At 60.8% G+C, this 57671-nt stretch carries 51 protein-coding genes and 1 tRNA gene (1 of these 52 running past the window's edge); 16 read left to right on the top strand and 36 right to left on the bottom strand.

The genetic code is table 11. From position 1 onward, the window contains the following. Both fabI and aroC read left to right on the top strand, forming a co-directional pair. Positions 1-369, top strand: partial view of an enoyl-ACP reductase FabI gene (fabI, locus tag WFJ47_RS00260; protein WP_127101055.1) — the 3' end only. It extends 474 nt beyond the left edge of the window; only the last 369 of its 843 coding nucleotides appear in the window; the start codon falls outside the window, past its left edge; it ends in the stop codon at positions 367-369. Between the two features lies 1 nt (position 370). Further along, entirely contained in the window at positions 371-1468 is a 1098-nt protein-coding gene (gene aroC / locus WFJ47_RS00255; protein WP_127101053.1) for a chorismate synthase, read from the top strand. Between the two features lie 42 nt (positions 1469-1510). On the opposite strand, the gene WFJ47_RS00250 is transcribed toward aroC, so the two are convergent. Then, positions 1511-1939, bottom strand: coding sequence for an OsmC family protein (locus tag WFJ47_RS00250; protein ID WP_199751622.1), 429 nt, complete (start codon positions 1937-1939; stop codon positions 1511-1513). 405 nt (positions 1940-2344) lie between these two features. Here WFJ47_RS00250 and WFJ47_RS00245 point away from each other — a divergent pair, with 405 nt between their 5' ends. Genes WFJ47_RS00245 through WFJ47_RS00235 form a run of 3 tightly spaced genes read left to right on the top strand, consistent with a single transcriptional unit; the run spans position 2345 to position 6050 of the window. Beyond that, positions 2345-4198 (top strand): ribonucleoside-diphosphate reductase subunit alpha, encoded by a 1854-nt coding sequence (locus tag WFJ47_RS00245; RefSeq protein WP_336760629.1) that lies wholly within the window; start codon positions 2345-2347, stop codon positions 4196-4198. After that, entirely contained in the window at positions 4189-5028 is an 840-nt protein-coding gene (locus WFJ47_RS00240) for an META domain-containing protein (RefSeq protein ID WP_336760043.1), read from the top strand. The genes WFJ47_RS00245 and WFJ47_RS00240 overlap by 10 nt, the downstream gene beginning before the upstream one ends. Then, positions 5025-6050 (top strand): ribonucleotide-diphosphate reductase subunit beta, encoded by a 1026-nt coding sequence (locus WFJ47_RS00235; RefSeq protein WP_336760041.1) that lies wholly within the window; start codon positions 5025-5027, stop codon positions 6048-6050. The genes WFJ47_RS00240 and WFJ47_RS00235 overlap by 4 nt, the downstream gene beginning before the upstream one ends. 870 nt (positions 6051-6920) lie before the next feature. Here WFJ47_RS00235 and WFJ47_RS00230 read toward each other — a convergent pair. Beyond that, positions 6921-7787, bottom strand: coding sequence for a methyltransferase (locus WFJ47_RS00230; RefSeq protein WP_336760039.1), 867 nt, complete (start codon positions 7785-7787; stop codon positions 6921-6923). Positions 7788-7894: 107 nt separating this feature from the next. Between WFJ47_RS00230 and WFJ47_RS00225 the strand changes: the two genes are divergently transcribed. Continuing rightward, positions 7895-8959 (top strand): polyprenyl synthetase family protein, encoded by a 1065-nt coding sequence (locus WFJ47_RS00225; protein ID WP_336760037.1) that lies wholly within the window; start codon positions 7895-7897, stop codon positions 8957-8959. 162 nt (positions 8960-9121) lie between these two features. Here the strand turns inward: WFJ47_RS00225 and murI are convergent, their stop codons facing one another. Beyond that, the gene (gene murI, locus WFJ47_RS00220) at positions 9122-9946 is read right to left on the bottom strand and encodes a glutamate racemase (protein WP_336760035.1); all 825 of its coding nucleotides are present in this window, start codon (positions 9944-9946) and stop codon (positions 9122-9124) included. 1 nt (position 9947) lies between these two features. Beyond that, positions 9948-10700 (bottom strand): orotate phosphoribosyltransferase, encoded by a 753-nt coding sequence (locus WFJ47_RS00215; protein ID WP_336760033.1) that lies wholly within the window; start codon positions 10698-10700, stop codon positions 9948-9950. Positions 10701-10877: 177 nt separating this feature from the next. Here WFJ47_RS00215 and WFJ47_RS00210 point away from each other — a divergent pair, with 177 nt between their 5' ends. After that, positions 10878-11114: a hypothetical protein gene (locus tag WFJ47_RS00210; RefSeq protein WP_127101041.1), complete on the top strand. Its 237-nt coding sequence runs from the start codon at positions 10878-10880 to the stop codon at positions 11112-11114. A gap of 118 nt (positions 11115-11232) precedes the next feature. Here the strand turns inward: WFJ47_RS00210 and WFJ47_RS00205 are convergent, their stop codons facing one another. From WFJ47_RS00205 to WFJ47_RS00155, 11 genes are all read right to left on the bottom strand, one after another. Next, positions 11233-12549: a citrate synthase gene (locus WFJ47_RS00205; RefSeq protein ID WP_127101039.1), complete on the bottom strand. Its 1317-nt coding sequence runs from the start codon at positions 12547-12549 to the stop codon at positions 11233-11235. Between the two features lie 99 nt (positions 12550-12648). After that, the gene (locus WFJ47_RS00200; protein ID WP_336760026.1) at positions 12649-13212 is read right to left on the bottom strand and encodes a histidine phosphatase family protein; all 564 of its coding nucleotides are present in this window, start codon (positions 13210-13212) and stop codon (positions 12649-12651) included. Further along, complete coding sequence (locus WFJ47_RS00195) at positions 13181-13483, bottom strand: chorismate mutase (protein ID WP_222547693.1); 303 nt, start codon at positions 13481-13483, stop codon at positions 13181-13183. The genes WFJ47_RS00200 and WFJ47_RS00195 overlap by 32 nt, the downstream gene beginning before the upstream one ends. Next, the gene (locus tag WFJ47_RS00190) at positions 13476-14192 is read right to left on the bottom strand and encodes a metallophosphoesterase (RefSeq protein ID WP_336760628.1); all 717 of its coding nucleotides are present in this window, start codon (positions 14190-14192) and stop codon (positions 13476-13478) included. Before WFJ47_RS00190 ends, WFJ47_RS00195 begins: the two co-directional genes overlap by 8 nt. Before the next feature lie 96 nt (positions 14193-14288). After that, positions 14289-18803: an AAA family ATPase gene (locus WFJ47_RS00185; protein WP_336760021.1), complete on the bottom strand. Its 4515-nt coding sequence runs from the start codon at positions 18801-18803 to the stop codon at positions 14289-14291. Positions 18804-18826: 23 nt separating this feature from the next. After that, positions 18827-19429 carry a thioredoxin domain-containing protein gene (locus tag WFJ47_RS00180; RefSeq protein ID WP_127103547.1) on the bottom strand — a complete coding sequence of 201 codons (603 nt, stop codon included), beginning with the start codon at positions 19427-19429 and terminating at the stop codon, positions 18827-18829. 111 nt (positions 19430-19540) lie between these two features. Further along, the gene (locus WFJ47_RS00175) at positions 19541-20461 is read right to left on the bottom strand and encodes a hemolysin family protein (RefSeq protein WP_336760018.1); all 921 of its coding nucleotides are present in this window, start codon (positions 20459-20461) and stop codon (positions 19541-19543) included. Next, on the bottom strand, positions 20458-20898 hold the full coding sequence (ybeY, locus tag WFJ47_RS00170) for an rRNA maturation RNase YbeY (RefSeq protein WP_336760017.1): 441 nt from the start codon (positions 20896-20898) through the stop codon (positions 20458-20460). The genes WFJ47_RS00175 and ybeY overlap by 4 nt, the downstream gene beginning before the upstream one ends. Before the next feature lie 70 nt (positions 20899-20968). Further along, positions 20969-22033 (bottom strand): PhoH family protein, encoded by a 1065-nt coding sequence (locus WFJ47_RS00165; protein WP_336760626.1) that lies wholly within the window; start codon positions 22031-22033, stop codon positions 20969-20971. Between the two features lie 113 nt (positions 22034-22146). Beyond that, on the bottom strand, positions 22147-23514 hold the full coding sequence (gene miaB, locus WFJ47_RS00160; RefSeq protein WP_127103550.1) for a tRNA (N6-isopentenyl adenosine(37)-C2)-methylthiotransferase MiaB: 1368 nt from the start codon (positions 23512-23514) through the stop codon (positions 22147-22149). A 259-nt stretch (positions 23515-23773) separates the two neighbouring features. Further along, positions 23774-24718, bottom strand: a complete 945-nt coding sequence (locus tag WFJ47_RS00155) for a 1-acyl-sn-glycerol-3-phosphate acyltransferase (protein ID WP_127103543.1) — start codon at positions 24716-24718, stop codon at positions 23774-23776. 249 nt (positions 24719-24967) lie between these two features. Between WFJ47_RS00155 and WFJ47_RS00150 the strand changes: the two genes are divergently transcribed. Further along, a complete protein-coding gene (locus tag WFJ47_RS00150; RefSeq protein WP_233582223.1) occupies positions 24968-27130 on the top strand; it encodes an autotransporter assembly complex family protein in 2163 nt (720 codons plus the stop codon). Further along, on the top strand, positions 27130-31335 hold the full coding sequence (locus WFJ47_RS00145) for a translocation/assembly module TamB domain-containing protein (RefSeq protein WP_336760012.1): 4206 nt from the start codon (positions 27130-27132) through the stop codon (positions 31333-31335). Before WFJ47_RS00150 ends, WFJ47_RS00145 begins: the two co-directional genes overlap by 1 nt. 207 nt (positions 31336-31542) lie before the next feature. Here the strand turns inward: WFJ47_RS00145 and WFJ47_RS00140 are convergent, their stop codons facing one another. From WFJ47_RS00140 to WFJ47_RS00115, 6 genes are all read right to left on the bottom strand, one after another. Next, positions 31543-32181, bottom strand: a complete 639-nt coding sequence (locus tag WFJ47_RS00140; RefSeq protein WP_336760010.1) for a nucleoside/nucleotide kinase family protein — start codon at positions 32179-32181, stop codon at positions 31543-31545. Then, positions 32178-33689, bottom strand: coding sequence for a tetratricopeptide repeat protein (locus WFJ47_RS00135; RefSeq protein ID WP_336760008.1), 1512 nt, complete (start codon positions 33687-33689; stop codon positions 32178-32180). The genes WFJ47_RS00140 and WFJ47_RS00135 overlap by 4 nt, the downstream gene beginning before the upstream one ends. 3 nt (positions 33690-33692) lie before the next feature. Further along, positions 33693-34055 (bottom strand): response regulator, encoded by a 363-nt coding sequence (locus WFJ47_RS00130; protein WP_127103539.1) that lies wholly within the window; start codon positions 34053-34055, stop codon positions 33693-33695. A gap of 21 nt (positions 34056-34076) precedes the next feature. Next, positions 34077-34877 (bottom strand): glucose 1-dehydrogenase, encoded by an 801-nt coding sequence (locus tag WFJ47_RS00125; RefSeq protein WP_336760006.1) that lies wholly within the window; start codon positions 34875-34877, stop codon positions 34077-34079. Between the two features lie 202 nt (positions 34878-35079). Then, entirely contained in the window at positions 35080-35670 is a 591-nt protein-coding gene (locus tag WFJ47_RS00120) for a CarD family transcriptional regulator (RefSeq protein ID WP_127103533.1), read from the bottom strand. Between the two features lie 90 nt (positions 35671-35760). Further along, positions 35761-36636 (bottom strand): bestrophin family ion channel, encoded by an 876-nt coding sequence (locus WFJ47_RS00115; RefSeq protein WP_336760003.1) that lies wholly within the window; start codon positions 36634-36636, stop codon positions 35761-35763. 133 nt (positions 36637-36769) lie between these two features. Between WFJ47_RS00115 and WFJ47_RS00110 the strand changes: the two genes are divergently transcribed. Genes WFJ47_RS00110 through WFJ47_RS00100 form a run of 3 tightly spaced genes read left to right on the top strand, consistent with a single transcriptional unit; the run spans position 36770 to position 39476 of the window. Beyond that, entirely contained in the window at positions 36770-37891 is a 1122-nt protein-coding gene (locus tag WFJ47_RS00110; RefSeq protein WP_336760001.1) for an S-(hydroxymethyl)glutathione dehydrogenase/class III alcohol dehydrogenase, read from the top strand. Further along, a complete protein-coding gene (gene fghA / locus WFJ47_RS00105) occupies positions 37888-38742 on the top strand; it encodes an S-formylglutathione hydrolase (RefSeq protein WP_336759999.1) in 855 nt (284 codons plus the stop codon). Before WFJ47_RS00110 ends, fghA begins: the two co-directional genes overlap by 4 nt. Then, positions 38739-39476, top strand: a complete 738-nt coding sequence (locus WFJ47_RS00100) for a ribonuclease T2 family protein (RefSeq protein ID WP_336759997.1) — start codon at positions 38739-38741, stop codon at positions 39474-39476. The genes fghA and WFJ47_RS00100 overlap by 4 nt, the downstream gene beginning before the upstream one ends. 156 nt (positions 39477-39632) lie before the next feature. On the opposite strand, the gene WFJ47_RS00095 is transcribed toward WFJ47_RS00100, so the two are convergent. Continuing rightward, complete coding sequence (locus tag WFJ47_RS00095; protein ID WP_336759996.1) at positions 39633-40049, bottom strand: secondary thiamine-phosphate synthase enzyme YjbQ; 417 nt, start codon at positions 40047-40049, stop codon at positions 39633-39635. Between the two features lie 50 nt (positions 40050-40099). Next, a complete protein-coding gene (trpS, locus tag WFJ47_RS00090; RefSeq protein ID WP_336759995.1) occupies positions 40100-41095 on the bottom strand; it encodes a tryptophan--tRNA ligase in 996 nt (331 codons plus the stop codon). A 121-nt stretch (positions 41096-41216) separates the two neighbouring features. On the opposite strand from trpS, the gene WFJ47_RS00085 reads away from it, so the two are divergent. After that, the gene (locus WFJ47_RS00085) at positions 41217-41774 is read left to right on the top strand and encodes a thymidine kinase (protein WP_336759994.1); all 558 of its coding nucleotides are present in this window, start codon (positions 41217-41219) and stop codon (positions 41772-41774) included. Positions 41775-42123: 349 nt separating this feature from the next. Here WFJ47_RS00085 and WFJ47_RS00080 read toward each other — a convergent pair whose 3' ends face one another. From WFJ47_RS00080 to WFJ47_RS00040, 9 genes are all read right to left on the bottom strand, one after another. Further along, a complete protein-coding gene (locus WFJ47_RS00080; RefSeq protein ID WP_336759992.1) occupies positions 42124-42582 on the bottom strand; it encodes a cytochrome c in 459 nt (152 codons plus the stop codon). Positions 42583-42584: 2 nt separating this feature from the next. Then, complete coding sequence (locus tag WFJ47_RS00075) at positions 42585-43073, bottom strand: FKBP-type peptidyl-prolyl cis-trans isomerase (protein WP_199751947.1); 489 nt, start codon at positions 43071-43073, stop codon at positions 42585-42587. Between the two features lie 23 nt (positions 43074-43096). Continuing rightward, on the bottom strand, positions 43097-44326 hold the full coding sequence (locus WFJ47_RS00070; RefSeq protein WP_336759988.1) for an argininosuccinate synthase: 1230 nt from the start codon (positions 44324-44326) through the stop codon (positions 43097-43099). A 96-nt stretch (positions 44327-44422) separates the two neighbouring features. Beyond that, positions 44423-45616, bottom strand: coding sequence for a 23S rRNA (adenine(2503)-C(2))-methyltransferase RlmN (rlmN, locus tag WFJ47_RS00065; RefSeq protein WP_336759986.1), 1194 nt, complete (start codon positions 45614-45616; stop codon positions 44423-44425). 142 nt (positions 45617-45758) lie between these two features. Beyond that, positions 45759-46496: a TlyA family RNA methyltransferase gene (locus WFJ47_RS00060; RefSeq protein WP_336759984.1), complete on the bottom strand. Its 738-nt coding sequence runs from the start codon at positions 46494-46496 to the stop codon at positions 45759-45761. Beyond that, positions 46496-48490, bottom strand: coding sequence for a 1-deoxy-D-xylulose-5-phosphate synthase (gene dxs / locus WFJ47_RS00055; protein ID WP_336759982.1), 1995 nt, complete (start codon positions 48488-48490; stop codon positions 46496-46498). The genes WFJ47_RS00060 and dxs overlap by 1 nt, the downstream gene beginning before the upstream one ends. Positions 48491-48494: 4 nt before the next feature. Beyond that, positions 48495-49415 carry a polyprenyl synthetase family protein gene (locus tag WFJ47_RS00050; protein ID WP_336759981.1) on the bottom strand — a complete coding sequence of 307 codons (921 nt, stop codon included), beginning with the start codon at positions 49413-49415 and terminating at the stop codon, positions 48495-48497. Then, positions 49412-49672, bottom strand: a complete 261-nt coding sequence (locus tag WFJ47_RS00045) for an exodeoxyribonuclease VII small subunit (protein ID WP_127102395.1) — start codon at positions 49670-49672, stop codon at positions 49412-49414. The genes WFJ47_RS00050 and WFJ47_RS00045 overlap by 4 nt, the downstream gene beginning before the upstream one ends. A gap of 121 nt (positions 49673-49793) precedes the next feature. Beyond that, positions 49794-50063 carry a sulfurtransferase TusA family protein gene (locus WFJ47_RS00040; protein WP_127102394.1) on the bottom strand — a complete coding sequence of 90 codons (270 nt, stop codon included), beginning with the start codon at positions 50061-50063 and terminating at the stop codon, positions 49794-49796. Between the two features lie 132 nt (positions 50064-50195). On the opposite strand from WFJ47_RS00040, the gene WFJ47_RS00035 reads away from it, so the two are divergent. Continuing rightward, positions 50196-51131 carry an ROK family protein gene (locus WFJ47_RS00035; protein ID WP_127102393.1) on the top strand — a complete coding sequence of 312 codons (936 nt, stop codon included), beginning with the start codon at positions 50196-50198 and terminating at the stop codon, positions 51129-51131. On the opposite strand, the gene WFJ47_RS00030 is transcribed toward WFJ47_RS00035, so the two are convergent. Together WFJ47_RS00030 and WFJ47_RS00025 are read right to left on the bottom strand one after the other, a co-directional pair. Next, the gene (locus WFJ47_RS00030; RefSeq protein ID WP_336759975.1) at positions 51132-51944 is read right to left on the bottom strand and encodes an RlmE family RNA methyltransferase; all 813 of its coding nucleotides are present in this window, start codon (positions 51942-51944) and stop codon (positions 51132-51134) included. After that, positions 51941-53083, bottom strand: a complete 1143-nt coding sequence (locus WFJ47_RS00025) for a Ppx/GppA phosphatase family protein (RefSeq protein ID WP_336759973.1) — start codon at positions 53081-53083, stop codon at positions 51941-51943. Before WFJ47_RS00025 ends, WFJ47_RS00030 begins: the two co-directional genes overlap by 4 nt. A 199-nt stretch (positions 53084-53282) precedes the next feature. Here WFJ47_RS00025 and WFJ47_RS00020 point away from each other — a divergent pair. Continuing rightward, positions 53283-53356: transfer RNA gene (locus WFJ47_RS00020), tRNA-Gln, on the top strand. Between the two features lie 54 nt (positions 53357-53410). On the opposite strand, the gene WFJ47_RS00015 is transcribed toward WFJ47_RS00020, so the two are convergent. Together WFJ47_RS00015 and WFJ47_RS00010 are read right to left on the bottom strand one after the other, a co-directional pair. Further along, positions 53411-53602, bottom strand: coding sequence for a hypothetical protein (locus WFJ47_RS00015; protein WP_336759971.1), 192 nt, complete (start codon positions 53600-53602; stop codon positions 53411-53413). Continuing rightward, on the bottom strand, positions 53603-54343 hold the full coding sequence (locus tag WFJ47_RS00010) for a DUF2167 domain-containing protein (RefSeq protein ID WP_336759969.1): 741 nt from the start codon (positions 54341-54343) through the stop codon (positions 53603-53605). 711 nt (positions 54344-55054) lie between these two features. Between WFJ47_RS00010 and WFJ47_RS00005 the strand changes: the two genes are divergently transcribed. Continuing rightward, positions 55055-57331, top strand: coding sequence for a TonB-dependent receptor domain-containing protein (locus tag WFJ47_RS00005; RefSeq protein WP_336760625.1), 2277 nt, complete (start codon positions 55055-55057; stop codon positions 57329-57331). The last annotated feature ends 340 nt before the right edge of the window (positions 57332-57671 follow it).

Below are 57671 nucleotides of genomic sequence, written 5' to 3'. Positions count from 1 at the left end.
GAGCGCGTCATGCCTCATTATAACGTGATGGGTGTGGCCAAGGCGGCGCTCGAGGCCTCGGTGCGTTATATGGCGGCTGATCTCGGCAAGGATAATATCCGCGTCAATGCCATTTCCGCTGGTCCGATCATGACGCTGGCGGCCAATGGTATCGGCGATTTTCGTTATATCCTGCGTTGGAACCAGCTCAATGCGCCCATGGAGCGCAACGTCTCGCTCAAGGATGTCGGTGGCTCGGGGCTGTACTTTCTGTCAGACCTATCCTCCGGCACGACGGGCGAAGTCCACCATGTCGATTGCGGCTACCATATCGTGGGCATGAAGAACCCGAACGCCCCCGATATCGCCGTGGCCTCATCAGAAGGCTGATATGTCGGATAACAGCTTTGGGACGCTCTTCCGGGTCACGACCTGGGGCGAGAGCCATGGTCCCGCCATCGGCTGCGTGATCGATGGCTGCCCACCGAATATTGTCTTGAGCGAAGCCGATATACAGCCCTGGCTGGACAGGCGACGCCCCGGGCAGTCGAAATTCACAACCCAGCGACAGGAAGCTGATCAGGTTCGTATCCTGTCAGGCGTTTTCGAAGGCCGGACGACCGGCACGCCGATCTCGCTCATGATCGAGAATACCGACCAGCGGTCGAAAGATTACTCCGATATCGCTACGCGCTACCGGCCCGGCCATGCGGATGTGACCTATGACCTCAAATACGGTCATCGCGATTATCGGGGCGGTGGGCGTTCCTCGGCGCGTGAAACTGCCTGCCGCGTTGCGGCTGGTGGGGTGGCGCGTCGCGTGATTGCGGAATTGCTGGGCGAGATGGCGTTGATCCGCGCAGCTCTCGTGCAGGTCGGTGGGCTGGAGGTGGACCGCACGCGCTGGGATTGGGAGGAAGTGACGCGTAACCCGCTATTCTGCCCCGATCCCGTGACGGCCATCGAATGGGAGGGGCTTCTCGCCAGCGTGCGCAAGGATGGCTCCTCAATCGGTGCCCTGGTCGAGGTGGTGGCAGAAAATTTCCCGGCGGGACTCGGGGCTCCGCTTTACGGGAAGCTGGATGCAGAGCTCGCCGCGGCCCTGATGGGGATCAATGGCGTCAAAGCCGTCGAGATCGGGGAAGGGTTTGGCGTCGCATCGCTCCGGGGCGAAGACAATGCTGACCCGATGCGTATGCGTGACGGCGCCCTGCATTTCGAACGTAATCGGGCAGGCGGTATCCTTGGGGGAATCTCGACCGGACAACCGATCGCCGCCCGTTTTGCCATCAAGCCGACCAGCTCCATTCTGGTGCCGGTACCCTCGGTCAATCGCGAGGGCGAAAACATCGAGGTGATCACGAAGGGGCGGCACGACCCCTGTATCGGCATTCGGGCAGTACCCGTCGCCGAGGCGATGATGGCCTGTCTGCTGGTCGATCATCTACTGCGTGATCAGGCCCAGAACAGCTGGCATCGCGCCCGTTGATAAGCGAACATGGCCGCCCGGGCAGGCGGCCATGGATCGGTGTCAGACAAGCGTTGCCGTCAGGCTGATGGCGGCCTTGAAAAGCTGCGAAACCGGGCAGCCATTCTTGGCCTTGGTGGCCAGTTCCTCGAACTTCGCCTGATCGGCGTCGGGTACGCTGCCCTTCAGATCGAGATGGATGGCCGAGATCTCGAACCCGCCTTCGGTCTTGTCGAGCGAGACCGTTGCCTTGGTCTCCAGAGAGGTCGCCGTGAGGCCAGCCTCACCCAGGATCATGGAGAGCGCCATGGTGAAGCAACCGGCATGGGCCGCGCCGATCAGTTCCTCGGGGTTCGTGCCGGGCTTGTCCTCGAATCGCGTATTGAAGCCATAGGGCTGGCTCGACAGCGCGCCACTCTGTGTCGAGATGGTGCCCTTGCCGTCCTTGAGGCCACCGCTCCACTGGGCACTGGCTGATTTCTTGATCGTCATGAAGGGATCTCCTGCGTTTCCGACGCCCGATCCGGGTCGGTTGCTCAGCCAACGCGGGGGAGGAGAAATTGTTCATCTCGCTCCCCTGTGTCATCGGGGCAACGCAGGGCAATCGACGTTAAATGAGCCGGTGGCGGGAACTCTAGGTTCTCCAAGGGCTTCTGGGCCTGTCAACACCATATGTAGTGCCCCCAGTGAAATTTAACCCGATATATTGCTTGTCTCGACCACGGGACTTGCGCCAAGAGGACACACGGAATGAGCGATACTGATCTCGATTTGATCTTGGGGAGATAGCCCGTGAGCCTGTTAGAAGACACGACCCGTGAGGCTGAGACCACTGCGGCCGATACCCTGCCAGAGCCCTGCGCCCGCGCACCCCAGGAAATTGAAGCCGAGCCGGACATGTTCGACGATGTCGTTCAGCTTGAAGGTCATCATCCCGTGCGCGTCAACCGCTCGCGTGATGCGCTTCTGACGGATTTCGGACGAGCGACGCTCGATAACCGCTACCTGCTGCCAGGGGAGCATTATCAGGATCTGTTCGGGCGCGTCGCTTCTTATTACGGCGCCGATGCCGCCCATGCTCAGCGCCTGTACGACTATATCTCCCAGCATTGGTTCATGCCGGCCACCCCCGTGCTCTCCAATGGTGGCACGACGCGTGGCTTGCCCATCTCCTGCTTCCTGAACGAGGCAGATGACAGCCTGCGCGGCATTGTCGATCTGTGGAACGAAAATGTCTGGCTGGCATCCAAGGGCGGCGGCATCGGATCCTATTGGGGCAATCTGCGCTCGATCGGTGAAAATGTCGGCAAGAACGGCAAGACTTCGGGCGTTATCCCCTTCATTCGCGTCATGGACAGCCTGACCCTTGCCATTTCGCAGGGCTCACTGCGCCGCGGGTCCGCCGCTGTGTATCTCCCGGTCTGGCATCCCGAGATCGAGGAATTCGTCGAGATGCGTCGTCCGACGGGCGGCGATCCGAACCGCAAGGCGCTGAACCTTCATCACGGCGTCTTGCTGACCGATGACTTCATGCGCGCAGTGGAGAAGGATGAGGAGTGGGGCCTGCGTTCGCCCAAGGATATGTCTGTCATTCGCAGCATACCGGCGCGCCAGCTCTGGATCCGTATCCTGACCGCCCGCATGGAGCAGGGCGAGCCCTACATCATCTACTCCGATCATGTGAACAAGGCGCGCCCCGAGCACCACAAGCTCGCCGGGCTCGAGGTCAAGACCTCGAATCTCTGCGCCGAGATCACCCTGCCGACAGGGCTCGATCATCACGGCAAGAACCGGACTGCCGTCTGCTGTCTGTCCTCGCTCAACCTCGAAACCTGGGAAGAGTGGAAGGACAACCCGCAATTCATCGAGGACGTGATGCTGTTCCTCGACCGGGTGCTTCAGGACTTCATCGATCGCGCGCCGGATGACATGGAACGCGCGCGCTATGCTGCCATGCGCGAACGTTCGGTCGGGCTTGGGGTCATGGGCTTCCACTCCTTCCTGCAGGCCCGCAACATCCCGTTCGAGAGCGTGATGGCGCGTGTGTGGAACAAGCGCATCTTCCAGCAGATCAAGACACAGGCCGACGCTGCGTCGAAGCATCTGGCCGAGCTGCTCGGGCCCTGCCCTGACGCTGCAGAATACGGCATCATGGAGCGCTTTTCGAACAAGATGGCGATCGCACCGACCGCTTCGATCTCGATCATTGCGGGCAATGCAAGCCCTGGCATCGAGCCGATTTCAGCCAATGTGTTCCTGCAGAAGACGCTCTCCGGCTCGTTTACGGTGCGTAATCGTCATCTGCTGCAGTTGCTCGAGCAGAAGGGGCAGAACACGGACGCGATCTGGTCCTCGATCACCCTCAACAAGGGCTCTGTCCAGCATCTGGACTTCCTCACCCAGGACGAAAAGGACGTTTACAAGACCGCCTTCGAGCTCGACCAGCGCTGGGTGATCGAGCATGCTGCCGATCGCGCGCCCTTCATCTGTCAGGCACAGTCGATCAACGTCTTCCTGCCTGCCGATATCCACAAGCGCGATCTGCACCAGATTCATTTCCTGGCGTGGAAGCGCGGTGTGAAGTCGCTCTATTACTGCCGCTCGCTCTCTATCCAGCGTGCCGATGCTGTCAGTGACATGGCGCTGAAGAACAACATCCTCGAAGATGAAGACTACAGCACGAATGCCGCCGAGGCCGCAAAGAAGCCCACCGCCACGACGAGCTACGAAGAGTGCCTGTCATGTCAGTAAGAGCGCCGTTTGCGCAGGCATTTCTGGTTTCGGGGCTTCTGCTCGGCTCGGTACCGGGATATGTCGTGCGCGCTGAGGCTCAAACAGAGACACCAACACAGGTCCAGGCTCCTGCCGCGACATTGCGCGGTACGGTGACGATAAAGGGACCGGTTGATTTGCCCCCCAATGCCCAGGTGAGCGTGGTTCTGGAGGATGTCAGCCTGGCTGACGCCCCCGCCATTCCGCTGAGCAAGACGGTTTTCTCGCCTGTCGGGGGTCAGACCTTTGGTTATGCGCTGGGTTATGACCCCTCGGCGCTGAAGTCAGGACACCGCTACGCCCTGCGTGCCGATATCAGAAATGGCGCCTCCTTGCTTTACATCAGCAAGGACGCAGTTCTTGGCCTTGGCGCGGTGCCCGAGCAGACAGCCCTCGTCGTCGAGGCCGTCGCATCGCCTCTCCCAAGTGCTTTGGTCGGCAGCTGGGCGATCGATCGGATCGGCTCGGATGTCGTCGATCCCTCGGCCCCGGCCTATCTCAGTTTTCGTGCCGATGGGTTTCTATCCGGCACGGGCGGATGCAATCGTCTCATGGGCCGGGTGACGGCAAGTGGCAGCGCGCTCAGTTTTGGCCCTATGGCTGGAACGCGAATGGCCTGTATCGGTAACCGCATGAGCCAGGAAGACGCTTTCTTCGCTGCCGCGCGCACGGTGGCGAGCTGGCAGATCGATCAGGGAATGCTGCTTCTGGCGGACGCCCAAGGTGAGATCGTGCTGACGCTCAGCCCCAACAAAAACAGCGACGCCTACAAGAATCTCCAGAATTCCAGAAGCAGGAAAAGCCGATGAGCGAAACTCAGGGTTCAGGCGTGTCACACGCCGAAGAACAGCATTTCGACCTCATGACCGCCAATCCGGTCTACAAGCCCTTTCGCTACCCATGGGCCTATGACGCGTGGCTGATTCAGCAGCGTGTGCACTGGCTGCCCGAAGAAGTGCCGCTGGCGGATGATGTAAAGGACTGGCATCGTACGCTCAGCGAGTCCGAGCGCCATCTGGTCACGCAGATCTTCCGCTTCTTCACCCAGGCGGATGTCGAGGTGAACTCGGCCTATATGAAGTATTACAGCCAGGTCTTCAAACCGACCGAGGTGCTGATGATGCTGTCATCCTTCTCGAATATCGAGACGATCCACATCGCCGCCTATTCGCATCTGCTTGACACCATTGGCATGCCCGAGACCGAGTACTCGGCATTCCTGAAATACAAGGAGATGAAGGACAAGTATGATTTCATGCAGTCCTTCAATATCGACAACAAGCGCGAGATCGCGAAGACCATGGCCGCCTTCGGCGCGTTCATGGAAGGGCTTCAGCTCTTCGCCTCTTTCGCAATCCTGTTGAACTTCCCGCGGTTCAACAAGCTCAAGGGCATGGGGCAGATTGTCTCCTGGTCCGTGCGTGACGAGACGCTTCACTGCCTGTCGATGATCCGGTTGTTCCGCACCTTCGTACGCGAAAACCGGGAGATCTGGACGGAAGACTTCCAGAAGGAGCTCGCCGACATCTGCGCGACCACGGTCGAGCACGAGGACGCCTTCATCGATCTGGCTTTCGAGATGGGCGACGTTGAGGGGCTGAGCGCCGATCAGGTAAAGCGCTATATCCGTTTCATCGCTGATCGTCGCATGACCCAGCTGGGCCTCGATCCGTTCTACGGCATCGAAGAGAACCCGCTGCCCTGGCTGGACGATATGCTCAATGCAGTCGAACACGCCAATTTCTTCGAGAACCGTTCGACAGAATATTCCCGCGCCTCGACCTCCGGTTCGTGGGAAGAAGCCTTCGAGGCGGATGTGTTCGCCTCGTGAAGATCGAGGACAGCCCAGACAGGGCTGTCCTTGCTGACATGGGGATCCGTGTCGCCGGTACTTGCCGGGGAAAACGCGATCGAACGAGAGGGGGCAGCCGTTTCTGTCGTTCCTTCTCCGTGCAGTTCGGCATTGCGAAAGATCCGGCTGACATTCTGGTTTCGCTGCGGTGCGATCACAGCCGGGTCGGGCATTTTTTGGACATCGCCCTCCGTGACTTTTATGAACCTCCCCCAATAGCCGCCGGGCCGTGATCGTTTTGCGACGCGAGCGACGGCGACCCTCAAGACGAGGTTCTCCTCCGTTACGACAATCGGAGCATAGACCAGATCTGCGGCTGTAGAGCGACGATAGAATGTCACTTCCGGCCCTGCCCTGACAAAGCTGCTGTCATCGTGATGTCCCGCAGCGAACAGGATCTGCCATTTGCCGGCCAGGACGCCAGAGAAGGTGAAGACGCATTCATCTTGCTGCGGCGCAGGTCAGATCGCTGCCACCGCCTTGCGGCCAATTCCCTCCTTCAGATCCCATTTCGAAGACAGGACGGCGATCCAGTCTCTGAACTAGCGGGCGTCAGGCATCAGCTGTGCCGCGTATGTCAACCGGTCGCACGGCTTTTCCGTTCCCTGACGATCAATGGATGACCCTGTGACGATCAAGGATGCCTTCCTTTTTCCGCGGGCCTGGGCGCTCGTCTCCGGGTTACAGGTTTCATGGAAGCTTGCGCAGCCACTGAGGCTAAGCACCAAGGCGCAGGTCGACGGGAATCTCCCAAGCTGACATTCTCCAGAGCTTTGCAGACTCCCTCCATCACTCGAGAGATGGGAAGCTCGGCGAAATCCCGGTCGAGGAGGAGCGGCCAGAGTCCTCCTATATCAGGGCGATACCGTCTCGCAGGATTGCGTCGCTCTCAGGCGTGTAACCGCCCTCCGCCCGATGGAGGGTCAGGCCGGGCATCAGGCGGAACACGCCTTTCCCCCCCCACACGCCACGCAGAAGGACGATCTTTGCCTGTCGTTCCTGTTTCGGCCAGAGGGGGCAAAGCACCAGGCTGCCGAAACCCGATTGACGCAGGGCCTCGCACGCTATGTCGATGACCGCTGCAGGAAGAGCGAGGGTAAGACTGCCTCCGGGCAGGATCCAGCGTGAGAGTGCCGAGATCCAGTCGATCCAGCCATTTTCCGGCATGGTCATCGCGAGCCTGCGTCGCGCATCTTCGGCACCCGTGTGATTGGCGGGATGCCAGGGCGGGTTGGCCATGGCATGATGAAACCGCCCATTGGCTCCGGGGGTGATCTGGCGCAGGGAGGCGGGGATATCAGGCAGACTGCCGGTGACGATGGTCACACGCTCCGCAAGATTATTCTCCTGCATGTTTTCCCGCGCGAGAGACGCCGTCGCGTGATCCGCTTCTAGGCCAACCCCCGTAATTCCGGAGCATCGCGTGGCAAGGCATAGCAGCCCTGCGCCGGCGCCGCATCCGGCCTCAAGGACGCTCTGACCTGGTTGGGCTGGTACGAAAGCCGCCATGAGTACAGGCTCGATGCCCGTGCGATACCCCTGGATGAATTGTCTGTAGCGAACACGCTTGTCGAGCAGATATCCCGCCATTGTCTCGTGAGATGTCACCCCGGCAGCGTCGGCTTTTAGGGTGGCCGGGTTGACCGGAACGGTCCCGCCGCTCATATGGTTTGGACTGTCAGAGGGCTGGTGATCCGGTCTGGCTGGGTCATGCATGTCAGTCGGTTTCTGCCTCGGTACGTTGTCGTGCCGGGATCTGCACCGACTCGTGCCTTATACTGCATCAGGGTCGTCAGTGGCCAAGTAGGAAGTGGAGAGTTGCCTTGGGTGGTGCCGACAGCCTGACCGATAAAAAGGCTCAGGAACAGAACAGCGTAGCCAGCCCGGTCAGCGGGGAACGCTCCGCCCTGAATGCGCTCTCCGATTTTCTTCGTGACGATATGGAAGCCTGCAATCGCGAGATCGTCGCGCGCATGCAGAGCCCGGTACCCCTCATTCCGCAGCTCGGGGCGCATCTCGTAGCGGCGGGTGGCAAGCGCCTGCGTCCACTCCTGACACTCGCTTCGGCGCGTCTTTGCGGCTACGAGCCGTCTCCCGAACGGCAGCGTCATGTCGGGCTCGCCGCCTGTGTGGAGTTCATCCATACCGCGACCCTGCTGCATGACGACGTGGTCGATGAGAGCACCTTGCGCCGTGGTCTGGCCTCGGCCAATGCCGTGTTCGGCAACAAGGCATCCGTTCTGGTGGGTGATTTCCTGTTCGCCCGTTCTTTCCAGCTCATGACTGCCGACGGCTCGCTCAAGGTCATGGCGATCCTGTCCGCTGCCTCTGCCACCATCGCTGAAGGCGAGGTGCTGCAGATGGCAACGCAGAATGATCTCTCGACCCCGATCGATAAGTATCTGGAGGTCATCCATGGCAAGACAGCGGCGCTCTTTGCAGCCGCTTGTCGGGTTGGGGCGGTCGTGGCGGAGCGCCCCGAGGCCGAGGAAGCGGCGCTTGAGGCTTATGGCACCAATCTAGGCATGGCTTTCCAGCTTGTGGACGATGCCCTTGACTATGCCGCAGACCAGCAGGTTCTGGGCAAGACCGTGGGTGATGACATGCGCGAAGGCAAGATCACGCTGCCGGTCCTTGCCGCCTTCAATGCAGGTGACGAGACCGAGCGTGGCTTCTGGCTGCGCGTGATCGAGACGGGCGATCAGACGGAGGAGGATCTGCCTCGCGCGCTTGCCCTGATCGAGAAGACAGGCGCTATCCAGACGACGCTCGACCGGGCTCGCGTCTATGCCGACGCAGCGATCGAGGCTTTGTCGATTTTCCCCGATAGTCCCATCCGTCAATTGATGATCGACGCGGCCTCTTACACGGTAAGCCGTGCCAATTAACGGCAAAGCCGGTCCCTCGAACGAGATAGTGTGGGCTTGAGGCTGCTCTGACACGCCCCAGGCGCGATCAGGGATAGTGTTTGTCGCGCCTTACAGTCGGACCGTATCGTCAGGCGTGAAGGGTATGCATGGCTCCGCCGAACTGCGGGGAAGCGCGTCGCCTCAGACGCTGGCGTGCTCCAAGATCGTGATCTGGCCATAGCCAAGCCGGGCGACGGCCTTCTCAAGCGCTTCTTGGGCAGGGGGGGGCCCCGTCAGGTAGAGTGTCTCCGCCGTCATGGCTTCCGCACAGGCGGGCGATCGTTGGTCCAGGATACGCCCGACCTGCTGCGCGACCGGAATGGCGGGATCCAGCCAATTGATATCCGGAGGACAGAGCCGCAGGAAGGCTTCGTTGAGAAACGTATAATGCGTGCAACCGAGCCCGATTGTATCGATACGATCGCCATTCGGGGCCTCGAAGAGATGGCGAAGTTCCTCGGCGACCAGTCGGTCATCGACGCTCTCGCCCAGATAGGCTTTTTCGGCGAGATCGGCGAGGGCGCGAGCACCGTGTACGATCATCTCGCAGTCAGCAGCATAAGTGTCGCGCAGACCGCGCAGATAGGGTCGTCGTGCCGTTCCTCTCGTGGAGAGCAGGCCGAATACCCGGGTCTGGCTCACTCGGGCCGCCCAGCGCACCGGCGGGACACAGCCAACAAACGGCACGTCGAAACGCGCGCGAAGCGCGTCGAGCGCGATGGTGCTGGCGGTATTGCAGGCGATCAGTACGACATCGGGCCGCAGTCGCGCGATCCGCTCTTCCATGAGGGAGAGAATGCGCGCGACGAGCACGGAGTCTTCCTGCTCGCCATAAGGAAAGAGCGCGTTATCGGCGAGATAGTCGATCCGGGTGCCGGGGGGCAGGGTGGTGCGCAAAGCTTGCACCACGCCGAGTCCACCTATGCCCGAATCAAATGCCAGAACGCGCCCCGGGGGCAGGGGCAAGTCAGCCCTCCGCCTTGGCCTTGAGGGCTGCGGCCTCCTCGGCACTGCCGACGCCACCATGGGCCTTGGACCAGCCGCAGGGATCTTCCAGGAAGCGACGGACCTCGTGAATATCGCTCTCCGAAAAGTAATTGGCCCCTGAACAGGCCTCGAGCACGTCCCACCAGGTGCAGAGCGAATGCAGGGATACATTCATGTCGGCCAGCGTTTTCTGCGCACCGGGGAAAACGCCATAGAAGAACACGACGAAGGTATGATCGACCAGCGCGCCCGCCGAACGCAGCGCATTGGCAAAACGGACCTTCGAAGCGCCATCCGTGGTCAGATCCTCAACCAGCAGCGTGCGCATGGCTTCCGGGACATCGCCCTCGATCTGGGCGTTGCGCCCAAAGCCCTTGGGCTTTTTACGCACATAGGCCATGGGCGCCATCATGCGATCCGCAATCCAGGCGGCGAACGGGATGCCGGCCGTCTCACCGCCGACTACGCAATCGATGCTCTCATACCCGATATGGCGGCCGATTTTCTCGACAGCGAGCTCGACAATCTTGGCGCGGGCACGCGGGAAGAAGATGATCTTGCGGCAATCGATGTAGACAGGGGACTTCCAGCCCGAGGTCAGTGTGTAGGGTTCGTCAGGCCGGAAATTGATGGCCTTGATTTCCAGCAGGATACGCGCCGTGGTCAGCGCGGCATCCCGGTCCCATTGTGTCTGACGAACCGCGCCACCATTGATCTCGTTGCTGAGAGCCATCTGTTATCACTCCATAATCTTTAGCGATGCAGGATTATCTGTCCTTTGCGAGAAAAGTAAGACAAATAAGAAGAGAAAATCCTCGCGCTTTCGTTCCATAGGCCGTGCTTGCATTTACCATCGGAAAAGATTTAGAATGCGCCAATTGAAAATAATTCTCAACTAGGATCAGTTTGCGTGACTGTCGATCTCAACCGCATTTCCCGAAAGTGCGAACGCGCCGTGATCACGGCGTACGAAGAATTGCGGGAAGTGGGCCAGCCTGACATCCAGGCTTTCACCGCATGCACGACCCTTTATCGTATCCACCATCCGGAGGCTTCATTGAACGAGGCACGCCGTCTTGTGTCGGAATGGATCGATCATCATATCGTTCGTCAGGACAAGGGCGCGACCCCAGGCTGCGATTGCTGAGATCGAGGGGCGAGCCTGAGGCCTGGCAGGGACAGGAATCGCGTTCTACCCATGATGGAACAAAAAAAAGCCGGGGGCATGTCCCTCGGCTTTTTTGTTTGCCCGCTTCAGGCCTAGGTTAGCTGCGGCGGCAAAGCGGTACGAAATCGCGACGTGTCTCGCCCACATAAAGCTGGCGCGGCCGGCCGATACGCTGCCCTGGCTCCTCGATCATCTCGCGCCACTGGCTGACCCAGCCTACCGTACGGGCGACGGCGAAGAGGACGGTGAACATCGACGTCGGAATCCCCATGGCCTTGAGAATGAGGCCCGAATAGAAATCGACATTCGGATAAAGGCGACGCTGGACGAAATAGGGGTCATTGACCGCGATACGCTCCAGCTCGGCCGCAAGGTCGAACATCGGGTCATGTTTCAGCCCGAGCTCGGAGACGACCTCATGATAGGTCTGCTCCATGATCTTCGCACGCGGGTCGAAATTCTTGTAGACGCGATGGCCAAAGCCCATCAGCCGGACGCCGCTCTCACGGTTCTTCACCTGAGCAATGAAGGCCGGAATGTTCTCCTTCGTGCCAATCTGCGCCAGCATTCCCAGCACGGCCTCATTGGCACCGCCATGAGCGGGGCCCCAGAGCGCTGCGATACCTGCCGCGATGCAGGCGAAGGGGTTCGAGCCTGTCGAACCGACCAGACGCACCGTAGAGGTCGAGGCATTCTGCTCATGATCGGCATGCAGGATCAGAATGCGATCGATCGCGCGCGCCAGGACCGGGTTCACCTTGTATTCGGCGTTCGGTCGCGCAAACAGCATCTTCAGGAAGTTTTCCGAGAATGTCAGGCTGTTATCAGGATATACGAAAGGTTCACCGACCGTATATTTGTACGCCCAGGCCGCAATGGTCGGCACCTTGGCAATCAGGCGGCGCGTGGAGAGGTCGCGGGAGGCCTCGTTGGAGATATCGACGGCGTCAGGGTAGAAGGCTGAGAGCGCCGCCACTGTACCGCAGAGAATGGCCATGGGATGGGCATCACGACGGAAGCCGTTGAAGAAGTTCCTGATCTGCTCATGAAGGAGTGCCTGCTCCTTCAGATCCTGCTGAAACCGGTCATACGCATCACGATTGGGCAGCTCGCCATAGGCCAGGAGATAAGCCGTTTCGACAAAGCTGGCCTCGGTGGCAAGCTGCTCGATAGGGTAACCGCGATGCAAAAGCACGCCCTCATCGCCATCGATGAAGGTGATGGCGCTTTGGCATGACGCCGTCTCCCCATAACCCGGATCAAATGAGAACATCTGGGTCTGGGCGGTGAGCTTGCGGATATCGACCACATCGGGGCCGAGTGTACCCTTGAGCAGGGGAAATTCGGCAGAGCGCTCGCCAATGCTGAGGGTCGCCGTTTCGGGAGTGGATCCGTTTGTGTCGTGATCAGCCATGGAAAAACGCCTTACGAAGTTAACTGCGATGGGGCAATCAACATATGGGTGAACTCCGTCCGAAATGGCGGGCCGCGAAAGCGCGCCATGAGGCCGTTTTCACCCGGGTGGAAGCACTGCGCCAAGCGTGGCGGTGTTGGGAGAGAGCCCGGCCCAGTCCGAAGCGACCGCGAACATGGCCGCCGTTGCAGGCTCGAAGCCTTTCATCAGCTCTCGAGCGATGGGCCCGTCAATCGCATCACTGGCGAGATGGCGGCAGATTTCGGCGATCACCGGGTTATGCCCGACGATGATCAGCGTGCGGACTGAACCCGGCGTCTCCCGGATGAGTTCGAGCATGCCGTAGAGATCGAGATCGTACAGGGCATCGAGCCCGAGCACTACGCGTGAGGAGGGCAGACAGGCCGCAATGCTGGCCGCTGTCTGGCTCGTCCGCGTGGCGGTGCTGTGCCATAGATGCGTACCGGCCAGAGCGATGTCGAGCGCTGCGATTGCGTGGGCGAGATGCTCCGCGTCAAGCTGGCCCCGTTCGGTGAGCGGCCTGTTGCGGTCGAGACCTCCCCACGCCTCGGGGGCAGCCTGGGCATGTCTGGCGAAAATGATGTGATGCGCCGTCATCTCCGTTTCCGTATCAGCGCGGGCTGCGCCCGGCGATTGAGTCATGATGACGGATCACCTCCCGGATGATGAAGGCAAGAAACTTTTCCGCGAAGTCAGGATCGAGCCGGGCGGAGACTGCAAGTTGGCGCAGGCGCTCGATCTGACGCGCCTCACGTGCAGGGTCGGCGGCAGGCAGACCGGAACGGGCCTTGAGCTCGCCCACGGCCTGGGTCTGGCGAAAGCGCTCCGCCAGCATATGGATCAGCGCCGCATCGATATTATCGATGCTCTGGCGATGCTGTTCGAGAAGCGCGCGTGTTTCCTGTTCAGACATCCAGATCAATCCAGGCAAGATGGCCGCCTTTTCCGGCGCCCAGGTCAGTGAAAATGGCGCGACCCCCGTTGCGTCCGTCCCTGATCCAGGGTCGGCCATCGGTCGAGCGGCGGTCATGGCCACAATAAACGACATGGCCCTCGGGGATATGATCGATCCATCGCAGCCGCCTCTCGGGGTAGCCATCAGGCTGCATGCGGCCGGTTGTCTCGCCAAAGAGCGCGCGCGACAACAGCGGTGTCATCGAGCCCAGGGCCGGAGGGGGAGCCTCGATCAGCATGTCGGTATGGAACCCGCCATGGACGAAGATCAACTCATCCTGCACGATCCAGGCGGGGGCCTGAGCGATGGCCTCATAGGCGCGCTCGCGCAATCCCGCCTGAACGGGTCCAGAAAGCTGATTCAGCGTCTCTTCCAGAGGCGGATCCCGCCGCAGCCTTCTGCCCTCTAGCGCCCGGCCGAGCTTTCGGTCGTGATTCCCGAGGATGAACAATCCACGTCCGTCATCGATGAGGTCCAGCATGAGCCTTAGCGTGCCAGCGCTATCGGGCCCATGATCGACAAGATCACCAAGCTGAATGATGAAACGATCGGTCGCCACAGCGTGTTCGAAAGCCGTCAGATCGCCATGAACGTCGCCCACCACGCGCAACCCGCGACCGGCGCTCAGTCGTGAAAGATCGGGTGGGGGAGGTGGGGAGAACGAAATCGGATCGGCCTTTCGGAGCTACTTCATGTCGAAACCGTCATTATGGGCAGGATCGGGAGAAAAACACAATAAAGACATGGTTATAACCCTTCTGCCTCAGGGAGCCACTGCCAGTGACCCATTCTCGGCAAAGCTGGCCGCCAGCGACAGATCGACGGACAGGACCTGACTGACACCGCGCTCCTGCATGGTCACGCCGAACAGTCGATCCATATGCGCCATGGTGAGTTGATGGTGGGTAACAACCAGAAAGCGCGTCTGGGCCTCTTCGGCCATATCCTTGAGCAGGCTGCACAGCCGTTCCACATTGGCATCATCGAGCGGAGCGTCGACCTCATCGAGAATGCAGAGGGGGGAAGGCTGGCATTTGAACGTAGCGAATATGAGCGAAAGTGCGGTGAGCGCCTGCTCGCCCCCTGAGAGCAGGGAAAGCGTCGAGAGTTTCTTGCCGGGAGGCTGGGCGAATATCTCAAGACCAGCCTCTAGCGGATCGTCACTGCCGACAAGGCCGAGATGGGCCTTGCCACCGTTGAACATGCGGCTGAACAGCGCCTGGAAATGGCGATCGACCTCGACGAATACCGCCTGTAGGCGCTCCCGCCCTTCCTTTTTCAAGGCGTTGATTGATCCGCGAAGGCGATTGATCGCTGATTCCAGCTCGTCGTGTTCGCGCGCCAGATGCTCTGACTGGCTATGGGCTTCGGCATATTCCTGCTCGGCCAGAAGATTGACGGGTCCGAGCGCCTCGCGTTCCTTCTGGTTGCGCGCCAGGCGACGCTTCAAGCTCGTCTCGCTCTGTTCGGTGAGCGGAAGGTCGAATGTCTCTTCCTGCGTATTGGCCCGGCCCTCGTCGAGTTTGGCGTACTGGGCGCGCGCCTGTTCGAGGCGCTCCTGCAGCCGTATTGCGTTTTCTCGAGCTGTCGCGCAGCGCTGCTCCTCATCACGCCGTGTACGGGAGAGAGCCTCGATGGCCGAATCGATTTCGGCCAGAGCCTCGGCGGCAGATGCAAAGTCGCTTTCCGCTCTCGACAGCGCTTCGGCCGTTTCTAGCGTGACGGTTTCGAGCCGCGAAGCCTCAGCGCTGGCACGGGCAATCTCCTTTTCTCCCTCGGCGACACGTTCGGCGAGGCGTTGCAGGTCCTCTTCCAGTGCCGCGATCGTGCTCAGCGTCTCGACGCGCCGCGAGATCGTCTGTTCCTTTTCCTGCAGCGCCTTTTCCAGCGCGGCTTTTGTTTCGCGTAGCGCCTCACGGCAGGTCAGGTCATTCTGACGGCTGGTGGCTTCCCGTTCCCGGCACTGGTCCAGCTCTCGTTCCCTGGGCGTCAGATCGGGCACCGGCGCGAGGGTTGTCTGATGAGCCCGCATCTCTGTCAGGTTTGAAACGAGGGCCTCATGCTGAGGAACCAGTGCGGAGAGACGGCTGGTCAGGCTCAGCTTCAGATCCCGCGCCGTCTGAAGGTCTCGGCTCGCCGCTCCGATGTCGCGTCCAAGCGTCTCTCCGGCGCCGCGTGCTGCGGTGAGCTCTTTCTCAACGAGGGTCAGCGTCGCGCGGTTTGACTGCAGCATCTCCTGGGTGATGCGCAGCGCGGTTTCATGATCCTGCGCCTCAAGCTGAGCGCAATGCGCGGCGATATCCTGCTGATCGCGCTTTTCCTGAGCGAGCACGCCCGTGAGCGTCGTGGCTTTTGCGGCGCGCGCCTCCTCCTGCAATCTGCAGCGGGTCGCGTGCTCTCGCGCCTCGGCATAGGCTGTATCCGCGTCGCGGAGGTTGCCTTGAGCTTGGGAAAGCAGGGATTTTTCCGTGTCTGCAGCGTGTTGTCTCTGCGCATGTTGCCCCTGCATGCTCGCTTCCGAGGGGAGTTCAGCCAGCGCCTCGCGGGCTGCGTCGGCACGACGCCCCATTTCCTCGCGCTGGATCATGGCCTCTTCGCGCCTCTGCTCAAGCTGCGCGAGTTGGCTGGTCACGCGGTCCGCTCGGGAGGAAAGGGCATCTTCCTCCCGCCGGAGCTTGGGGAGAAGCGCTTCGTCACGATGCAAGGCCTCCCGCAGCGCTTCAAGACGCGCGGCAATCGTCTGCTCGCGTGCTTCAAGCGTTGACGTCTGGGCCTGCAGGGGGGGAAGAGCCGTTTCAGAAGCCCGGATCTCCTCTTCCAGCGCGCGCAACCGAGCGACGGTCTCGACAGGTCCCAAGGCACGAGACGGAAGACTCCCCGTGTCGCAATACCCGTCCCAGCGCCACAACCCGCCATCACGACTGACAAGACATTGTCCGGGGAGGAGGGAAGGTTGAAGAACCTTGCCCATCGTCGGATCGTCTATCAGGGCGATTGCTGAGAAGCAGCGGGCAAGCGATTCAGGTGCGCGGATGAGCGCGCTGAGCGGCGTGGATCCAGGCGGTAACGGTTGAGAGGCCTGCTCAGGAAGGAGTAGCCAGGCACGGCTCTGTGTGGCGTCGAGTGACGCCTCGATCGTCTGATCCAGGGCTACGGCGAGGGCGCGCTCGAGCCCGGCCGGAATAACCAGCGCCTCGATCAGCGGATCAGGCAGGGAGGTTTCTTCCCTTGTCGCCCTGAGCGCCTCGTACTGCACCTTGAGGGCCATCACATGGGCCGTCGCCGTCTGGCTGGCCTTGTGCGCGCGTTCCCAGTCCTGGCGTACGCTATTGCGTTCCGTCGAAAGCGTCTCACGTTCGGCATTGAGCGTGACGAGACTTGCCTCAACGTCCTTACGCTGCTGGCGTGCCCCGGCCAGGAGTGCATCATCGGGCATCTCGGCAAGGAGGTGGTCGCGCTGGGCCGCGAAGCCTTGGATCTGAGCATCATGCCGGGCGCAGGCTTGATTGGCCTGGTCATGCTCCTTCGTGAGCAATTCCCGCTGGCGTGCAGCGCCGGCTATCTCGGCCTCGATGGCCGCCAGAGCCTGTTGGGCTTCTGCATGCGCCGCCTGATGCGCGTCCGCTTGCTGCCGCGCGGCGTCACGCGCCCCGCCCATGGTGATGGCGCGGGCGTCCTCTTGGGACAGGGCTTCGTCGCCAAGCCGCGCCTCATCAAGCGCAGCGAGTTCGGTCTCGTGAGCGGCGATCTGCACAAGGAGGGCCTTCTGACGCGTGTGCAGGGCCTCGAGCGAGAGGCGCGCCTGTTCGGCCTCTCGCCGGGCTTGCCCCGCCTTTTGCTCGGCATCGGCGAGAGAGAGGCGCGCATCCTGACACTGCCCGTTCAGTCCTTCGATGCGCGCGTCATGGTCCTGTCGGGTCCTGCGCTTCTCGTCCAATGCCTTTTGCAGCGCATGAAGAGCGGCCTCATCGGGCATCTGGGCGCGCACATTGGCGAGCGCCTCGGTCAGACGGGCTTCATCGCTTTCCAGCGCCAGGATACGCTGCGCGGTCGTCTCATGGTCCTTGGCGAGGGCCTGCGCGGCGAGCCGGTCGCGTGTCAGAGACGCGGTAAGAGAAGCGACCTGACTTTCGGCTTGTCGCAAGGCCAGTTCCGCCTGCTCTGCGGCTTTCTCCTGGACCGTCAGCGTATCGGGGAGGGTGCGAAGCATGATGTCGAGGCGATCCAGACTCTCCTTCAGCGCATCCTGGCGCGCCAGTGCCTCATCGAGACGCGCTTGTGCCAGACTCCGATCGGCACTGTTCTGGGCCTGACGCGTCATGGCCTGCTCGCAAGCAGCGCGCGATTGGGTCAGGGATTCCCGCGAGGTTTCAGCCGTCAGGCGCAGCTTGTCGCGGGCTTCACGTACAGATTCTACTGTCTCGCGTAACGCTTGGACGCGCGCTTTGTGGGCAATTGTGGCCTGCTCGGCCATGTCTGCGCCTTGACCAGCTTCATCGCGCTGGCGCTCGGCCTCTTGCAAAAGCCCTTCCGTGCGCTCGACCAGCAACGCCGCGCGCCTGTGCACAAGCCAGGAGAGCGCACTTTCGTCTTCGCGTATGGATTCTGACAGGCTGCGATAGGCGCGCGCCTGCGTCGATTGTGCATCGAGCTGTTCGAGGCGGCTTGTGATCTGCTGGCGCAGATCCTCGCTGCGCGCGATATTGCCCTCAGCCTGACGCAGTTTGAGTTCCGCATCATGACGCCGGGCATGGAGCCCGCTGATACCCGCAGCCTCTTCCAGCAGCGAGCGTCGCTCCTCCGGCTTAGCGCTGATGAGCGCGCTCACGCGGTTCTGGCTTACGATGGAGGAACTGCGCGCGCCGGAAGACAGATCGGCGAACATCGTGGTGATGTCGCGCGCGCGCAGGGCGCGACCATTGAGGCGGAAATCGCTGCCGGAGCCGCGCTCGGCCCGCCGGCAGATCTCGAGCCCATCCGTCTCGCTAAAGGGGGGCGGGGCCAGCCCTGTGGCCTCTTCAAGCCAGAGCGTAACCTCAGCGAGGGAACGGGCGGAGCGGGCGCTGGTGCCTGCAAAAATCAGATCGTCAAGTTCCCCGCCACGGAGGGCACGGGCGGAACTCTCTCCCATGGCCCAACGCAGGGCCTCGACCACGTTGGACTTGCCACATCCGTTCGGCCCGACAATGCCTGTCAGGCCGGGAAGGATATCAATCGTGGCAGGATCGGCAAAACTCTTGAAACCCGCTATCCGCAGGCGCGTGATCTTGGCTGACATACGCGAAAAGCGGGGTCCTCTGCTTAGCCACCAGCCTTCTTCACTTCGGCCTCGAAGGCCTCGAATGTCAGAAGTTCCTGGTTATAGGGCTGGTTGTTGAACATGAAGAACGGCGTGCCGCCAATATTGTACTTGGCCTGGTCCGAATCCTGCTGGGCGACCAGCGCCTGACGGAATGCATCATCTGCATCGATCTTGGCAAACTGATCGGCCGAGATTCCGGCAAGAGCCGCCATCTGCTGGATCTGCTTCTTGGGGTTCACGTCGCGCGCGAAGGCCCAGCGATCCTGGCTGGCAAGCATGGAGTTGACGAAGGGTACGTAGCGATCAACCGGCAGGGAGCGCGCCACCATGGCACCCAGCAGGGCGATCTGATCGAGCGGGAAGTCATGATAGACATAGAAGACCTTGCCGGTATCAATCAGCTTCGTCTTGACGTCCTGGAAGACGGTCATCTCGAAATGCGCGCAATGGGTGCATGTGAGCGAAAACCACTCATTGACCGTAACCGGCGCCTTGGGGTTGCCCAATGTGCGCGGAGTCAGCCGGCTATCCTCGGCGCGTGCCTTCGGGATGAGCGCGAGGGCTGGCAGGGCCGCCAGAAAACTACGCCGATATAGAGACATTGAAGAACACTCCCGGGTCATGATGTCAAAGTTTTGAAGACCGGAAGCCACGCGGCGTCAAGAGGCGGCCTGCCCGACAAGCGCGGACGGCCTCTTGATCGCCAGGAATCGCTAGTGCTTGTCATCCCCGCGATGGGACGTCTCCGCGTCGCTGCGAACCCAGTAGGCTGGTACACGCATTCTGAGGGCGCGTATGTGACGCGCATCGGCATCGGTCACGCGAAAGACGAGGCCGCTCTCATGAGTGAAGACCTCCCCACGGATCGGGACATGCCCCGCGAGGCGGAATACGAGACCGCCGACGGTTTCGATCTCGGCTTCACGCTCGGCTTCGGTCAGTAGTGGCCCCATGAAGCCTTCGAGTTCATCAACGGGCAGACGGGCATCGAGGTCGAAAGAGCCGTCGGCGCGCTCGGAAATCATGGCAGAGACGGGCTCGTCATGCTCGTCCGAGATGTCGCCAACGATTGTCTCCACAAGGTCTTCGATGGTCACCAGACCATCCACCCCGCCATATTCATCGATGACCAGGGCCAGATGGGTGCGCCTCTGACGCATCTGGAGCAGCAGATCGAGCACGGGAATCTGCGGGGCAACCAGTAAGGGCTGACGCAGCAAGGGCTCGATATCGAAGGCCTCCGAGGTGCCGATATAGGCGATGAGGTCCTTGACGTGGATCATGCCGATGACGTTGTCGAGATGCTCGCGGTAGACCGGTACACGCGAGTGATTCTCGCGACGCATAAAGGCCAGAGCCTCGTCGAGCGTGATATCGGCTGACATCGAGACGATATCGGCGCGCGGCACCATCACATCATCCGCTGTCTTTTCGCGCAGATGCAGCACGTTGGTGATCAGCGCGCGTTCCTGCCGGTCGAGTTCGGGGCGCGTACCGGTTTCCGGATGGGGGGCCGCGGCCTCTTCCACTAGGGCCGCAATCGAGAGGCGCAACCCCTGTTCACGCCCCTTGCGGTTGAAGATGCCGAATAGCCCTTTCGAGGGGCGCTGGCGGTGCTCGTCGCTCTCGCTCATGCGCCGCGCCCCCCGCCCAGACGCCAGGGATTGGGAATACCCAGACGCGCAAGGATGCGGGATTCGATCATCTCCATCAGACGGGCTTCGTCCGGGCGATGATGGTCGTGACCCGCCAGATGCAGCAGACCATGAACGACCAGATGCGCGAAATGGTGCGGGAATTTCTTGCCGCTGATCTGCGCCTCACGGCGGACCGTTTCATAGGCGAGCGCGATATCGCCGTCGCCGAATGTCCCGTTCTCTTCGAAAGTGAGGACGTTGGTCGGCTTGTTCTTGTCACGGAATGTCGCGTTGAGCGCCTTGATGGCGTGATCCCCCGCGAGAAGAAAGGCGGGGATGCGATCGCGATCCAGCCATGGCCAGCTTGCCTCAATGCATCGCGCAACGAGCGCTTCCAGATTGGGCACGCTGGCGCGCCAGCGGCGATCGGCCACGATCAGATCCAGACGTGAGCGAAGCGCCGCCCTCGTTATAGAGGACGGTTCTTCGGCGGATTGGGTCAAACTACTTCGAGGTTCCATTGTATTCCCGGCGCGACCTGCCTCGGGAGTAATCCCGTGCCGCAGCCACTCGTTGATCATAAGCGTCCACGATACGCGCCACGAGCGGGTGGCGGACGACATCGGCGGACTCAAAACGCGTAATACCAATTCCCGGCAGGCCTTCAAGGGTCTCTACCGCCTCACGCAGTCCGGATGCGACGCCCGAGGGCAGATCGATCTGGCTGAGATCGCCGGTGATGACCATGCGTGCCCCCTGTCCCATACGGGTCAGGAACATTTTCATCTGGGCCGGGGTGGTGTTCTGGGCTTCGTCGAGGATGACGAAGGCGTGGGCGAGGGTGCGCCCGCGCATGAAGGCAAGCGGCGCCACTTCGATCTCGCCATTGGCCATGCGTCGCGCGACCTGATCACCCGGCAGCATGTCATTGAGCGCATCGTAGAGAGGGCGCAGATAGGGGTCGATCTTCTCACGCAGATCGCCCGGCAGAAAGCCAAGGCGTTCACCTGCCTCAACAGCGGGACGCGAAAGAATGATCCGGTCCACCTGACCCGCCTGGAGCATGGCGACACCCTGCGCCACGGCAAGATAGGTTTTGCCAGTGCCAGCAGGTCCGATGCCGAAAGTCAGCTCGGTCTTGGCCAGCATCTGCATATAGGCTGCCTGACCGCGCGAGCGTGGCGCAATGGCGCCCCGCTTGGTCTTGATGGCGGGCAGATCGAGGAAAGGCGTCGTCCCCTCGGTATCATTGCGGGGGGTCTCGATGGCACGTGTCTGAGTTTCACGCTGTGTGCTGCGCGTTTCCGTGCCACGACCGGGGCGGGGCAGGGCCGAGAGGCGGATCACGCTGTCCACGACGGGGCCGTCGATCTTGCCGCCATGTTCGAGCTGATTGTACAGCGCGGTGATAGCGGCCTGAGCGCGCGCGACCGACGCGGCTTCACCCGTGATGGCAATCTTGTTGCCACGGCAGGTCAGGCGGACATCGAAACCCTGTTCGAGCCGAAGAAGATGGCGGTCATGATCACCCAGCAATTGCTGCAGGAGAATGTTATCTCCAAATCTCAGCGCCGAGGTGCGTTGGCCTTGTGCGTCAGGAGGGGTTTCAGGCGGGAGGTGCCGCCTGGAGTTACGGTCATTTGTCCCGTATTCGGGATGCGACTGGGGTGCCGTGGGGTGGCTCAAGCGCAGACTCTCTCCCGTAAGAGTGTACCGGCCAGCGAGTTGGTCAGTCGCTGGGTTATCACAACCGGCACTGTCTGGCCGATGAGCTCATCCGAGCCTTCGACATGAACCGGTTGCAGATAGGGTGAACGCCCGGTGATCTGGCCCGGTTTGCGCCCGCGTCCCGTGAAAAGCACGGGGAGGGTACGACCGACCATATCGGCGTTGAACGCGTCCTGCTGTTCGCGCAGCAGTGCTTGCAGGCGCTGCAGACGGACGTCCTTGACGGCTTCGTCCACCTGGAAAGGCTGACCCGCAGCGGGTGTGCCGGGACGGGGCGAATACTTGAACGAGAATGCCTGCGCGAAGCCGATATCGCGCACGAGCTGCATCGTCGCCTCGAAATCTTCTTCCGTCTCGCCGGGATGACCGACGATGAAATCCGAGGACAGCGCCAGATCGGGGCAGGCCTCACGCAGCCTTGCGATCAGGGCACGGTATTCATCGCCGGTATGGCCGCGGTTCATGGCCTTGAGGATTCGGTCGGAGCCCGACTGGACCGGCAGATGCAGGAAAGGCATCAAAGCCGGGTTATCGCGATGGGCGTCAATCAACGCTTGATCCATGTCCCGGGGATGCGAGGTCATGTATCGGATGCGTTCCAGCCCGGGCAGAGCCGCGAGCGCGGCGGCAAGTCGGGGCAGATCGGCTGTACCGCCATCGCCGTCATCGCCATGATAGGCATTCACGTTCTGGCCCAGAAGCGTAATTTCCCTCACGCCGCTCTCGACCATGCGGCGCGCCTCGCTCAGCACAGAGGGGAGGGAGCGACTGGTTTCGGCGCCACGCGTATAAGGCACGACACAGAACGAGCAGAACTTGTCGCAGCCTTCCTGAATGGTGAGAAACGCTGTGAGATTACCTTCTACCTGAGGCGCCGAGGCCTCTGGCAGGAAATCGAACTTCATCTCGACAGGGAAGTCCGTGTCGATCACAGCCCCGCCGGCGCGGGCAGCGCGGGCCACCATCTCGGGCAGGCGGTGATACGTTTGCGGGCCGAGAACGATATCCACATAGGGCGCTCGGGCGAGGATCTCCTCGCCTTCCGCCTGGGCCACGCAGCCTGCAACAGCGATGATCGAGCGATTGAGCCCGGCGGATTCGCGCTCTTCGCTGATCTTGCGCAGGCGCCCGAGCTCTGAAAAGACCTTTTCGGCTGCGCGCTCCCGGATATGGCATGTATTGAGAATGACCATTTCCGCCTGCTCAGGCGAAGTCACCGGCTTGTAGCCCAACGGCGCGAGAACGTCGGTCATACGCGCGCTGTCATAGACGTTCATCTGACAGCCCCAGGTGATGACATGCAGGCCGCGCGTATTGGCCATGTCTTTCTGGGAGGGGGCTTTGCTGCCTGTGATCGTCTCGACCGTCACGTGTCCTTACCTTTTGCCCGAGGGCGCTTGTCGGGGCTGCGAGAGGGGAAACCGCCTACTGCGAGGCAGGATGATTTCTGACGCGGCAGCCCGTTTTGAAAATGCTCTAGTGTCATTGTAGCCGAACGGCCCGGTAAATGCATGGCTAATATTCGACCCGTGCCGTGTCGACTTGAGGCAGAATGCCGTTGCGGCAAGGGCCCGCCGCCTATCAGTGATGCGCCGCCTCAGGATGGTCGGGGTTGTGATGCAACTGTGCAACGCCCTCCGCCACGATCTGCTGAACGGCCAGAGACAGCTCCTTGCGGCTCGGGAAATCAGCTGGATCGACCGGAGGATGGAGAATGGCTGTCGCGCCGAGCGAGCGCCATTGTGTGACCGACCAGATATGCGGAGCCAGATCCATGTCCCCATACCATGCGAGTGCTGTGCGACGTGCGCGACCGATGGGCAGGCCATCGAGCCGGTCATAGACGATCGACACGGGCTGAATCAGCACGGAAGGCGGGGCGGGCAGGGAGGTATCGACGCGGCTCGGCTTGGCAATAGCGAAGAAGGACGACATGAAGGGCAGCACATGGGTGCCATCCGTCGAGGTCCCTTCGGGGAAGAGGATGAGATTGTCGCCATTATTGAGGCGATCGGTCATGGCCTGCAGTTCCCGCCCCGTATTGTTGCGCTGTCGGCTGACGAAGATGGTCCGACCCAGACGTGCCAGCGTGCCGATGACGGGCCAGTCGGCGATCTGCTGCTTGGCGACGAAAACGGTAGGAAGCACCCCACCGGCAACGGCGATGTCCAGCCAGGAGGAATGATTGGCAACGAAAATGATCGGCCGTTCGCCGTTCCGAACGGCAGCGCTGTCACGGATCGTCCCCGCTGCCTCACCAACCACGCGTACCTGTAATCCGAGAATGCGGCAGATCGTTGCCCAGTAGAAACGGGCAAAACGGATTTTTGCAGCACCAGGGCGGCGCAGCAGAAGGCGCTGGGGTATGCTGGCGGCCAGCGTCCACAGGCAGGACAGGCTCATGCGCCGTATTGCACGCAGCCGACAAACAAGGCGGTGCCCCGGGGCTTGAACAAGCGGGGCGGTCCAGGATTCGGGGCCGGAAGCGTCACTGGCGGGACGGCGGCGCGTGATCGCGTCAGTCATTGCCCGATACCTAACGCGAAATCCACATGCTGGACAACCGCGTTACCGCGACGATTTCATGAAGATTGTTCCGAATCTGCCTTGTCGCAACATTCAGGTCACACCGCAGCTTTTCATGCCTGGCCGCCCGTGACATGATCCGGACACTCTTTTCATGCATCACGTGTCGGGATCGAAAAAACAGCGGGAGCCCCATTGCTGTCATTCAATCAAGCTTTTTCGCGGTCGTTTTTCCGATACGGCCGGTATTTGCAGAGTTCATTACCCCGCCATGCGCAGTACTTCCTCTCTGTTCTGACGCTTGGCGGCTCCTTTTCCTGTGCGGTCGCGGCCCAGGCCGCGCCATCTACGGGCGAGCCGGCTGCCGGGGTCGCATCCCCTGCTCAGGCCCCAGAAGGGGTAAGTCCGGCCGCATCGACTGCAGATGTCGCTCCCGGCAAGGGCGTTCAGAAAAAAGGCGGTAAAGGCAGGAAGTCGGATCACGATGATGGTTATGTCGTTGTCATCACACCGTCTTCCGATCCTGAACTTGACCCCATGGTGCAGGCTTCTTCCAGTCTGGTGACCCTGCAGAAGACCCATGCCGTTGATCCCTATGCGCTCGCAGGGCGAATAAGGGGGGACTATGAACGCGTGCAATCCGCGCTCGAAAGCCGGGGATTTTACGCGGGCAAGGTCGTGATTACGGTCCAGTTGCCCGGTGGTAAGACCATAGACGGTCAGAATCCTGCGTTGCCGGATCGTCTCGCTACCGTCCCGCATGGCGAAAAGCTGCGTATCACCATCAAGCCTGTCACCGGACCGCAATTCCATCTCGGGACCGTTACGCTTGTCAGAGGGCCGCTTCAGAATGAGGCCGCGCCGTCGGTTGCCTCCGGGACCAAGCCACCGTCAGGGGAAAAGCCGGGCGCAGCTGCGTCTTCCCCCGGTACGGTTGATAGCCCTGTGTCCCTCACCGCTGCGGAACTCAAGGCTTTTGGTCTTGCGAGTGGTCAGAAGGCGATCGCCGCCGATGTTCTCGCCGCTCAGTCCCGTTTGCAGAATTTCCTGCAGGAAGAGGGGCATGCCGAGGCCAATATAGGCACGCCCATCGCCTATCTGCAGCCCGCTACAAAGACACTCAATGTGGAAGTTGCGGTCGGTGTAGGGCCTGTGGTGGATATCGGCCCGATCAGCTTTGAGGGGCTCGGCCGGACACGCGAGAATTTCCTGCGGCGACGGCTGCTGATCCATGAGGGGCAGCTTTATCAACCGAGCAAGATCGAGGCTGCCCGTCAGGATCTTGCGGGTGTCGGTATCTTTTCTTCGGTAGGGGTTCATGATGCCCCGCCGCTGGTCGTACTGGCGCGCGGACGCGCAGGGACGGGCACCAGTCAGGCCATGCCCCTGCGTTTCACGGTTCAGGAGGGCAAGCGCCATACGGTTTCGGCGCAAATTGGCTATTCGACCGATCTTGGAGGCCGCGTGGGAGCGACCTGGACCCATCGTAATCTGCTGGGAGGGGCGGAGCAGCTCAAGTTGACAGCCCTTGTGACCGGTCTGGGCGGCTCCGCTCAACAGGGACTGGGTTATGACGTCTATGCCGACTTCCTCAAGCCTGACTTCATGCGGCGGAACCAGAATCTGAGCCTTCGTGTCGAGGGCATCAGGCAGCTTCTGTATTCCTATCATCAGACGGCAATCCTGATTCGTGGGGGGCTTATCCGCAAGCTGAACAAGTACTGGAGTGTTTCAGGTAGCCTTCTGGCAGAGCAGGAGAACATCAAGCAATTCGGTGTTTCGACGGATTATCTGATCATCCAGGCTCCGCTCGGCGCGACCTATGACAGTACCGAACTGTCCAATCCCATCGATCCGGCGACACATGGCATGCGGGCGAATGTAAACATCACCCCGTCTGAGTCTCTCGAGAACGGGAGCGCCTTCTTCACGATCATGAGTGCGGGCGCCTCGACCTATGTTGATCTGCATCGTATCGGGATCAGCGATCCGGGACGCTCCATCATCGCGATACGCGGTATCGTTGGATCCGTGCAGGGCGCCTCTACCTATCAGATTCCTCCCGATCAGCGTCTGTACGCGGGCGGCCCCGCCACGGTACGCGGCTTTCGCTATCAGGGCGTCGGTCCGCAGAACGGCAAATACGGTATCGGCGGCACGTCGCTCGATGCTGGGTCGGTCGAGTATCGCCAGCGCATTCTCAAGAGTTTCGGCGCGGCGGCTTTTGTCGATGCCGGTCAGGTCGGGATGGGTAGCCGTCCGTTCCAAGGTAAGCTGCGCGTCGGTTACGGCGCGGGCGTCCGCTACTATACGCCTATCGGTCCGGTACGGCTGGACGTGGCGCTGCCCGCAAACCGGCCACCCCATGGCGATAAATGGGAGCTCTATATCGGCCTCGGAGAAACATTCTGATGACGAAGCGCCCGCAAGAGACGCAAGCCAGCTCTGCTTCTCCCGCCCCTGCGAAGTCCTCCCGGCTGCGGCGCCTCCTGAAATGGGCGTTTGGTCTGCTAGTGGTCTTTCCCGTGACGCTGATTGTCCTTGCGGTAGCTTGTGTGCTGGTTTTTGCCAATATTCCGTATGGGCAACGCACCATTGAAAGGCAGACTGCCTCCGTGACCGGGGGCATGGTGAAGATCGACGGGCTCGGAGGGACGTTTCCCTATCGTCTTCATCTGGCCCATCTGAGTGTTCAGGATCATCTTGGCCCTTATCTCACGATTGACGGGCTCGATCTGCACTGGTCCCCGCTGGCACTGCTGCATAAAACGGTCCGCGCCTCCCTGCTTTCGGCGCAGCAGCTTCGCTTTATGCGTCTTCCTGAAGCCGATCCAGCCGCCCCGCAGCAGCCCCCGACGCCTTCGACACCGTCCACGCTCCACCTGCGTATCGCGCTTGGACAACTCGTTATCGACCGTGGAGAGATCGGCAAGTCCCTGATCGGGATGCCCATGTCCCTGGCGGTGAGAGGGCATATGACCCTGTCCGATCTCGCTCCGGTTATCGATGGTCTGCAGCCTGGGCATCTGCCTGTCACGGATCTGGGTCTCGATGTGACCCGGCTCGACCGGCAGGGCCATGTGGCGCTGACGCTTGCGACGCCCCCGGGTATCGCCAATCTGCATATTGGCGTTGAGGAGCAGGATGGGGGTCTGATAACGCAAATGGCCGGGCTCAAGATGCTCGACCCTCTGACGCTCACGCTCGATACGACCGGTCCCGTCGTGGCCAGCAAGCTTGCCATGCGCTTCAAGGCAGGGGTGGTGAAGGCTGACGTCCATGGGACCATCAATCTCCCGGTGCATCGGGGGACGCTCGGGATCTCGGCGTCGACCCCGGCTATGAGCCCGATGGCGGGGGTGGCCTGGCAAAATTTTGCCCTTTCCGCATCGCTCAGAGGCGATCTTCTGGCGCCCTCGGGGGAAGGTGCGCTCGATCTCGATTCCCTCTCAGCCGCCGGGGCGGGCCTTACCCATCTGGCGCTTCGCTTTACCGGTGATGAGGGGAAGGGACCACGAGCCGATCGTCTCGCACTGACCCTCAAGGCCGATGGCGTGCGGGTGCCGGGTGTGCCCAGCGCGCTTCTTGCCCAGGCCCCCATCGAGGCCTCATTATCAGCGCTCCCCAACGCGGAGGGACTACCGCTCACCCTTGCGCTGCGTCACCCGCTCTTTCAGCTCGATGCCTCGGCGAAGCTCAAGCCGAGTATCGCCGGGGTAGTCGATCTTGTGCTGCCAGATCTGAAGCCCCTAGCCGGGATCGGTCATGTGGAACTCGAAGGACACAACGTCGCTCATGCCGATTTTCTCTGGCAGGCGCACGGCGATTCCCGGCTGAAGCTCTCGGATACGCTTTCGCTCACTTCTGGTCTGCGTCAGGCCGTGGCGTTGGTTGGCAAGGACGCAAAGCTCACCCTCGATCTGCTGGCGTCTCCAGAGGATAAATCGGGCCGGACGATCCGCGTCAATGACCTGACTTTCGACGGACAGGCCCTGCATCTGCACGATCAAGGTGTTGCTGTGCTCGGGGCGCAGAGCAGGCTCGATCATGACATGCTGCTCGTTCTGCCCGATTTGCAGCGCGTTGCCCCGCAGATACGCGGCAATCTTGCTCTGAGCGCCCATGCCGAAGGCCCGATGCAGGATCTCGCTGCAAGGGTACACATGAAGGGTGCGGTCGGGGCGCATGACGTCAGTGAGGGACCTCTCGCGGTCGATCTGGCTGTGCTGCATCTTCCTCGTGCGCCGGAGGGCACGCTGCGCGCCGAGGGCAAGCTCGACGGGCGTCCGCTTTCGCTCGATTCGGCCTTTGCGCGCCATGAGGATGGCAGCGCGGAGCTGCTGCTCAATGCCCTCGACTGGGCCAGCCTAACCGGCAAGGGCCATCTAACACTCCCCTCTGGCGCGGCACTTCCCCTTGGCACTCTGGCAGTAACGGCTGGAAACCTGAACGATTTCAGCGCTCTCGTTGGTCAGAGGCTCGGCGGCCATCTTGCCCTCGATTTGCGGACCTCTGACCCTCAGCCAGACCAGCCTCCGATCGTGACGCTCTCGCTCAAGGGGGGCGCGCAGGCGCCACAGGCCCGTATCGGGGCGCTGGATCTGAGCGGAACCATACGGGATCCGATCAATCACCCCGATATGTCGGTTGGTCTGAACATCCAGGGTATCGATGCGCAAGGGATCACGGGGGCGGCAAAGCTGCGCGCGCAGGGCCCGCTCGAGGCGCTCGCCCTTTCCCTTAATGGTGCCTTCCAGAATGTCCTGTCGGCACCGGCTTCGATCGATACGGCGCTTCTGCTCGATCTCACCCACAAGGCCGTCAGACTGGATCGTCTCTCGGCATCGGTCAAAGGGGAAAGCTTGCGCTTGCAGGGGCAAAGCCGGGTCAGCTTTGGCGAGACCCTTTCGGTCGATCGGTTGCAACTTGCCATTGCACCGCCTGGCGTTGCACCCGCGACGCTGGATATCGCCGGAAGCCTCAAGCCGGACCTCAAACTGCGTCTGCGTGTCGCTCAGGTCACCCCAGCTCTCGCGAAGCCATTTATTTCAGGATTTGATGCGCAGGGTGTTCTGTCGCTTCAGGCTGATCTTGGCGGTCGTCTCGATAATCCCTCAGGGACGGCCTCGGTCGCATTGCGCGGGTTTCGTATGCGCTCAGGGGGAGGAGAATCCCTGCCCCCCCTTGATCTGCAGGCCAATACCACTCTGGCAGGGCAGACTGCCCAGCTCACGGCTCAGGCGAACGCCGGACCTCATCTCGCACTTCATGCTTCGGGCGTGGCACCGCTCTCAGCCTCTGGTACGCTCGGTCTCAAGCTGACCGGCGGAGTCGATCTGTCCATGCTGAATGCGATCATCGGCGCGCAGGGCATGGCTCTCTCGGGTAAATCGGCCATTGATCTCGCCGTCAGCGGGCCTGCTACGGCCCCCATGGCGAATGGTCGGATCACCCTGGAGAATATCAGCTTTGCCCATTACGGGCAGGGGGTCAGGCTAAGCGGGATCAACGGTGCGATCCTGGCCGCCAATGACACACTTACGCTCCAGAATATCCAGGCCCATGCGGGCAGAGGGTCCATCGCGCTCGCGGGCTCCATTGGCGCATTGCGCCCAGGTTTGCCGGTGGATCTGACAATCACAGCGCGCAAGGCGCAGCCTGTCACCAGCGATCTTCTGACTGCGGTGATCGACTCCGATCTCCATATTCATGGTCAGCTTTCCACACGGCTGGATGTCGGGGGCGAGGTGCGTCTGCCCTCGGTGATCGTCAACATCCCTAATTCAATGCCTGCATCCGTTCCTCAGCTTACGGTCATCCGTCCGGGGCAGAAGAAAGAGGTTTCAGGCTCTGCTTTACTGATAGGGCTGGATATCTCCGTGATTTCCCCAGGCGAGTTCTTCGTGCGAGGACACGGGCTCGACGCCGAGATGTCGGGGAAGCTCCATGTCGGCGGACTGAGCACGGCGCCCGATATCTCGGGCGGGTTCGATCTGCGGCGTGGCTTCTTCAACCTCGCTGGGGTGAACCTCAACTTTACCAAGGGACGTGTCGCTTTCGATGGATCCGGAGTCGATCACAAGCTCGATCCTTCACTCGATTTCAGGGCGGACCGCAATGTACAGGGGACGCTCGCCAGCCTCGTCGTCGGGGGATATGCCAGCGCCCCCAAGATCGACTTCACCTCCCAGCCATCGCTCCCCCGCGATCAGGTGCTGTCGATGCTGCTCTTTGGCAGTTCGACGGCCTCGCTCTCCCCCACCCAGCTTGCCAGCCTCGCTGCTGCGGTTGCTCAGCTCAGCGGTGCCTCAAGTTTTGACCCGCTCAACACGGTGAGGGGGTTTCTGGGGCTGGATCGTCTCGCTGTCGGGGGCGGCAGCGGCGTCAATAACGGCGGAGCCAGTCTCGAGGCGGGGAAATACGTCATGAAAGGCGTCTATGTAGGGGCCAAGCAGGCGACCAGCGGTTCAGGAACGCAGGCTCAGGTTCAGGTCGATCTCACCAAACGCCTCAAGCTGAACACCACGGTCGGCACAGGCGGTCAGGTTACCGGCTTCACCACCCCGGAGAATGATCCGGGATCGAGCATCGGGCTAAGCTACGGCTTCGACTACTGAGGATCACGTGTCTCCTTCGGGACGCAAGGGATCGCGACCGATCGAAAGGGGACTTCGCGCGGGCTCGCTGGTTTGTCCGGGAGGGATCCTGCCCAGGGTATCTTGCGCGGGGTACCTTGCCCGGGGAGTCCTGTCATCAGTAGGTGGCGAAGGACTTAGACCGAAGGGACGCAATCCGGGCGCTTCGGGATGGGCCTGTTCCCCGGTCTATCCCGCTGTCGGGATCGGTTCGGGGATATAAGACCAGTCTGCCTTGTCGCGTGTCTGCAGGATGATCTGGGCATTGGGCGCATCGGTAACGGCGATCCAGTGCCGCGCCTCCTCTATCGTGCGACCGAAATGCACATGCCGTGCCTCAAGCCAGGCATTGCGCTGCACCTCGTCAGTGGCGACGAACCAACTCTCATCGAGATAGTGCCGTACCGGCGCCCAGGGGCCGTCGCAAAGCAGGTAGTTTCCCTCGACTATGATCAGCTTGCGCTCGGGCAATACCGGGATAGCACCCGCGATGGGCTCTTCGATCTCACGCGCGAAAAGCGGGGCGTAGACGATTTCCTGCGCCTGGTTGCGGATGCGCTGGAGCAGGGAGACGAAGCCCGGCGCGTCGAACGTATCTGGAGCGCCTTTTCTGCCAGCACGATCGAGACGCTTCAGCTCGCAATTGGCGAGATGAAAGCCATCCATCGGCACCACGAGTGCCTGCTCGGGATAGTCCGTGGCAAGGCGCGCGGCGAGGGTTGATTTACCCCCGCCGGGCGCGCCGACGAGACCAAGAATGACGCGTCCGGGTCGTTGCAGCAGGCTGTCGATCCGGGCTCTTGCTGCGGCATAGGGCGAAGGGGTCATGAGCGTTTCCGTTTGGCTTCGTCGATAAGGCGGTCGCGCACGGAGGAGACGACGTCACTCCAGTCCCAGGCGCGCTGTTGCCGGTAGATGGTGAGGCTCGGGTACCATGGGCTGTCCTGCCGGTCCGTCAACCAACGCCAGCAGGGATTGACCCGGTCCATCAGGAGGACCGTTTTACCCATTGCCCCAGCGAGATGGACCATCGAGGTATCGACGGACACCACGACGTCGAGATTGTCGATCAGGGCCGCACTGTCATCCATGGTCTCGACATGTGGCATAAGGTCGGTGATGCCTGTGTCCAGCCCGTCACTGGGGCCGCCCCTGAGCCGACCTTCATCGAGTTGCCGCGCAGCATCGCCTTTCTGAAGGCTATAGAATGAGACATCGGCCAGGCCGAAAAGCGGACGAAGCGTCTCGAGCGCCATCGAGCGACGCTGATCGAGCATGAACGCCTCCGTCTGGTCGCGACGCGGCGCGCCTGACCAGACCAGACCGACGTGCAGGGATGGCTCCTTTCTCATGAGAGCCGAGAAGCGGGCTGACTTGTCCTTGTCGGCGGAAATGTAGGGGACAACCGCTCCGAACGGCGTTTCGCTGGCCGAAAAAACGCGGGGTAGGCTGATGAAAGGGCAGTGATAGTCATAGGGCGGCGTCTCACCGCCGAACTGCACCGCTTCCACACCCTCAACCCTGGCGCAAAGATCAGCCATGATGTCCGCCCCCCAGACGCGTATGCGCGCACCATGGCGTGCAAGCAGGGGGAGGTAGCGCAGATACATGAACGTATCGCCATACCCCTCCTCCTGCGTGACGAGCACATGCTTGCCATTCAGATCGAGGCCGGGGGTCAGGGTGGGGAGGAGGCGTGACAGAGGCAGACTGGTATGGCCTGGAAGCTGGAAACGCCACTCATGTTCCGCCCAGCCCTGTTGATAAAAACCTGCCTTGAGCAAGGCGATCGAATAATTGAGCCGCATCTGCGGATGATCGGGCCTCTGCATGATGGCGCGTCGATAGAGATTGAGCGCTGGAACCATGTCGCCCATCGCTGCGGTAAGATAGGCAATATTGGAAACCGAACTCGGATCGCCAGGATCGAGATCGTGCATTTTCTGCAAGACCTCTCGCGCCTCCGGAAAGCGGCCCGCCTGGGTGTAGGCGCTCGCCAGAACACCCATGGCGGGGAGATGGGCCGGACGACGTGAGAAGGCCTGTGTCAGCGCGTCGATCGCCTCGTCAAGACGGCCGATCTGGAGAAGCAGGCTTCCGCGTAGCTCAAGTAGACGGCAATCATAGGGGGCATGATCGGCGAGCGCCTCGACGAGGGCGAGGAGGTCCGCTCGTCGATCAGCCGCCTCAGCGTGAGGCATGAGCTGTCCCAACGGATGAAGACCGCCGGAAGAGGCCCTATCCAGAAACCGTGCTGCCTCCAGGCAGCGCATCGTGTCGCCTGAGCGGAACGCGGCGTGAAGTTCTTCGTAAGACGCTTGCTGGAGACTGGGCATGACTTAACTCGCCGGGGCGAGTTCCTGAACGACGCCCAATATGGCATCGAGCTGGTAGGGCTTGGTCATCACCCTGTCGAGCGCCGAGGTCTTGTCGACGGCCATGCCATGACCGGTGGTGTAGATAATCGGCAGCTCGGGACGCAATCTGCGACTCTCCTGCCCGAGCTCCGCGCCACTGCCATCGGGGAGCGATATGTCCATGATGAGCACGTCGAGCGGGCGGTCACTAAGGATGAGCGACCGCGCCGTGGCACAGTTATCGGCTTCCAGTACCGTGACGTCGCTCTCTTCCAGGAACTCGATCAGACAGGTCCGGATGAGAAAATCATCTTCGACGACGAGAACGGTAGGCGGGGTCGACATGGGGCGTAAATCTCGAATGATTCAGGACGACCAGTTCTGCTCGAAATCGGCATACAGGGTCAGGCCGCCATCGACGAACAGAGTCTGTCCGGTGATATAGCTCGATTCCTTCGAAGCGAGAAATGCTATCGCATCAGAGATCTCCCGACACTCACCCGGACGCTTCATCGGGATATGCTTCGCTGTCGCTTCGTATTTTTCGGGATCCTTGACCCAGGCATCGTTGATGGGGGTCACGATGGCACCGGGAGCGACCGCATTCACACGGATATCGAACCGGGCATATTCGAGCGCCAGGGTGCGGACAATATTCCCCACCGCGCCCTTGCTGGCGGAATAGCCGAGATAATGCGGCTTGGGGATCTGTTGATGCACTGAGCTATTGACGATGATGTTTCCCGGCAAATCCTTGTCGCGCCAGTATTTGAGCGCGGCGCGAGCGCACAGAACGACGCCCGTCACGTTGACGGCCATCACCATGTTGAAGTCTTTGAGGGAAATTTCGTCTGAAGGGCACTCGATTTGCATGCCCGCATTGCAGATCAACACGTCGAGGCCATCAAAGCCGTCGAGCGTCTCCTTCATCACGCGATCGACGTCTTCCTCAACCGACATGTCGCCGGCCACGATCAGATGCTCGCCGCTGACGGGTTTGGGGAGCTTGTCGAGAAGCGGCTGCAGCTTTTCTGCCTTGCGCCCGTTGATCGCGACCTGTGCGCCTTCGCTGGCGAAATGCATGGCGACATCCTCGCCGATACCCTGCGAAGCGCCTGTCACCAGGACCTTCTTATGGGCGAAACGCTTACTCGTCTGTTCCGTCACGCGGCGTGTTCCTTCTGCTGAGATACTGTCAGCCCCTTGGGGAAGACAGCCCGGATCGCAAACGAAACGCTGACGGCGGAGAAAGGATGCGTCGAAAGGGAAGAGGTTGGACGAGGGATCAGCATCCCTGGCCGGAGGTTGCTCCTGCGGCGGGCATCCTCCGGGTATTTCCCGGCGCCCGCAGGACGCCGGAGAAAGCCGGTCACGCCGCCTTCATGGTATCCGTCAGGGCCTGAAGCACGGCAGTCGGATCCTTGTTTTCCAGAACAGCGACTTCGCTCACAAAGCGCTCTTGGGCCGCTTCGAAGAGTTTGCGCTCGCTGAAGCTGCCATCGAGGCTGTCCACATTGCGGCGCAGGTCGCGAAGCACCTCAGCGATCTGAATCAAGTCGCCCGAGTTGATCTTTTCCTGATAGGCTACAGCGCGACGGGCCCACATACCCTTGCTGACGTGCGGCTTGCCCTTGATGATCGACATCGCCTTTTCGACGATATCGCGTGTCACGATCTTGCGCAGACCAGACTTGCGTGCCTTCGAAAGCGGGATACGCAGGGTCATCTGGTTGCCAGGGAAGGAGATCTGGATGATTTCCAGCTTCGTCCCGGCGATTTCATCGATACCGATGCGATCGACGCGGCCTACACCATGTGCGGCATAGACAATGGAATCCCCTTCCTGGAAGGGATCATCGTCTCCGGCATGAGTGTCGGCTTGAGTTGCGGTCAGCGCGGCGGCGCTACGCGCCATCGCGTCTGTCATGCCTCCCTTGGGAGGGGTTTTGAACGTGCTCATGCGACGAGCTTATATCAGAAATTCCACAGTATGTCTCGTGTCGCGATGAGACCCGGCGCAATACCGATGCCGGGTCGCATAACGGGCAGCTCAGGGTTGAACACCCCGGCTCGCTGCGATCGGCTTACCCACTTCGTCGCCAATGGGCTGCAGCAGATCGATCTCGATATTGCGCGACATGGTGAGCATGGGCAGAGCGTGCTTGCTCGGGACGAACGGTTCCTGCAGGTCACGTCCGCTCTTGTCCAGCGCCTGGAACAGGAAGCCCACGAGACTGGACCCAAGAGGGGTGATCCAGCCAAGCGACTGTACTGCTGAAAGTGGCAGGACAATGCAGAACACATGCACGACCAGAAGCGGCAGAACCGAATACTGGATGGGCAGGGGCGTGTTCTTGATGCGCTCCAGGCCACCCTGGGCATTGGCAAGATCGGACAGGATACGATCGACCGTGCCGTGCACCGCGCCGTCGATATTTTTAAGAGCGACTTCTTCCGCGACGCCGAGACCGATTTCGTAAAGCAGGGCGTTGGGCTTGTTGGCGCGGCTCATGACACGCGCATACATCTCGGGTGTGAGCAGACGCTTGGCTTCAGGCCCCTGTTCGAGATTCGAAAGGGCTGTACGCAGCAGATAGGGATAGGCCGCCATGGCGCGCGCCAGGTCCGGACGGCCGCCCAGCAGGGTCGCGGCCTCTCGGGCGAAGGATCGGCAGTTATTGGTGATCAGGCCCCAGAGCGAACGCCCTTCCCACCAGCGTGCATAGGCGGCATTGTTTCTGACTCCCAGAAACAGGGCGAGTGCCGAGCCCATCAGGGAGATGGGCAGGGCGGGCTGCTCCATCCATTCCTGATGATAGACCTGATAAAGGATAACGACGACGAAATCCCAAAGAGCAAGTATCCCGAGAGGGACGGCCGTTTCACGAAGCAGGATCCAAAGGCCGTAGTTCTTGTCAACGATCAAGGTATCTTGGTCCCTAGATTATTCATTGCGAGAGTCCGGGCATCATAGCCAAGAGTTTCGCGATAAAACTCGTTAAAACGCAGATGGTTATGTGACGTATCGTGAATAACCCAAATTCTGGAGAAGACTGATTATGGATGTCATCGCTGCCCTGGCGCTCGAAGCCGGTCGTCCGCTGGAAATCGATACGGTGCAACTGGAGGGTCCGCGCGCAGGCGAGGTCCTGGTCGAGATCAAGGCGACGGGCCTGTGTCATACCGACAAGTTCACGCTCTCCGGTGATGATCCCGAGGGGCTTTTCCCCGCAATTCTCGGCCATGAAGGGGCAGGTATCGTGCGCGAGGTCGGGGCGGGGGTAACTTCCCTCAAGCCGGGCGATCACGTGATCCCGCTCTACACGCCCGAATGTCGCTCCTGCCCGTCTTGTCTGTCGCGCAAGACCAATCTCTGCACCTCCATCCGCGGGACTCAGGGCAAGGGCCTGATGCCCGATGGCACGACACGGTTCTCCTATCGGGGCAGGCCGGTGCACCACTACATGGGCTGCTCGACCTTTGCGAATTTCACGGTTCTTCCCGAGATCGCTCTGGCTAAGGTCCGTGAAGACGCCCCTCTGGACAAGATCTGTTATATCGGCTGCGGGGTGACCACCGGGATCGGTGCCGTGCTGTTCACGGCAAAGGTCGAGGCGGACTCAACCGTGGTCGTGTTCGGCCTGGGCGGGATCGGGCTGAACGTGATCCAGGGCGCCAAGATGGTTGGTGCGCGTCAGATCGTGGGTGTGGACCTGAACCCGGAGCGCGGAAAGATCGCTCGTGAATTCGGCATGACCCATTTCGTCAATCCTGCCGATCTGGGACCAAATGGCGACCTGGTGGGGCATCTGGTCGAACTGACCGGAGGCGGCGCGGATTACACGTTCGAATGCGTTGGGAACGTCAAGCTGATGCGTCAGGCGCTGGAATGCGCGCATCGTGGCTGGGGCGTATCCTGCGTGATCGGTGTTGCCGGATCGGGGCAGGAGATTTCGACACGTCCGTTCCAGCTGGTGACCGGCCGACGCTGGATCGGTTCCGCCTTTGGCGGCGCACGCGGGCGCACTGACGTGCCTAAGATCGTGGATATGTATATGGAGGGGCGGATCAACATCGATTCCCTGATCACACAGCATCTCAAGCTGTCGGAGATCAATCATGGCTTCGATCTCATGAGCCAGGGCAAGTCGATCCGCTCGGTTGTGGAATTCGATGCATGATGCTGACGACAATCTCGAGCCAGGCATGTCATGGCGGGGTAGTCAGCGTTTTCTCCCATCCTTCAAGCACGCTGGGGCTGGAGGCACGTTTTTCCGTGTTCCAGCCCGCGGCTGCCCTGAGGGGGAAGAGCACGCCGGTTCTGTTCCTGCTCGCGGGGCTGACCTGCACGCATGAAACATTCCTCCAGAAATCGACGATCATCGCTCACGCGGCCGCTGAGAACCTGATGCTTGTCGCCCCCGATACCTCGCCGAGAGGCGCGGGCGTACCGGGCGAGGATGAGAGCTACGATCTGGGGAGTGCGGCCGGTTTCTATCTGGACGCCACAAACTCCCACTGGTCGGATCATTACCGTATGGGCAGCTATATCGCTTCCGAACTGCCTGACCTGATCCGCACAGCCCTTGGACAGACACAATCCCGCTTTGGAATCATGGGGCATTCGATGGGTGGCCATGGGGCACTGGTCCACGGATTGCGCGCACCTGATCTGTGGCACTCGGTCAGTGCGCTTGCACCGATTGTCCATCCTTCCGTTGTGCCCTGGGGGAAAAAGGCATTCGCTGCGTATCTGGGGGAAGATGCCGGACGCTGGGCCGAGTGGGATGCAGTCTCGCTTCTCGACTCCGGAAAGAGACACCCCCGGGAGATCCTGATCGATCAGGGGATGGCTGACCAGTTTCTGGCGGAGCAACTCCGCCCGGATCTGCTCGAGACCATGGCCGCACGCAAGGGCCAGCCCCTGAAATTGCGCTACCATGAGGGTTACGACCATTCTTACTGGTTCATCCAGACGGTGATTGCGGACCATGTGTCCCATCACGCCCGACTTCTCGGAGCCACCTCATGACGCGCTGGATTTTCGTTCTCGCCCTGCTCCTTGTCGCGGGGTGTACCGCTCGTAACCCCCATCCTGCAGCCTTGACGCCCACGGCCCATGGGGATTTCGCGCATAATACCCTCGCGCTGACCTGGCAGCCCGGTTTCTGCTCGACGGGGAGTGGCTGTACGGTGGATCAGCCTCGCAAGGCTCTCGTAGGGCTGCACGGACTCTGGGCCTCTGAACCGCATACCCTCGAGGCACAGGGCGTCCCTGTGGAGCGTTGGTGGCGCGAGGGATGTAGTCTGCTGGGACCGGATTCAGGGCCGCCCGCACTGGATAATGCCCTGAGCCAGACGCTCGCCGAGATTGTACCGCATACGGCGTCGTCGCTCATCGTGCATGAGTGGGTCAAACATGGCGCCTGCTTCGGCTACGACCCTCGGATCTTCTTCGCCAAGGCGAGTGCTCTTCAGGCCCGATTTGTCCGCTCACCCATGATGGCGTTTCTCGGGCAGCGCGCCGGTATGGTTGTCACGCATGAGGAAGTTCTTGCCTTCTTCCGCCAATCCACCGGTTCCGATCTGCCCCGTGCACTGCAACTGCGTTGCGAGACGGATCATGACAAACGCGTCGTGCTGACCCAGCTCTGGTTCACTCTGAATCCGGACAAGATGGGCGACTTCCCGTCATCACCATCCTATCTTTCTTCCCCGCACATGCAGGATAACTGTCCGGCCCAGTTCTGGCTCAGGCGCTGGTGAAAGGGGTGTGCTGTTTCGGGGCACGCATGGACACAGTCCATGCTCTGCCCTGCAACAGGGGCACCGCTTCACGACGAGGGTGACTGGCGGCTGTCTGCCAGACGTTCAGTGAATCCATGGAGGCGGAGTTATTCCTATGGCGCCCGTCAGCGAGGTTCAGGTGCCCATCAGATGCAGCACGAGTTCCCGGCTGTGGGAGGCGCGTCTGTGCTCGAAGAGATAGATGCCCTGCCAGGTGCCGAGAACCGGCCTGCCGGACATCACGGGAATGGTCAGCTGCACATTGGTGAGCACGGTGCGGATATGGGCAGGCATGTCATCCGAGCCCTCATAATCATGCTGATAGATGCGTGATTCAGGGACGAGATCCTCGAAATAGCTGTTGATGTCCTGCTGTACCGTGGGGTCAGCATTTTCCTGCACGATAAGCGAGACCGAGGTATGACGGCACCAGAGCGTCAACAGACCTTCCTCGATCCCGCTACTGGCAACCCAATCCAGGATAGGCGCCGTGATCATCGTCAGGCCCTTGCCACGCGTACGGACTGAAAGACGGTGAAAGACCTGTCGCATGATGCCTCCTGTAAGATGAACGCCGGGGGTGAAGGACTTCGCCCTGGAAACTAGCGCAGATACCCGACCAGACGTTCCGCCTCGGTGACAATTGGCTCAGCAATGGCGCTGGCGCGGGAGGCACCCTGGCGCAAAATCTGCTCCAGATGGGAGCGATCTTCCAACAGGCGACGTGTTTCATTTGCGACCGGCGCGAGCTTCTCGACGAGTAGTTCCGCGAGAGCCGACTTGAACGGTCCAAAGCCCTGGCCACCGAAGCGGCCGAGCACATCGTCCACGCTCTGATCGGCCATGGCGGCGTAGATGGTGACGAGGTTGCGCGCCTCTGCCCGTCCTTCGAGCCCGCCGCTCTCCGAGGGGAGTGCCTCGGTATCGGACTTCGCCTTGCGGATTTTGAGCGCGATATCATCGGCCGTGTCGGTCAGTTCGATGCGCGACTGGGCCGAGGGATCCGATTTGGACATTTTCTTCGTGCCGTCACGCAGGCTCATGACACGCGCGGCCGAGGGAGGAATGAGGGCTTCGATGGCGGGGAAGAAGTCCACGCCGTAATCATGGTTGAATTTCGCCGCGATATCATTGGCGATCTCGAGGTGCTGCTTCTGATCTTCCCCCACCGGCACGCGTGTTGCATGGAAGGTATGGATATCGGCGGCCATCAGGGCAGGATAGACGAACAGACCAGCAGAATGCTGTTCCCGGTCCTTGCCCGCTTTTTCCTTGAACTGGGTCATACGGTTGAGCCAGCCCAGCCGCACCACACAGTTGAAAATCCAGCCGAGGCGCGCATGCGCGCTTACGGCCGACTGGTTGTAGAGAACATGTTTTTCAGGGTCGATGCCCGAGGCGATCAGGCAGGCGGCCTGTGCCAGATTATCGCGGCGCAACTGCTCGGGCTCGCGGAAAACGGTCAGGGCGTGCATGTCGACCAGGCAGAACACACAGTCATGGTCGTCCTGCAGACGCACCCAGTTACGGATCGCACCGAGATAATTGCCAAGCTGGGGGACGCCGGTCGGCTGAATGCCGGAGAAAACACGTTGCATGGCCGTTCTTGTCGAATGCGCTCCCGCGGCGGTCAAGGGGAAAGATTGCCCTCCCGACGCAAATCCCTGTAAGGGCAGCCCTTCAGGCCTGGGGCCGGGTTCTGTTCCCGGGAGGATCCGGGTGATTGGCGAAGGGGGGACAAGGCGGGTGCGGGGTATTCTGACTGTTTTTGCGGGGCCGATGTTCGCCGGAAAATCGGCGCATCTGCTGAGCGACTACCCCGAGGATGCGGCGACGCTCTGTCTGGCACCCGCCTTCGACACGCGCTCCGGGGCACAGATCAAGAGCCGTGTCGGGCTCTCTCGTGCGGCGCGCTCCGTTTCTTCCTGGCCCGAGGATTTCGCCGCGTATCGCCATATCCTGCTCGATGAGGGACATTTCATGATCGCCCCGCATTATGAGGGCGACGTTGTGCGCGATATTGAACGTGCTCTCGATAAGGGGGTCAACGTGACTGTGGCGGGGCTCGATACCGATTACAGGCGTGAGGCCTTTGTGGTCATGGATCGCCTGCGCGCATTGGCCGATCATTATGTGTCACTGACCGCACGTTGCCATCACTGCGGTGCGCCCGCCTCCTGGACCGCGAAGAAACACCCGACAGGGCACCTGCTCGAGACGGGCGATGAGGATCTGTATGAGGCGCGCTGCAATGCGCATTGGCAGAGCCCTGACTGAATAACGGGCATGGCCCTATCCACGTTCCGCGACCTGAGGAAGCAATTGAAGCAGGGTTTCCTCGCGCGGGAGACATCCTGCGGCGACCTGCAGAGGAGGCCCCCGCAAGCCACTGACCGAACATGCAGCACGTGCTTGAGTAAACGTCCTGGGGGGCGTTCCGTCAGAAAACTCAGCGCGCTTAATGGCGGGTTGTCAGGGAGATTATGGTCGTGTCCTGAGGAGCGTATCCTCAAACCCGTATCATGAGAGACGTGCTTTGGGGAGGCGTGGATGCGGGAGGCAGGTAAGGAGCGCGAGAGTAGAGCGCGGGTCTGGTTTGAGGAGCCGGAAGGGATGCCCTGCGCGATCAGGGAATCTGCCCTTTGGCCGCCAGTCCCTCGCGCAGATCATGGACGCGATTCGAGCCGATCTCGGTCTCACGCGCTCTCGCAAAAATCTCGGGCCCGATATGAGGGGCGGGTTTTGTCGCCCCGCGCTCGATCAGCCAGTTCAGGATGAGCGAAAGCTGCTCGTCACTCAGTCGACGAAAGCTTGGCATGGAAAAATTATAGCGACTGCCATTCGCCCTGATCGGGCCGTCGAGCCCGTTGAGCATGACACGGGCAAGATAGTCGCGCCCTGCCGGGGTCTTGGCGATCAGGTCTAGGCGACCCACCAGAGGTGGAACCTCGCCCGGCAATCCGTTGCCACCATGATGGCAGATACCGCAATTGGGGCCATATAGCTTTTGTCCCGCACTCTTCTTGCCGCACCCGCTCAATGCGAGGCTGGCAAGAAGAGCGAGGACCAGAGCAGGGCGCGACAAGATTACTGCTCCTGACCGCCCAGGCCGAGAAGCTGGATCTTGAACACAAGCGGGCTGTTGGGCGGAATGATGCCCATAGAGCGCTTGCCGTAGCCCAGTTCGGGCGGAACGTAGAGCATCCAGGTATCTCCCACATGCATCATCGGCAGGGCTTCCATCCAGCCCTTGACGAGGCCGTCCAGCGTCATTTGCATATAGGCGCCATTACCATGTTGCTCGGAGCTGTCGAAGATACCCCCATCGGGCAGGCGGCCTTCATAGATGAGCATCATCTGGCGGCCCTTGGAGGGCTGCTCACCATCCTTGGGGCCCGATTTGAGCACCTTGTAAGCCAGACCATCCGGCAAGGTCTTCACGCCGGGTTCGGCGCGGACCTTGGCCATGAACTGCTCCGGAGTCAGTTCCGGCTCTTCTTTCGGGCCGCCGCAGGCGGCCAGGGCAAGGAAAGACGCCCCGGCGACGAGGGTCTTGATAGAGCGGGATAGACGCATGATGGACCTCTTGACGCTTGCGATCAGGGCTTGCCGCCGGTGCGGCCAATCTGGCCACCCAGACGCAGGCGAAGCGCGTTGAGCTTGATGAAGCCCTGAGCGTCGATCTGGTTATAGGCGCCCTCATCGTCCTCGAAGGTGACGACACGGGTATCGTAGAGGCTGTTCGGGCTTTCACGACCGACGCAGATCACATTGCCCTTGTAGAGCTTCAGGCGAACACGTCCCGTGACCGATTTCTGGCTGGTGTCGATCAGAGCCTGCAGCATGTGACGCTCGGGCGAGAACCAGAAGCCGTTATAGATGATCTCCGCATAGCGCGGCATCAGGCTGTCCTTGAGATGCATGGCCTCGCGGTCGAGCGTAATGGATTCGATGCTACGATGCGCCGTGAGCAGAATCGTGCCGCCCGGCGTCTCGTAGATGCCGCGTGACTTCATGCCGACAAAGCGGTTCTCGACGAGATCGAGACGGCCGATACCATTGTCGTGGCCCAGCTTGTTCAGTCGCGTCAGCAATTCTGCGGGGGAAAGAGTCACCCCGTTCAGCGCGACCGGGTCACCCTCGAAGAAATCGATCGCGATTTCGGTGGCGACATCCGGGGCGTTCTCCGGGGAGATGGTGCGCTGGAAGACGATCTCATCGGGAGCCACTGCGGGATCTTCGAGGATCTTGCCCTCGGAAGAGGAGTGCAGAAGATTGGCATCGACGGAGAATGGTGCCTCGCCGCGCTTGTCCTTGGTCACCGGGATCTGGTTTTCCTCGGCGAAGGCCAGCAGCTTGGTGCGCGACGTCAGGTTCCATTCACGCCACGGTGCGATGACCTTGATGTCGGGCTGGAGCGCGTAATAACCGAGCTCGAAACGCACCTGGTCATTGCCCTTGCCGGTCGCGCCATGGGCCACGGCGTCAGCACCGACCATCTTGGCGATCTCGATCTGACGCTGGGCGATGAGCGGGCGCGCGATCGATGTGCCCAGCAGGTACTGGCCTTCATACAGCGCGTTGGCACGGAACATCGGGAAGACGAAATCCTTCACGAAGGTCTCGCGCAGATCCTCGACGAAGATATCCTTCACACCGAACATCTCGGCCTTGCGACGGGCCGGTTCCAGCTCTTCGCCCTGGCCGAGATCGGCGGTGAAGGTCACGACCTCGCAGCCATATTCCTTTTGCAGCCAGCGCAGAATGACGGAAGTATCCAGCCCGCCCGAGTAGGCGAGAACAACTTTTTTAACGTCCCGGGCGGTCATGAGGCCAGGCTTCCCTCTGATAGAATGACGAATACGGCGCCATTCTTATCACCCGTCAGACAATCAGGCCAGACTCTGCCGCCAAGCGCCCGTTTCTTATTCAACTTCTGCCGTCGTGTTGCGGCGCAGGCGCTCGCTCTCGGTCTTCAGCTGCCCGCATGCTGCCAGAATATCGCGACCGCGCGGCATGCGAATGGGCGAGGCAAACCCGGCATCCATGACAATGGCAGCGAATTTCTGCAGTTGCTCGCGTGTGGAGGGTTTGAACTCCGAACCGGGCCAGGGGTTGAACGGGATCAGATTGACCTTTGCAGGAAGGCCCTTGATTAGACGCACCAGTTCGCGCGCATCGGCCTCGCTGTCGTTGATACCGCGCAGCATGATGTACTCGAACGTGATACGGCGCGAGTTCGAGGCTGCCGGGTAGCGACGACACGCCGCCATCAGCTCCTCGATCGGGTATTTGCGGTTGAGCGGCACAATCTTGTCGCGCAGATCATTGGTCACAGCATGAAGAGAGATGGCGAGATTGACTGCCAGTTCCTCGCCGCAGCGATCCATCATTGGAACGACGCCGGACGTGGACAGCGTGATGCGACGGCGCGAAAGCGCGATCCCCTCGCCATCCATGACAATACGCATGGCCTTGGCCACGTTGTCGTAATTATAGAGCGGCTCGCCCATGCCCATCAGCACGATTGTCGAGAGCAGACGGGGCGTCTCCCCTCTCGGGCTCGGCCATTCGCCGTAGGAATCGCGCGCCGCCATGAATTGGGACACAATCTCTGCTGCGCCGAGATTGCGGACCAGCTTCTGGGTGCCGGTATGGCAGAAGGTGCAGGACAGGGTGCAGCCAACCTGCGACGAAATACAGACCGCGCCCCGATCTTCCCGGCGATCGGGGATATAGACCGTTTCGGCTTCTTGCCCGTCTCGAAAGCGGAACAGGAATTTGCGCGTATCGTCGTTCGATGTCTGTTCGAGGCTTGTTGCGGGACGACCAACCACATAACGCTCGGCCAGCCTGGCCTGGAGCGGCTTGGCGATACTGCTCATGCGCGAAAAATCGGTTGCGCCCTGATGATAGATCCAGTGCCAGAGCTGCTTCGCGCGGAAAGGCTTCTCACCGAATTCGGCCATCTCGGCCACCAGCTCCTCACGCGACAGGCCCACAAGGTCACGCCGTCCATCGGGTAGCACCGCTGGCGGTGGGGCGAAGAGAGCGGATTTGGCCAGGATGCGCGCGCGCTCCTGCTCATTCAGGTCGAGTGGGGTCGAGATGTCGGACATGCGCGTGCTCTATCACGAAGGGGCCCCGGGAGCGCAAGCAAAACCACCATAGTGCGGAGGAAGGGTACCGGAAGTTCAGAGAGCTTCCCCCGGGCGTGCCATCCGAGATCTGGATTGACGCGATCTGCCCCCCGCAACGCTGTTACTGGCGTTGCGCGGCGATCAGGAACTCGCGGTTGCCTTCAGGGCCGGTGATCGGACTGGGATCGACGCCGAGAACGTCCCAGCCGTCGAGATCGTCCCACCATGCTCGGATGCCGGCGCAGACGCGCTCATGAACCGCCGTATCGCGGACCACGCCCTTTGCCCCGATCTCGGACCTTCCGGCTTCGAATTGCGGCTTGATCAGCGCAACCGCCCAGCCGCCGGGCTGGCAAAGCGCAAGGGCAGGGGGCAGCACCGTGCGAAGCCCGATGAAACTGGCGTCACAAACGACAATCGAGATCGGGTCGGGAATGATCGTGGCGTCGAGCGTGCGGGCATTGGTCTTTTCCATGACCACCACGCGTGGATCGGAGCGCAGCTTCCAGGCAATCTGCCCATGGCCGACATCGACCGCATAGACTTTTTCAGCACCGTTCGTGAGAAGGACATCGGTAAACCCTCCCGTGGAGGCACCGACATCGACGGCGATCCGCCCCTTGGGGTCCAGCCCGAAATGGCTGAGTGCGTGATCGAGCTTGAGCCCGCCGCGCGACACCCAGGGATGATCCTGTCCACGCAGATTGAGCGCGGCATCTTCGGCGAGCATATCCCCCGCCTTGGCAATGCGGCGGTCCTTGCTGAAGACAAGTCCCGCCATGATCAGGGCCTGTGCCCGGGCGCGGCTCTCGACGAGGCCGCGCTCGACCAGCAGGACGTCAGCCCGCTTCTTGGCCATCAGGCCGTCTGCTGGGCGTTCTGGACACCGAGGGCGGAGAGGGCGGTAGTGACGATCTGCGGTGCGTTCAGCCCTGCCTCGTCGTACTGCACTTCCGGCAGGTTGTGGTCGATATAGGTGTCGGGCAGCGCCATGGGGCGGAACTTCACCTGATCCAGCAGTGCTGTCTCGGCCAGATGACGCACCACAAGGCTGCTGAAGCCGCCAGCAGCGCCCTCTTCGATGGTGATCAGCACCTCATGCTCGCGAGCCAGACGCTCGACTAAGGCAGTGTCGATCGGCTTGGCGAAGCGGGCATCGGCCACCGTCACGGCAATGCCCTGGGCGGCGAGATGATCGGCAGCCTTGAGCGATTCGGTCAGACGCGTGCCGAGGGAGAGGATGGCCACACCCGACTTGCTACCCGGCTGACGCGTTGCCTCTCGCACGATCCGGCCGCGCCCGATCTCGAGCACCTCACCCTTCTCCGGCAGGTCCAGACCCGTACCGCCCCCGCGCGGGTAACGGAAGGCGATCGGGCCGGCATCATAGACGCAAGCCGTTGCCGTCATATGGGTGAGTTCGACCTCGTCGCTCGGCGCCATGACGACCATGTTCGGCAGGCAGCACAGATAGTTCAGATCGAATGACCCTGCATGGGTGGCACCGTCGGCGCCCACCAGACCGGCGCGGTCGATCGCGAAGCGGACCGGCAGATTCTGCAGGTCGACATCATGCACCACCTGATCATAGGCGCGCTGCAGGAAGGTCGAGTAGATGGCGCAGAACGGGCGCAGCCCTTCCGATGCCATGCCGGCGGCAAACGTCACCGCGTGCTGCTCGGCGATGCCGACGTCGAAAAAGCGCTCGGGATGCTTCTGGGCGAACTTGTCCAGACCCGTGCCCGAAGGCATGGCAGCCGTGATGGCCGTGATGCGCTCATCCATCTCGGCGTGGCGCAGCAATTCGCGTGCCATGACGGAGGTATAGCTCGGCGGCCCGGCGGGCGCCTTTTTCTGTTCACCGGTCACCACGTTGAATTTGCTGACCGCATGATATTTGTCGCCGGCGGATTCAGCAGGCTTATAGCCGCGTCCCTTCTCGGTGATCACATGAAGAAGCACCGGGCCTTCATCGCTGTCACGGAGATTGCGCAGGATCGGCACGAGCTGGTTCAGATCATGCCCATCGACAGGGCCGACATAATAGAAGCCGAGTTCCTCGAACAGCGTTCCGCCCGTGATCAGGCCGCGCGTCAGTTCGTCCGCGCGCTTTGCGGTACGCTCCAGCCCGGCAGGCAGGCGCTTGGCCAGCTTGCCTGCGAGGTCGCGCAGGCTCAGGAACTGGCGCGAGGTCATGAGGCGCGACAGGTAGTTCGACATCGAGCCTACCGGCGGCGCGATGGACATTTCATTGTCGTTCAGAATGACGATCAGGCGCTTGGCGCCCGGACCCGCGACCGCCGCATTGTTCATGGCCTCATAGGCCATGCCTGCCGAAATCGAGCCGTCTCCGATCACCGCAATGACATTGCGCTCCTCGTAAGAGGGGTCGTCGGTTGCGCGCAGGTGATGCGCCACCGCCATGCCCAGACCTGCCGAAATCGAGGTCGAGGAATGTGCCGCTCCGAACGGGTCGTATTCGCTCTCGGCACGGCGGGTGAAGCCGGACAGACCCTCAGGCTGGCGCAGGGTGCGGATGCGATCGCGCCGTCCGGTCAGGATCTTGTGGGGATAAGCCTGGTGGCCAACATCCCAGATGATACGGTCATCAGGCGTATTGAAGACTGCATGCATCGCAACGGTCAGTTCGACCACGCCGAGCGAGGCGCCAAGATGCCCGCCCGTGGTGGAGACGGCGTCAACCGTCTCGGAGCGCAGTTCCTCAGCGAGATGCTTGAGCTGATCAGTCGAGAAGTTTCTCAGATCGGCCGGAACGACCACGCGGTCGAGATGGGGGAAACGGCCCATGGTCGGGATCGACGAGGTGTTGGTCGGTTTGGTGGTGTCGCTCATTCTCTTAATTCCTGCGCTCGACGATGTAATGGGCCAGGGCTCTGAGCGCGGCTGCTTCGGTCCCGAAAAAAGACAGGGCCTGTGTGGCCTGCTCGGAGAGGCGCGCGGCTTCCGCACGTGCACCCTCGATACCCAGCAGGGAGACATAGGTGGATTTGCCGGAGGCTTCATCCTTGCCGGCGGTCTTGCCGAGTTCCTCGGCGCTTGCGGTCGTGTCAAGTACGTCATCGGCCACCTGAAAGGCTGTGCCGATATCACGCCCATACGCAATGATGGCGTCGCGCTGCACGCGTGTCGCGCCACCCAGAATGGCACCGGCCTCAGCCGCGTAGCGGATAAGCGCACCTGTCTTCATGGCATGGAGGCGCCGTACCTGATCGAGGGGAAGTGCCTTGCCTTCGCCTCGGATATCGACCACCTGACCGCCCACCATGCCTGCCGCACCCGAAGCCTGAGCCAGCGCCATGACGAGCGCGATACGGACGGCAGGATCAGAATGCGTGGCATGATCGGCCAGGATCTCGAAGGCGGAAGTCTGCAAGGCATCGCCCGCGAGGATCGCAATGGCCTCATCGAACTGCTTGTGCGTCGAGGGCTGGCCGCGACGCAGATCGTCGTCATCCATTGCCGGCAGATCATCATGGACGAGACTATAGGCGTGCAGCATCTCGACTGAGGCCGCAACGCGCAGAGCGCCTTCCGGCTCGGCACCGAAAATGCTGGCGATCTCTGTTACAAGATAGCCGCGTAGGCGCTTGCCGCCGCCGAGAGCGGCGTAGCGCATCGCGTCGATCAAGACCGATTCGTCACCTTCGACCATGGGGAGGAGGCGATCGATCGTGGCTTCGATGGCGCGGGCTGCAGTGCCGAGCGAGGCGGCCAGGGCCTCGGGCGTTGCAGTCTGGGTGGGAGAGGTGATCGTCATGGGGCTTTTCCGCCAGAAGGCTCGTCGAACTCGGGGAGGGGGACCGCCTGCGTTGTGCCGTCACGCTGGGTGATCGCTCGCACACGCATCTCCGCTTCCGAGAGTTTGGTTTCACAATGGCGGCGCAGGGCGGCCCCTCGCTCATAGGCGCTGATCGCATCTTCAAGTTTCATCTGTCCGCTCTCCAGACCGCGAACGATCCTGTCGAGCTCCGACAGGGCATCCTCGAAAGAGAGCTGTGAAAGCTGTGCGTCCATGCCTGAAATGCCGTCCCGCTCCGCTGTTTCGGAAAATCGCCGTTATGAGAAACGGCTCGATGGGAAGGAGGGATAGCGTGTCGCACTCCATTCTCCAAGCCCAAGGAAGTAATGACTATGATTATTCCGTAACAGGGGAAGACACAGCTGTGTCCAATTTGCGACGGATGACGAAGGAAAGCGTCTCCCCGTCTTCAGAGAATGCAACTAACGCGTGTCCCGTCTCACGGCAGAAAGCCTGGAAATCCGCCACGCTGGCGCGATCCGTCGCTAGTACGCGTAGCCTGGCACCCCCGGAGAGCGCTTTGAGCGCGCGATGCGCCTTGAGCACAGGCAGGGGGCAGGCAAGCCCGCGCAGGTCGAGCAGCGTTTCTGTGGGGGAGACCGTCATATTCGGGACTATGCGCGCAGCTTGATGTGTGTTTCAAGATCGGGCGCTGTTTTGCCAATAGATCTTTACTCCGATCCTATTCCTCCGCAACATGCGCGCCAGTTTTCAGAAGCAACATCAGTAAGGCATGAGATGGCTGATTATCGCCTCGGCATCGATTTCGGTGGGACGAAGATCGAAATCGCAGTTCTCGATCGCGCGGGCGATCTGCAATTGCGTGAACGCGTCCCCAATCCGGGAATTTATGAAGACGCAGTGATCGCCGTGCGCGACCTGGTCGCCAGCGTGGACCAGCGCCTTGGAAGCGTCTCGTCCCATCTGGCCAAGCCGGGTCAGCTCAGCTCGACGCTGGGGATCGGCATTCCGGGCTCCATCTCGCCCGAAACCGGCCTGATCAAGAATGCGAATGCCACGTGGCTTAATAACCAGCCCTTCGGTATCGATCTGGATCGGGCACTCAACCGCTCGGTGCGCGTCGAGAACGATGCGAATTGCTTCGCGCTCTCCGAAGCCGCTGACGGCGCAGGGGCGGGTAATCGCACGGTCTTTGGTATCATCATCGGAACCGGAATGGGCGCCGGTATCGTTGTTGACGGAAAGGTGATCGGCGGTCGTCACAGCATCGCTGGCGAATGGGGCCACACGCCGCTCCCCTGGGTGCGCATGGAAGAGTTCCCGCTGCCAAAGTGTTTTTGCGGCAATGAAGGCTGCCTTGAGCGCTATCTTTGCGGGCCCGAGCTCGCCAAAGACTGGAAAGGTGTCGGGCATCATAACACGGCCGGCATCGAAGAGGCTGCGGCTGCCGGAGACATCGCGGCAATCGGCGCGCTCGATCGCTACATGGATCGCTTTTCGCGCGCCTGCGCCCTGACGATCAACTTCCTCGATCCGGATATCATCGTGCTGGGTGGAGGCGTCTCGAATCTCGACAGCATTTACGAGCGTGTGCCGCCTTTGCTGGCGCGTCACGTGATCACGCCGACCTGCACCACCCCCATCGTCCGAAACAAACATGGCGACAGCTCAGGCGTACGCGGCGCCGCCTGGCTGTGGGACGTGGCGGAGTAATTACTCCTCTGAGCTGGAGCCGGGATTCAGGCGTTCGGGCCTGAACCCGGTTGCCACCACGTAGAGCTCGCTCGATTCCTTTCGGGATGCAGGCGGCTTGAGGTGGCGAACATGAGAGAATGCGAGCTTCATGGGTTCGAGCATCTGCCGCTCGGAGCCCCCTTGGAAGACCTTCGCCACAAAACCTCCGCCGACCGCCAGCACCTGCATCGCGAAATCGAGCGCGCCTTCAGCGAGGCCCATGATGCGCAGATGATCGGTTGGCGCATGGCCCGTCGTGTTCGGTGCCATATCCGACAGAACTAGGTCGGCCGGGCCACCCAGAAGGTCGATCAGCCGCGCGGGCATGTCAGGATCGGTGAAATCACCTTCAATGATCGTGGCGTCGCTGACGGGATCCACCGGAAGCAGGTCGACGCCCACCACCGCACTGGCGCCACGCTTCACCGCAACCTGCGTCCATCCTCCGGGGGCAGCACCCAGATCGATGATCTTCATGCCTGGCTTGATCAGCTTCAGTCGGTCGTCAATCTCGATCAGCTTGAAGGCGGCCCGTGAACGCCAGCCCTGCTTGCGGGCGGCCGCCACATAGGGGTCATTCAACTGGCGGTTCAGCCAACGCTGCTGCGCAGTCGAGCGCCCCCGCGCAGTGCGCAGGGTGATGGTCTTGTTCCGCGCCGTCTGGACCGAACTGCCGTCCAGGGCGCTGTCCGTTTCGCCGGGAGCGGCAGAACTCTTGAGCGCTTTGCCTGGGATACGTCGTTCAGTCGGCTTGCCCGGCTTGCGGCCGCGCTTGTCACTATCTCTGGTCATGCGCGACCCATAAAGGAAGACGAGGCATTATGGCCACGATATTCGCGTCCACCGAGCGCGTTCACGCCGTGACGCGCCTGTCCGTGCGGAATGACCCGACTGCTACGCGCTTGGGTTGCCATGCGTGCGACCATACCGTCACGCAACCCGCGATCGGCAACGATGATCTCCTGCATCGGCCAGACTCTGTGAATCGCCTCGAATATCGCACAGCCCGGCAGCATGAAGTGCTGCCTGTCGGCTGAGAGGGAAGAAGGTGCCGCCTCCGCACCGCATAACGTGGCCTTCACGACGGTGATCGCATCGTGGGCAGCACGATCGGTCAGGGTGAAGCCATCCACCGCCATGCGGCTGTATCGCGGCAGATCCTGAGCCATGCTCGCCAGGGTCGTGACTGTGCCGCTGGTGCCCAGCATTTGCACGGCACCCGCCTGCATTTCGCGACCGATCTGGTGAATCGTCTCGAACTGCCGGAGAGGTTCCTGCACGGCCTTGATCATGGCCTCATAAAGCGCTGCCTGACTAACGGCATCAATGGACCCGCGCGCGTGGCCAAATTGTTCCGACAGGGTGACAACGCCATAGGGCAAGCTGACGAGACTGATCAACTCATGCCCGCGTGTCACCGGATCGAGGCGCAACCAGGCGATCTCGGTTGACCCGCCGCCAATGTCGAAAACAATGGCTCTCTGCCCGGCGGCGCGGTTGCGATGCAGGAGTCCCCGGCACCCTTCCACCGCCAGCTCGACCTCCTCACGAGGGGAGATGATCTCCAGAGACAGCCCCGTTTCTTCAAAGACACGCGACAGGAAGCGGTCGCGATTAAGGGCGCGCCTGCACGCTTCGGTCGCGACGGCCCTGACCTGTAAATCGGCCAGTCCCTTCATGCGCGCGGCATACCCTTCAAGTGTCCGCACCGCCCGGTCCATGGCCCGGGAGCTCAACTCCCCCGTTTCAACCAGCCCTTCACCCAGGCACACCATCCTGTTTTGTCGATCCAGAATCTGCACGCCGTGATGCGTCCTGCGCGCGATCATCATGCGGCAATTATTCGTTCCGAGATCGAGAGCGGCGAAATGCCGCGGGAGAGCGCCATTTGGCATGTGAGACGATAGCGCCTCGCTACGGCTGTAGCCCATGATCGTCCTCCCTCTTCCCTGGCCGCATGAGTGAATCTTGCGTCAAAAACAATGTGATAGCGCGCTCAGGTCGCAGCAAGCACTTTATACGTGCGGGATGAGCGATTTATGAAAAAAAATGCCGAAAGGGGGGTTGCGGCCCGTGGGGGCGGGTGCTATCTCACCGCCACCGCAAGGCAAACAGCTTCTGCACAGATGCTGGGGGATAGTTTAGCGGTAGAACTACCGGCTCTGACCCGGTCAGCCCTGGTTCGAATCCAGGTCCCCCAGCCAAAAATTCTCATAGTCCAAAATAAGAGCTGCCAGTTTCGTCCAGGAACCTCGACGTTATTTCTTGCTGCCTCTGCTTCCAAACTGATGGGGTGTGTTCCCTCCGTCCCATGGCGGGCTTTCGCTCGGGGCAGGCGTGGTTTCGCGTGCCTCGGGCGGTTTGCTACGTTTGGGCAGGATCTTCATGATCGCCCAGAACCCGATAGCTGCGCAAAGGCCGAACACAAGAGGCGCGCTCAGATACTGCATCTACTTCCCTTTCCGGCGCGAGAAGAGGGACTTGAGCCGAGCCCACAGGAGGGCAAGGAAAGCGATGACGGCAACGATCGCCTTCGAACTCAGAAGTGCAGAGCCGATTTTGACGATAAGAGCCAAGGCGCCCCCTGCCAGTCCCGTTTTCACGGCAAGAGCAGCGGCACCACCTCCCATCAGACCCATGAGCCCATACCGGGCAAGTTTGTCGCCTGTCTCAAAATCGCTGTAGCGATTGCCGGGCAGGGGATGAAGAAAGGTCAGGGCGGTGTCGAAGGCCTTCATGTCCTGATCATAGGTCGCAACATCGCCGACCATGAGGACACGATAATAGCCTGTGCGGGTGAGGACGCGCGTATGCAGGTTGGAGATGAGGTCGTCCGTATGCGTCTTGTATCTGTAGGCCCATTCGAGCCGATGGGTCTGCGGATCGTAGCGCGGCGTTGTTTGCCAGCCGACGAGGTCAAGCGCGGGAAGATGCCGCGCTTTTCGGACTTCGTTGTCCTCAAGCGAATATTTGCTCATCATCGCAAGGAGTTTGTCCGCGTCGATCGTATCCGTGTCATCCACATGACCCGCGTCGCGATACGAAAACTCCATGAACCAATCCTGCCCTGCGTCCTCCGGTTGCAAGATGTAGGCGCGATCGTCAGACGCGGTCGTCGGGTTACCCATGAGTGCGAGGAGCTTTTTCCCGTCTGGCGGCACGAGCAACTCGAAACCTGCAGGGATACGCATATCGGAGCCTCCTTCGATACGCGTGATTGCCGGGCCGTGGATCCAGGGAAGGCGCGTTGGCTGGGGCGGTGCGGGAGCCTCGTGCGCAGGCACCTGCTGGTTCGCAGCATACACGGGTTGGGATGCTAAAGCGCCGAACGCGATTAAAAGCCGAAAGTGTCGAGTTGATCGCATAATAGAAGACTTCAAAAACAAATACTGACGAGACGAAAGTAGAGAACGTATTTGAGTCTATCAATATGATGGCACCGTTCTCACGGTAAAGACTGTGTGTGTGGCTTGAGAATACGGGGCTTCATCTGGCTGCGAGGGTGCTCGGGTGCGTCGAATCGCGCGGAGTAAGCCGCTGTATGAGGAGGAAGGTCCATTGGGTTGACGCCCATGCAGAAAATGACCGTTTGGATAGTTTTGTTACATATGTTTCTGAAAAGAAACGACTTATTGGAATCGTATCGTCATGAAAGTTTCATCGTGATTGTTTCGCCCTCGTGTTAATGGCTATCGTGAATTCGTTAAGCCTAGTTAACGATCAGCCGATGAACTTCAGGAACGATAATGAGTGTGAGAGCCCGCTTTTTTCTTTGTGCGACTTCCGTCCTCGCGTTGCAGGTCTCCGCGGCTTCGGCACAGGTGAGCCTGTCCTCCAGCGCGGGTAGCTCCCGGAAAGCGACCGCTCCCAAAACAGTTGCGAAGGCTGATGACGGCCCGTCCATGATGGGCTCGACCGCACCGACAGACGCTGCCAAAAGCGAGACGGTGCAGGTGCGCGCAAGCCGCCACACGGCTGCTGGCGGCGGTCTCATGGTTCATGAGGATGCTGCCAAGTCGCGCTCCACCGTGACACAGGAATTCATCGCCAAGCAGACGCCGGGCCTGAATCCGATGCAGCTCATTGCCATGCTTCCCGGCGTGAACACCACCTCGGTAGACCCGCTCGGTCTGAATGGCGGCAATCTTACCCTGCGCGGCCTCAATGCGAGTCAGATCGGATTCACGCTCGAAGGATTTCCGATTAACGATATCGGTAATTACGCGGTCTATCCGCAGGAGATTGTCGACTCAGAAAATCTGAGAACAATCAATGTCGAACAGGGTTCGGCGGATCTCGATAGCCCCCATATCAGTGCCTCGGGCGGCGCGGTGAATATGTACCTGCTCGACCCGACCGAGAAATTCAGCGGTCACCTCGATGGCACTTATGGCAGCTATAACGCGCGCCGTATTTTCGGGCGTGTCGACACGGGTCGCATTGGTAATACCCATCTCAAGGGCTATATTTCGTTCTCTGCGGCGCATGAAGATTCGTGGCGTGGTCCAGGCGCGCAGAAAAAACTCCATGGCGAGACAAAATGGGTCAATGAGTGGGGACAGGGCAATCGCATCTCGCTCGCGATCGTCGGCAACCAGAGTGACAGCACCCTGTTTCCATCAATGAGCCTGGCGAACTGGCAGAAATATGGAACCACCTACACATATGACTCGAAGTGGAACCCTAAATCACCCAGTGGCAATTATTACAAGCTGCACCAGAATCCCTTTACCAACATCTATGCCAGCGCTCCGTCGACATTCACCCTGACAGACAATCTGACGCTGACCGAAACACCGTATTTCTGGTATGGTAATGGTAATGGTGGGGGTGCCTATAATGAGAGCCTGACCAGCCAGCAATATGGTTCGCAGTCTCTCAGTGGCTCGCTCGGTCCTTATAATCCGTCCAATACAAAGAGCCTTCTCCTCTATAACCCGTCGAACACCCAGACCTACCGCCCGGGTGCCGTGACGAAACTCGCGCTCCATACTGGCGCAAACCGCCTGATGGTTGGGTACTGGTTCGAGTATTCCAAGCAGATCCAGACCGCACCATATAGCCTGGTCGACCCTGCGACGGGTGCACCTCTCGACGAATATGGTGGTGGTCCCAACCTCGTTTTGTCCAACGGCGTCACGGCGCAATATCGTGATACGTTGACCCAGACGCGCATCCACACGCTCTTCATCGATGACTCCCTGTCCCTTCTGAATAACCGTCTGACGATTGAAGGGGGGCTCAAATATGCGATGATTACGCGTCAGGGGCAGAACTACCTGCCGAACACCTCTACCGGGCCCTATATCAACGGCAGCTGGAATGAGCCGCTTCCTGCCGCCTCGATCCGTTACAAGCTGAACAACCAGTTCCAGCTCTTTGCCTCAGGCACGACCAATTTCCGTATCCCGATGAACACGTCGCTTTATGATGCGGGCACGTACACGAAGGGTGCTGGTTACAGTACCAAGGCAAACCCGAATCAGAAGCCGGAAATCTCGATTTCCGAAGAGGCGGGCATTCGTTATCAGGGTTCGCTTTTCAACAGCACCCTGACCTACTTCCATTACAACTTCACGAACCGACTTTATACGCAGACGGTCGTTCTGCCGAACGGCTCCTATTACTCGCAGAGCATCAATGGCGGGGGGGCACATGCTGACGGCGTCGATTTCGAAATCGGCACACGCCCCATTCTCTATCACCTACGTCCCTATATCTCGGCTGAGTACATCAACGCGCGCACCGATAGTAATGTCGCGGCTGGCAGTAACGGGGATTACGTCTTCAGCAAGGGCAAATTCGCCCCCCAGACACCCAAGCAACAGGTTGCCTTCAATCTCGACTACGACGACGGGCACCTCTTCAGCGGGTTTGCGCTCAAATATGTAGGCAAACAGTACTCGACCTTCAATAATGACACCTCGATACCGAGCTATGTGACGATGAACGTCCATGCAGGCTATCGCTTCCATAATTTCGGGTTCATGAAGAATCCGGTCCTGCAGCTTAATCTGCAGAACATCACCAATAATCACTACCTCGGCTTCGTGAATGGCACGGCAGCCAATGGCAAGGCGACGACGGGTGTGTTCGGCAGCAAGCTCTCTGCAGGGAGCACAACTTACTATGTTGCGTCGCCCTTCTTCGTGGGTGGTACGGCGAGCGTCGATTTCTGATCTCGGACTCCGCCTCGGGAAGTGGGGGAGGGGGCTTTGGCCCCCTTTTCCCGTTCCTTATTCCGGCGTTCGCCTTCGATCTTCCGGTCAGTTTTTTCGAAGGGTTATGTCATTTTTTTGAAGAATGGTGTTGACGGTGGTGTGTGTGGGGTCTAAAAGCCCGTTCACCGCAGCGGACGATGCTGGGGTGGCTGCCTGAAAGACTGAGTAAGATCAGTAGTTTAGGTAGGGTTCTTTGAAAATTGAATAGGAATGGAAGGGATATGTTGGCGGCGCTTTGGTGTTGTCTGAACCAGTGGTTCTGATGATGAGAGTGCTGACTGATTTATTCTTTTTTTGG

It is taken from the genome of Asaia sp. VD9 (assembly GCF_037150015.1).
GTDB lineage: Bacteria > Pseudomonadota > Alphaproteobacteria > Acetobacterales > Acetobacteraceae > Asaia.
Note: the sequence above shows the minus strand (reverse complement) of the source record. Positions and strands in the feature narration are given on the sequence as shown.

Bases quoted from the DNA above. Each gene is read 5' to 3' on its own strand.
- aroC (WP_127101053.1), top strand. From the start codon at position 371: ATGTCGGATAACAGCTTTGGGACGCTCTTCCGGGTCACGACCTGGGGC.
- WFJ47_RS00250 (WP_199751622.1), bottom strand. From the start codon at position 1,939: ATGACGATCAAGAAATCAGCCAGTGCCCAGTGGAGCGGTGGCCTCAAG.
- WFJ47_RS00245 (WP_336760629.1), top strand. From the start codon at position 2,345: ATGTTCGACGATGTCGTTCAGCTTGAAGGTCATCATCCCGTGCGCGTC.
- WFJ47_RS00240 (WP_336760043.1), top strand. From the start codon at position 4,189: ATGTCAGTAAGAGCGCCGTTTGCGCAGGCATTTCTGGTTTCGGGGCTT.
- WFJ47_RS00235 (WP_336760041.1), top strand. From the start codon at position 5,025: ATGAGCGAAACTCAGGGTTCAGGCGTGTCACACGCCGAAGAACAGCAT.
- WFJ47_RS00230 (WP_336760039.1), bottom strand. From the start codon at position 7,787: ATGCATGACCCAGCCAGACCGGATCACCAGCCCTCTGACAGTCCAAAC.
- WFJ47_RS00215 (WP_336760033.1), bottom strand. From the start codon at position 10,700: ATGGCTCTCAGCAACGAGATCAATGGTGGCGCGGTTCGTCAGACACAA.
- WFJ47_RS00205 (WP_127101039.1), bottom strand. From the start codon at position 12,549: ATGGCTGATCACGACACAAACGGATCCACTCCCGAAACGGCGACCCTC.
- WFJ47_RS00200 (WP_336760026.1), bottom strand. From the start codon at position 13,212: ATGACTCAATCGCCGGGCGCAGCCCGCGCTGATACGGAAACGGAGATG.
- WFJ47_RS00195 (WP_222547693.1), bottom strand. From the start codon at position 13,483: ATGTCTGAACAGGAAACACGCGCGCTTCTCGAACAGCATCGCCAGAGC.
- WFJ47_RS00185 (WP_336760021.1), bottom strand. From the start codon at position 18,803: ATGTCAGCCAAGATCACGCGCCTGCGGATAGCGGGTTTCAAGAGTTTT.
- WFJ47_RS00180 (WP_127103547.1), bottom strand. From the start codon at position 19,429: ATGTCTCTATATCGGCGTAGTTTTCTGGCGGCCCTGCCAGCCCTCGCG.
- WFJ47_RS00175 (WP_336760018.1), bottom strand. From the start codon at position 20,461: ATGAGCGAGAGCGACGAGCACCGCCAGCGCCCCTCGAAAGGGCTATTC.
- miaB (WP_127103550.1), bottom strand. From the start codon at position 23,514: ATGGCCAATACGCGCGGCCTGCATGTCATCACCTGGGGCTGTCAGATG.
- WFJ47_RS00155 (WP_127103543.1), bottom strand. From the start codon at position 24,718: ATGACTGACGCGATCACGCGCCGCCGTCCCGCCAGTGACGCTTCCGGC.
- WFJ47_RS00145 (WP_336760012.1), top strand. From the start codon at position 27,130: ATGACGAAGCGCCCGCAAGAGACGCAAGCCAGCTCTGCTTCTCCCGCC.
- WFJ47_RS00140 (WP_336760010.1), bottom strand. From the start codon at position 32,181: ATGACCCCTTCGCCCTATGCCGCAGCAAGAGCCCGGATCGACAGCCTG.
- WFJ47_RS00135 (WP_336760008.1), bottom strand. From the start codon at position 33,689: ATGCCCAGTCTCCAGCAAGCGTCTTACGAAGAACTTCACGCCGCGTTC.
- WFJ47_RS00130 (WP_127103539.1), bottom strand. From the start codon at position 34,055: ATGTCGACCCCGCCTACCGTTCTCGTCGTCGAAGATGATTTTCTCATC.
- WFJ47_RS00120 (WP_127103533.1), bottom strand. From the start codon at position 35,670: ATGAGCACGTTCAAAACCCCTCCCAAGGGAGGCATGACAGACGCGATG.
- WFJ47_RS00110 (WP_336760001.1), top strand. From the start codon at position 36,770: ATGGATGTCATCGCTGCCCTGGCGCTCGAAGCCGGTCGTCCGCTGGAA.
- fghA (WP_336759999.1), top strand. From the start codon at position 37,888: ATGATGCTGACGACAATCTCGAGCCAGGCATGTCATGGCGGGGTAGTC.
- WFJ47_RS00100 (WP_336759997.1), top strand. From the start codon at position 38,739: ATGACGCGCTGGATTTTCGTTCTCGCCCTGCTCCTTGTCGCGGGGTGT.
- WFJ47_RS00095 (WP_336759996.1), bottom strand. From the start codon at position 40,049: ATGCGACAGGTCTTTCACCGTCTTTCAGTCCGTACGCGTGGCAAGGGC.
- trpS (WP_336759995.1), bottom strand. From the start codon at position 41,095: ATGCAACGTGTTTTCTCCGGCATTCAGCCGACCGGCGTCCCCCAGCTT.
- WFJ47_RS00075 (WP_199751947.1), bottom strand. From the start codon at position 43,073: ATGCGTCTATCCCGCTCTATCAAGACCCTCGTCGCCGGGGCGTCTTTC.
- WFJ47_RS00070 (WP_336759988.1), bottom strand. From the start codon at position 44,326: ATGACCGCCCGGGACGTTAAAAAAGTTGTTCTCGCCTACTCGGGCGGG.
- rlmN (WP_336759986.1), bottom strand. From the start codon at position 45,616: ATGTCCGACATCTCGACCCCACTCGACCTGAATGAGCAGGAGCGCGCG.
- WFJ47_RS00060 (WP_336759984.1), bottom strand. From the start codon at position 46,496: ATGGCCAAGAAGCGGGCTGACGTCCTGCTGGTCGAGCGCGGCCTCGTC.
- dxs (WP_336759982.1), bottom strand. From the start codon at position 48,490: ATGAGCGACACCACCAAACCGACCAACACCTCGTCGATCCCGACCATG.
- WFJ47_RS00050 (WP_336759981.1), bottom strand. From the start codon at position 49,415: ATGACGATCACCTCTCCCACCCAGACTGCAACGCCCGAGGCCCTGGCC.
- WFJ47_RS00045 (WP_127102395.1), bottom strand. From the start codon at position 49,672: ATGGACGCACAGCTTTCACAGCTCTCTTTCGAGGATGCCCTGTCGGAG.
- WFJ47_RS00040 (WP_127102394.1), bottom strand. From the start codon at position 50,063: ATGACGGTCTCCCCCACAGAAACGCTGCTCGACCTGCGCGGGCTTGCC.
- WFJ47_RS00035 (WP_127102393.1), top strand. From the start codon at position 50,196: ATGGCTGATTATCGCCTCGGCATCGATTTCGGTGGGACGAAGATCGAA.
- WFJ47_RS00030 (WP_336759975.1), bottom strand. From the start codon at position 51,944: ATGACCAGAGATAGTGACAAGCGCGGCCGCAAGCCGGGCAAGCCGACT.
- WFJ47_RS00025 (WP_336759973.1), bottom strand. From the start codon at position 53,083: ATGGGCTACAGCCGTAGCGAGGCGCTATCGTCTCACATGCCAAATGGC.
- WFJ47_RS00015 (WP_336759971.1), bottom strand. From the start codon at position 53,602: ATGCAGTATCTGAGCGCGCCTCTTGTGTTCGGCCTTTGCGCAGCTATC.
- WFJ47_RS00010 (WP_336759969.1), bottom strand. From the start codon at position 54,343: ATGCGTATCCCTGCAGGTTTCGAGTTGCTCGTGCCGCCAGACGGGAAA.
- WFJ47_RS00005 (WP_336760625.1), top strand. From the start codon at position 55,055: ATGATGGGCTCGACCGCACCGACAGACGCTGCCAAAAGCGAGACGGTG.